Genomic DNA, 57,671 nt, shown 5'->3' on the forward strand with positions numbered 1-57,671 from the left:
GAGGTGACCGTGGCAAAAGAATCGACAAACAAGTCGGTCAACATGGCCGAACGCCACGCCGATTTCTGGATCTTCGGCGGCATCTTCCGCCCCGTCTATCTCGAAGCCATGCCCACCCAGCATATCACCGGCCAGGCCATCGACGCAAAAGCCAACGGGTTCTTCACCGCAAACGTCCGGCTCGCAAACATCACCGGCGCCGACCGGGTCACCGCGCAGGTGTATTCCCTGGCCAACCAACCCATCGGCCAACCCTTCTCCGCAAAACTCTATGCCGGCGACACCGTCGCCCGCCTCCAGGCCAATTTCAGCAATCCCCTGACATGGACACCCGAAACGCCCAACCTGTATAAGGTCGTCTTCTCGCTGTCCCGCGAAAACACGCCCATCCACACCGTCGAACAACGGTTTGGCTTCCGCACCGTCGAGCTGCGCCCGCAGGACGGCATCTATGTCAACGGCGTCAGGATAAAATTCAAAGGCATCTGCCGCCACTCCTTCTGGCCCTCATCCGGCCGCGCCCTGAACAAGAACCTCAGCATCGAAGACGTCCAGCTCATGAAAGACATGAACATGAACGCCGTCCGCATGTCCCACTATCCGCCCGATGACCATTTCCTCGATGTCTGCGATTCCCTCGGTCTCTTCGTCCTGGATGAACTCACCGGCTGGCATCATGCTTATGATACCGAGGTCGGCTCCAAACTCGTAAAAGAGATGATCGAAAAAGACGTCAACCATCCCTCCATCGTCGTCTGGGACAACGGCAACGAAGGCGGTTTTAATTTCGACCTCGATCCGCTGTTCGATCGCTACGACCCCCAAAACCGTCCCCTGATCCATCCCTGGGCCCTGTTCCGTCATTTGGACACCCAGCATTACATAAACTATGACTATGGCAACGGAACCTATTGGCACGGGCACGAGATATTCTTCCCGACCGAGTTCCTGCACGGTCTTTATGATGGCGGCCAGGGTGCAGGCCTGTACGACTATTGGGAGTCGATGTATCACACCCCGCTCTCCGCCGGCGGCTTCCTCTGGGATTTCTCCGATGAAGCCGTCGTCCGCACCGATCGCAACGGCGAGTTGGATGCCGATAAAGATCATGGGCCCGACGGTATCCTCGGTCCCTACCGCGAAAAAGAAGGCAGCTTCTATGCCGTAAAAGAGATCTGGAGCCCCGTCCATATCCCGCACCGCGAGATCACCCCGGCCTTCGACGGCACGATCCCGGTAGAGAACCGCTTCCTCTATACAAACCTCCGCGATTGTCGTTTCTCCTGGCGCCTCAGCCACGCCGCAGCCAATCCAGCCGGTACCGCCGGCGAGGTCACGGCGCCCGATATCCGCCCCGGCCAGAACGGAACCCTCAACCTCTCCCTGCCCAACCACTGGCAGGACTTCGATATCCTTAGCCTGACGGCAAAAGACCCCACCGGCCGCGAACTCTATACCTGGACCTGGCCGATCGCAAAGCCCGCAACCATCGCCGCCCGGCTGGTAGATACAACCGGATCGACACCCGCAACCGTCACTCAAACAGATTCTCTCTATACCCTGAGCGCCGCCGGAGTTACCGCCTCCTTCGGAAAGATCACCGGCCTCCTCCGTTCGATAAACAACGCCAAAGGCGCCATCCCCTTCACAAACGGGCCGACACTGACCTCCGGCGAAGCCATCCCCCAACAGATAACCACCCGCAAAGAAGGGAACAACATTATCCTGGAAGCGACCTATTCCAAACCCAGCGTCTGCCGCCTCCTCCGGTGGACCATGTATCCTTCGGGCTGGCTGAAGATGGATTTGAATTACTACCCACCCGAATATGATTACCCCCTGCTCGGCGCCAGTTTCGCTTATCCCGAGAAAGGGCAGGATTCCGTCAAAGGGATCCGCTGGCTCGGCGACGGCCCCTACCGGGTTTGGAAGAACCGGACACAGGGTGTAACCCTGGACATCTGGAATAAAGCCTATAACAATACGATCACCGGCCAGGGCAATGTCGTCTATCCGGAATTTAAAGGGTATTTCTCCAATTTCTACTGGATGCGGTTGGAGACGGCCGGACAGCCGTTCACGGTCGTCTGCGCCGATGAAGACGTCTATCTGCGGCTGTTCACGCCGGCCAATCCCGGGAAGACCTATAACGTGGCGCCACCCTTTCCCGACGGTAATATCTCGTTCATGCACGCGATCCCGCCCATCGGCACAAAATCGCAGAAGCCGGAGAACATGGGACCCTCCGGCGCCCGGAATATGTATTACGACTATACCCGGAGTAAGGATTATGCAAAATCGCTGACACTCTATTTCGATTTCTCAGGCAAATGAAGAAGTGGATCGGTCATATCGCCCTATTATTCGCGACGCTCACCACAACGGCGGCCCAACCCACCGCGCTCCGGTGCGAGCAACTCACCGACCCGCTGGGGATCGATACCCGCCACCCCCGCCTCAGCTGGCAGCTCACGGCCGACGCCAATGACATCCGCCAAACCGCCTGGCAGATAATCGTCGCCTCCACCCCCGAACTCCTCGCAAAAGACAAAGGAGACTGCTGGACATCGGCAAAGACGGAAAGCGATCAGTCCCGCATGATCGCCTATGCCGGCACGCCCCTGAAAAGCGGCCACAACTATTATTGGAAAGTAAAGGCCTGGACAAATACGGGCGCCGCAACATGGAGCACGCCCGCACACTGGTCCATGGGCCTCCTCGAAGCCGGCGACTGGAAAGCGAAATGGATCGGCTACGACAACGGATTCCCCTGGGACAGCGTTTCCAAATTCTCCCGCCTCTCCGCCCGCTATTTCCGCAAGGAATTCAAAGAACCCAGCCCCATAAAGCGGGCAACGCTCTACATCGCCGGCCTCGGCCACTATCTCGTCGCCATCAACGGTCAGCCCGTCGGCGACCAGGTTCTCGCCGAATCCCCCACCGACTACACAAAAAGTGTAAAATACAACAGCTTCGACGTCACCGCTGCCCTCCGCGCCGGCGCCAACGCCATCGGTGTGACCCTCGGCAACGGCCGCTTCTTCACCATGCGTCCGAAGTACAAACCGCAAAAGATAAAAGAGTTCGGCTTCCCGAAACTGCTCCTCCAACTGGATGTGGAAGATAATAAAGGCCACCATCGGACGATCGTCAGCGACGACTCCTGGCGCTTCACCGCCGACGGCCCCATCCGCACCAACAACGAATACGACGGCGAAGAATATGATGCCACAAAAGAGTTTCCCGGCTGGACAAACCCCGGCTTTGACGATAGCCGCTGGCTAAAGCCCCAATACAGCCCCCCGCCCGGCGGCCGCCTCTCGGCCCAGATGAACGAACCCATCAGGGTCATGATGACCGTTACCCCCGTCTCCATAAAGCCCCTCAACGCATCTACCTACATCCTCGACATGGGACAGAACATGGCAGGCTGGCTGCAGCTAACTGCAAGGGGCAGTCGCGGCCGGAAGATCGTCCTCCGCTTCGCCGAGACCCTGCAGCCCGATGGCGATCTCTACACGGCCAACCTCCGCGACGCAAAGGCCACCGATAGCTATACCCTGAAAGGGGAAGGCGAAGAGACCTGGCATCCCGTCTTCGTCTTCCACGGATTCCGGTACGTATCCATCACCGGCTATCCCGGCACCCCCGACCCGAAAGACTTCGAAGGCCAGGTCGTCTATGACGACCTCCCCACGATCGGCCACATCGAAACATCCGATACCCTCCTCAACCACATTATCAAAAACGCCTGGTGGGGGATCAACGCCAACTACAAAGGCATGCCCGTCGATTGCCCCCAACGCAACGAACGGATGCCCTGGCTCGGCGACCGCGCCACCGGCTCCCTCGGCGAAAGCTATCTCTTCGCAAACGAAAATCTCTATGCCAAATGGCTGGAGGATATCGAAGAATCCCAAAAGCCCACCGGCTCCCTGCCCGACGTAGCCCCCGCCTACTGGAACTACTACTCCGACAACATGACCTGGCCCGGTACCTATATTCTCATCGCCGACATGCTCTATAACCAGTTCGGCGATTCCCGGCCCATTCAAAAACACTATGCCTCGATGCAGCGCTGGCTCCACTATATGAGCGCCAGATACGAACACGACGGCATCATGACAAAAGATAAGTACGGCGACTGGTGCGTTCCTCCCGAGTCTCCGCACCTGATCCACTCAAAAGACTCCCTGCGCAACACCGACGGAACGCTGATCGCAACGGCCTATTACTACCATCTCCTCACCCTGATGGAAAAATTCGCCGGCCTGCTCCACCAACCCGATACCTTCTCAAAACATGCCGCCGCCGCAAGAACGGCCTTCAACAAACAATTCTTAAAACCCGGCCACTACTCCAATAATTCGGTTACCGCCAATCTCCTGCCGCTTACCTTCGGCATTACACCCGACCAACAACGCGCCGCCATAGTCCGGCAACTCATCAACCGCATCGGCCAGGATAACGATCATATCAGCACCGGCGTCATCGGCACCCAATGGCTGATGCGCGGGCTGACCGAATTCGATCACCCCGATCTGGCGCTGCAAATCGCCACCAACAAAGATTATCCAAGCTGGGGGTATATGGTCGAACACGGCGCCACCACCATCTGGGAACTGTGGAACGGCAACACCGCCGACCCGTCAATGAATTCCCAGAATCATATCATGCTGCTAGGCGATCTTCTTACCTGGTGTTTCGAAGACCTGGCAGGCATCGCCCCCGCGGAACCCGGTTTCAAAACGGTCCGGATGCACCCAGCCTTCCCAAAAAACCTCAACTTTGTAAAAGCTTCCTATGAAAGTCCCTACGGACTGATAAAAAGCGAATGGCGCCGCGACGGCGACACCATCACCTGGGATGTCACCATTCCACCCAATACCCACGCCATCGTCAATAACACCAGGATCAACTCGGGCACTTATCATTACACATTAAAAACTGACAAATCGATATGAAGCACGTTACCCTCCTCCTCCTTCTGGCCGCAACCCTGACAGCGGGCGCTCAAACGCCCGACTCATCCACCGAAAAGCGCGCCGCCTCCTGGGTCGCCTCCCTCCAACTGAACGACGCGGCAAAAGAAGCCCGCATCACGACCGTCATCGCCACCCATCTCACCCGCGTCCGTGACTGGAATAATGAGCATCCCTATACCACCGTGCCGGCCGGCATCGACCCCGCCACCGGTAAGCCACTCTCCGCCATGGACCGCACCATCATCGCCTGCTCCGCTCTGCCCCACACAGCCCATGACAGCCTCATGGCCGGGCTTCGCAAAGACCTTACCGAAGACCAGGTGGAACTCATCCTCGACAAATACACCATCGGAAAGGTCGCCTTCACCCTCAATGGCTACAAAGCGATCGTTCACGACCTCACCCCACAGGAAGAAGCCACCATCCTGGCCAACCTGAAACAGGCCCGTGAGCAAGCCGTCGACTTCAAGAATGTCAAAGAGGTCTCGGCCATCTTCGAGATTTATAAAACAAAGAACGAGCAATATCTCAACAGCAACGGCCGCAACTGGCACGAACTTTTCAAGGCCTATGTAAACGAACAAAAAGCAAAAAAAGCAGCCGCAAAACAAGGTAAATGACAAGATCAGCATCGATATTCCTCGGCCTCCTGCTCACAGCCGCCAGCGCGGTCCGTGCGCAGTCCCCCGCCATCATCCGCGAAGAATTCATCTATGATACCGCATCCTTCCCCGAATGTCATGCGGCTACCATCGCCGAGACCCCGAAAGGGCTCGTAACCGCTTTCTTCGGCGGCACCAAAGAACGCAACCCCGACGTCTGTATATACGTCAGCCGGAAAGATCAGGGTTCGACAAAATGGTCCGCCCCCGTCAACGTTGCAAACGGCATCCAGAGCAGTACACTTCGGTACGCCTGCTGGAACCCCGTACTCTACCAGATCCCCGCCGGGGACCTCCTCCTCTTCTATAAGGTCGGCCCCAGCCCGGCCAAATGGAAAGGCTGGCTCATCCGCAGCAAGGACGGCGGCACCACCTGGTCCAAACCCGAGTCCCTGCCGGAAGGCATTCTGGGCCCCATCAAAAACCAACCCGTGCGTCTCGTCAACGGCGCGCTTCTCTGCCCGACGAGTACGGAAGGCAACGGCTGGCATATCCATTTCGAACAAACCACCGATGCCGGCCGGACCTGGCAATCCTCGACACCACCCGCCGATACCTTCCGGGCGATCCAGCCGACACTCCTGCGGTACAAGAACGGCTCCATCCAGGCGCTGAGCCGCAGCGAGAACCGCGCGATCCTGTCCACCGTCTCGAAGGATAACGGTCACAGCTGGTCGCCACAGCAACCCATCGGCCTGCCCAACAATAACTCCGGCATCGACGGCACTACACTCGCCGACGGCCGGCAGCTGCTGGTATACAACCACGTCCTCCCGCCCCCCGGTGCGACAAAAGGCGAACGCTCCCCACTAAACGTCGCCCTCTCCCCCGACGGGATCACCTGGTACGCAGCCCTGGTCCTCGACGACGATCACACCGGCCAGTATTCCTATCCCTCCGTGATCCAATCCGCCAACGGGAAAGTGCATATCGTCTATACCTGGCATCGCAAGAAGATAAAATACGTGGAGATCGATCCCGAAAAACTAAAACTCGAAAAAATAGAGAATGGCATTTGGCCATCCTCGATAAAAAAATAAAGGAGGTTTCTATGATATCGCAGGAAAGGAAATTTGTCCCCGTCATGATCACTCCCTTCAACCTGAAGGCAAAAGTCGATCTCGACGCCGTCTCCGTCCTGGTGGAGTTCTACCTGGCCGCAGGCGTCAAAGGCTTCTTCGCCAACTGTCTCAGCAGCGAAATGTATAGCATCAGCGAAGACGAACGCCTCGAACTCACCCGGCATGTCGTCCGCGCCGTCGACGGCCGCGTACCGATCGTAGCTACCGGCTCCTTCGGACTCACCATCGAAGACAAAGCCGACTTTACCGCCCGCATCTATGACACCGGCATCGACGCGGTGATCCTCATCACCGGGCACTTCGCCAATGTGGAAGACGACGACGAGGTCCTTCTCCGCAACTTCCACAAGATGTTCCGGCTCACCCGCGACATCCCCCTGGGTCTCTATGAGTGTCCCGCCCCCTACAAGCGGATCATCACCCCGGAAGTCTTCAAAAAACTGCTCGACACCGGCCGCCTCGTTTATCACAAGGATACCTCCATCGATCTGGAAAAGGTCAAGGCAAAACTCGATGTCCTCAACCATGGGGACTATGGACTCGAATTCTACGATGCGCACACGCCAAACGCCATGTACTCCCTCCAGATGGGCGCCAGGGGCATGTCCTCCATCTCGGGCAATTTCTATCCCGAGATCCTCGTCTGGATGTGCAACAACGCGACAGACCCCCAACGCCAGGAAGATGTCCGTTGGCTGCAAGGCGAACTAAGCCGGGTAGACCCGCTGATCCATATCGCCTATCCCCTGAGCGCCAAATATTTCCTCCAGAAACGCGGACTTCCCGTTCGCACCATCAGCCGGGCCCATGCCCTCGAGCTGACGATCCAGCAAAAGCAAACCCTGGACGACATCCACGAAAGCTTTCTCGGCTGGTGCGAAAGACTGGATATCCAACCCGTTCAGACCAGCCGCCTCGTCCGCCCAAAAATGCCGCTCGATCCCCCTATCTGATAACCTATGTTACCACTACGCATATCATTCCCCGGAAAATTGGTTGTCGGCAACCGGTGCATCGATCAACTCCCTGAGGAGATCGCAACCCTTGCCCCTGCCCGGGTTTTCATCCTGACCATTACCCCCTTACTGAATACCCTCCAACCGGTCATCGCCAAACTCGAAGAAAAAGGTATCCACGTCGTCGTATACACGGCCATCACCCAGGAACCGTCCTTTGTGGACTTTAATCGCGTCATGGCGGAGGCCACCCCCTTCGATCCCGATCTCGTCCTCGGCATCGGCGGTGGCAGCGTACTCGACATTGCCAAATTGGTAGCCGCCCAGTTGGGCAACGATCAACCCCTTGAAGCAGTCATCGGCATCGGTCTGCTGAAAGGCAGGACAAGAAAGCTCGTCTGCCTTCCGGCCACCTCGGGCACCGGCAGCGAGGTCTCCCCAAATGCCATCCTCGTCGACGATAAGGACAACCAAAAGAAGGCGGTCATCAGCCCCTTCCTCCTGCCCGACATCGTATACGTCGATCCGTTACTGACCATCAGCGTACCGCCCGCAATTACCGCGGCCACGGGACTCGACGCCCTGACCCACTGCCTCGAAGCCTATACCAACAAGTTCGCTCAGCCGTTTATCGACCTGTTTGCCTTCGAAGGGATGCGACTCATCGCCGGCCACCTGGTTCGCGCCGTCCGCAACGGCGCCGACGAAGAAGCGCGGTCACAGGTGGCGACGGGCAGTCTGCTGGGTGGGTTCTGCCTCGGCCCCGTCAACACCGCCGCCGTCCACGCATTATCCTATCCCCTGGGCAGCCGCTTCCACCTGCCGCATGGGCTGTCCAACGCCCTCTTGCTGCCCTATGTAATGGAATTCAACATCCCCGCAGCACCCGATCGGTATGCCGGCGTCGCCCGCGCCCTCGGCTGCAACACCGCCGAAGAAGGCGTGACAAAGATCCGGGAACTGATCCGTGATTGCGGCATCCCCGCAACGCTAAAAGAAGTGGGCGTGCCCTTCGACGCCATCGAAACCATGGCCGCCGACGCGATAAAGATCACGCGGCTGCTCAACAATAATCCCCGACCCGTCTCAAAAGAAGACGCCGTCGCCATCTACAAAGCAGCATATGAATAAAAAATATAGTGGCATCATCGTGCCGGCCATCACCCCGTTGAATGCAGCCCGCACCCTCGACACAAAGGCCGTCGAAAAACTCCTCCCGCTGTTCCCGCATTCTTTTATCCTCGGTACAACGGGTGAGTTCCCCTCCCTGTCGGGACGCCTGAAAGAGGAATACATTCGCCTCGCCGCCCGCATAAAGAAGCCCGGCCAGCATCTGTACGTCGGCATCTCGTCCAACTGCTTCGCCGACTCCGTCGAGTACGCCAATATCGCCGCCGAAGCCGGCGCAGACCTCGTAGTGGCCAATCTGCCATCCTACTACCAGTTAAGTGAAACGCAGATGCGCAATTATTTTCAAACACTCGCCGATGCGGTCCCCCTTCCCCTGGTCATCTACAATATCCCGTCAACCACCCATCATTCGATACCCCTGCCCCTTATAGACGAACTCAGTCATCATCCGAACATCGCCGGTACAAAGGACTCCGAACGCAACGACGAACGATTGAAGCAGTCCCTGCAACTTTGGGCAAACCGAAAAGATTTCAGTCACTTCCTCGGCTGGGCCGCCAAATCCGCCGAAGCCCTGCTCAACGGCGGCGACGGCCTCGTACCGAGTACCGCCAACCTTGATCCGGGCATTTACACCGATATGGAGAAAGCCGCAGCCGCCGGCAACAGCACGGAACTCAACCGCCTGCAGGAATTGTCTGACAGCCTCGGAAACAGCTATCAGGGCCACGGCACCGGTGAGACCATCGGCCGGCTGAAACGCCTTATGCACGATAAAGGCCTCTGCCAACCCTATACAATGCTACCGTTATGAACAAACCAATTATAGGGATCACAATGGGCGATCCCGCCAGCATCGGACCGGAGATCGCCATAAAAGCACTGCTCTCGGAAAAGGTCACGGATATCTGCCGCCCGATCATCGTCGGCGACGCCGCTACCCTCGACTATACCATCGATCACCTGAAATGGAACGCCCGCATCCATCCCGTCTCGACAATTTCCGAAGCCGTCTTCCAACCCGGCATCATCGACGTCCTCGACATGGAAACCGTCGATCTCGACAAACTGGTCTGGGGCCAGGTATCCGCCATGGCCGGTCATGCCGCCTTCGAAGCGGTACGGAAGGTCATCGAACTTGCCATGGCCGGAGAAGTCGATGCAACCGTCACCGGCCCGATCAATAAGCGATCGATCAACGACGCCGGACATCATTTCGCCGGTCATACGGAGATCTATGCCCACTATACTTCAACAGCCAAATACGGCATGCTCCTCGTCGAAGAGAACCTCAAGGTCATCCACGTCTCGACCCATGTCTCGCTCCGGCAGGCCTGCGATCTGGTAAAAAAGGATCGCGTGCTCGCCGTCATCTCCCTGCTGCAGGATGGACTCCTCCGCCTCGGCGAAAAAAACCTGCTCATCGGCGTGGCCGGCCTGAACCCGCATGCCGGCGACTCCGGGCTCTTTGGTACGGAAGACGATCAGGAGATCCTTCCCGCCGTCCTCGAAGCCCGGAGACAAGGCTACGACGTCGAAGGACCCGTGCCCCCCGATACCCTTTTCGCAAAGGCGGCCACGGGCCACTATGGCGGTGTGGTCGCCATGTATCATGACCAGGGACATATTCCCTTCAAGCTAAACGGCTTTAAATGGAACGCGGAAAAACAGCGCATGGATAGCGTAAAAGGGGTCAACATCACCCTGGGGCTACCCATCATCCGGACAAGCGTCGACCACGGCACGGCCTTCGAGATCGCCGGCAAAGGGATCGCAAGCCCCGATGCCATGATCCTGGCCATCGAAGCAGCCGTACAGCTTAGTAAAAACCAACCGAAAAAATGATAGCGGTCATCGCAGACGATCTCACAGGCGCCGCCGAACTGGGCGGCATCGGCCTCCGCCACGGTCTCACCACCGAGATCCGCACCGCCGTAGGCACTGCGACAAACGCCCAGCTGCTCGTCATCGCCGCCGACAGCCGCTCAAAAAAGCAAGCGGACGCCATTGAAGAGATGACGGTCATCACCCGCGAGCTCCGTCTCCTGAAACCGGAGTTCATCTACAAAAAGACCGACTCTGTCCTTCGCGGCCATGTCATCGCCGAACTAAAAGCACACCTCCAGGCCCTCGACTACCGCCTGGCGCTGCTCATCCCCGCCAATCCATCCCTGGGCCGCACCATCCGCGACGGCCACTATTATCTGAATGACAAACCCATCCACCAGACCTCTTTTTCCATCGATCCCGAGTTCCCCGTCGTTAGCTCCGATCTGCAGGATATGCTGCATACAAAAGATCAACCCATCCCCATCCGCAAACCCAGCGATGAACTTCCGGTGCGCGGCATCGTTGTAGGCGAGGTACGATCCAATGAAGATCTGCACCACTGGGCGAAAAGCATCCCGCCAAAAACCCTGTTGGCCGGTGCAGCCGGTTTCTTCTCCGCCATCCTCGATACCCGCTATCCTACGATACCCTCCGCCATCCCCACCCTGAAAAGCCCCATTCTTTACGTCAGCGGCAGCACCTTCGAACCCAACCGCATCCTCATCCGCGAACAGGCCGCCAACGGCGGGCCCGTCACCTGGCTATGGGAACCCGGTTGGCAAAACTCCCTTCTCTCCAACCTGCAAGATCGCCGCCAGGCGATCGTTGCCATGAACCCCTCCAACGATCCGGCTTTGCAACTCCGCACCAGGATGGCCAGCGACCTGGCCCCTATCCTGAAACAGGTAAACCCCGCGGAGCTGATCATCGAAGGCGGCTCTACCGCCTACGCCATCCTGCAACAGATGGGCTGGCACACCTTTATTCCCGAACAGGAACTCGCCCAGGGCGTCGTTCGCATGAGCGTACCCGAAGCCTCCGGCCTGCACATCACGGTAAAACCCGGGAGTTATGCCTGGCCGCCATCCATTAGCTACTAACAACGAATTCCCCATATGAACAGATCGTTAAACATCGCCGATATCCTGATCATCGCTTTCTTCCTGGCCCTGACGCTCTACCTGGGGCTGCGCCATGCCCGGAGAAAACAATCCACCCAATCCTATTTCCTCGCAAAGGGAAAGATTCCCGCCTGGGCCATCGGCATGTCCTTGCTGGCCAGCATGATCAGCAGCGTCACCTTCCTCGCCTATCCCGGCGAAGGGTTTTCCTCCAACTGGATACTCCTCGTCCAGGGCCTGATGGTCCCCGTCGTACTGCTCGGCATCATCTGGTTCGTCGTCCCCCTCTATCGCAAAGTCATCGGTCTGAGCACCTATGAATATTTTGAGAAACGGTTCGGCACGTTCGCCCGCTATTACAGCTCCCTCGCCTTCGTGCTTCGCCAATTCTCCGCCATGGGTACGATCTTCTTCCTGCTCGCCCTGGCCCTCAGCAAAATGCTCGGCTGGAATACGACCGCGATGATCGTCGGCATCGGCACGATCATCATTTTCATCAATCTCCTCGGCGGCATCGAAGCGGTTATCTGGCTGGACGTCTTCCAGGGTTTCATGCTCTTCGCCAGCGGCATCACCTGCCTGCTCATCCTCCTGTTCACCGCGGCGCCTTCCCCCGCGGAGGTGGTCCGCATCGCAAGGGCCGGACACCATACCGGCTTTGGCCCCTACAGCTTCGATTTCACCCATCTCACCTTCATCGTAATGGCCATCAACGGCGTCTTCTATGCCATCCAGAAATACGGAACGGATCAGACCGTCGTCCAACGCTACCTTACCGCGAGAACCGACAAGGCCGCCATCCGCGCCTCCCTGATGGGCGTCCTCCTCACCGTACCCGTATGGATGCTCTTCATGTTCATCGGCACCGGTCTCTTTGTCTATTATCAAACCCATTCCCTGCCCGGCGGCACCCGCGCCGACGCCGTATTTCCCTATTTCATCATGACCCGCCTGCCAACCGGGGTCGTCGGCTTCATCCTCTCGGCAATGAGCTCCGCCGCCATCTGCAGCATGAGCGCCGACCTTAACTCCCTCGGCGCCGTCGGCGTGGAAGACTATTACAGAAAATTCCGGCCGCGACGTGACGACCAGCACTATCTTCGCGCCGGTAAATGGATCGTCACGATCGCCGGACTCATCTCCATCGGTATCGCCATGCTCTATGTCAACGCCGGCAGCGGCGGAGTGCTCGGGATCGTCTTCTCACTGTATGCCATCTTCAGCGGCGGCATTTCCGGCATCTTCCTGCTCGGCCTCTTCAGCCCCCGCACCAACCGGCAGGGGATGAACATCGGCATCATCGCCTGTATACTCTTCACCTCCTACGCCTTTCTCACCTCCACCAAAATAGGCCTGGGCGAACATAAATCCCTGCTCCTCGATCTCGGCCGCTTTAATTTCACCCATCATACCCTGATGCTCGGCGTATACAGCCACCTCGTCGTGATCGTCGTCGGCTACCTGGCGAGTCTCTTCTTCCCAAAACCGCAGATCGACCCAAACCTCCTGTTCAGCGGCTGGCGCAGAGCCCGCAGACTCGAACGCAAATCCCAACTCGTTGCCGTCACCCTGCTCATCCTCGTCTGCACCGGCACTCACGCGCAGGAACCCTATAAACGCAGCTTCGAAAAAGGCGTCATAGCCCTCGACCATCTCGCCTCCCAATATCACAACAAAACCGAATGGGAACTCCGCCGCGCCCAACTGCAATCCTGCCTGTACCAGGCATTAGACCTGAACCCACTTCCGCCAAAACTCACCACCCCCGCCATCACAACCCCCTGGCGGAAAAAAGCCGGCTACGAAGTGGCCAACATCGCGATCCAACTCATCCCCGGTCTCTACGTCAACGGATCGATATACCGACCGCTAAAGATAAAAGGCCGCATCCCCGTCATCCTCAATCCCGACGGTCACTTCGAACACCATCGCTATCGCGCCGACTGCCAGATCCGCTGCGCCGCCGAAGCCCGCATGGGCGCCATGGCCGTTAGCTATGATCTCTTCGGCTGGAACGAATCCCTCCTCCAGTTCAGGTTCGAAAACCACCGCACCCCGCTGGCCATGACCATCCAGCTGCTGAGCGGCATCCGCATCCTGGACTATCTCCTTTCCTTACCCGAAGCCGACAAGGACAGGGTAGCGGTCACCGGCGCCTCCGGCGGCGGCACCCAGACCGTTCTGCTGACAGCCCTTGACGATCGCATAAAAGTCTCCGCGCCCGTCGTCATGGTCTCTTCCTACTTCGACGGTGGCTGCCCCTGCGAACACGGCCGCCCCGTCCACGCCTGCGCCGGCGGCACCGACAACGTCGAACTCGCCGCCATGGCCGCTCCCCGGCCCCAACTGCTCGTATCCGACGGCCACGACTGGACCGCCCATATGCCCGAACACGATTTTCCCTATCTGCAGCATGTCTATAGCTATTTCGGCGACACCTCCCTCGTACAGAACGTCCACCTGCCCGCCGAAGGCCATGACTACGGTCCCAACAAACGCATCCCCGTATATCATTTCCTGGCAAAACACCTCGGCCTCGACCTCAAAGCCATCCAACACAAGGACGGCTCCATCGATGAAAGCCGCTGCGCCGTCGAACCCGACTCCGCCCTCTTCACCTTCGGCCCCCACGGAGAAAACCTCCCCGCCAACGCGATCATGGGTTTCGCCAACCTCGAACGCGCCTGGGCCCATCGCTATGACGCAAAACCGCAATCCGGCGCGACATCCCCTGCCGGCGTAAATAGTATCCCAGTCCCCCGTTATAAGGTCGCCGTCGTCGATCTCATGCTCCTCAAACGCCAGAAGCTCGGCGCCATCCCACTCGCCAGAACCGTCGGCGCCGACGGCCTCGAACTCGATATGGGCGGGCTCGGCACCCGCGAAACCTTCGGGAACACCCTGACCACCGACTCCATCCGCCGCCAGTTCCTCGAGACCGCCCAGGCCGACAGCATCGAATTCGCCTCGGTCGCATTGACCGGCTTCTACTCACAAAACTTCGCCACCCGCCCCACCTACCAAAAGAACATAGCCGATGCCATCGCCACAATGAAAAGCATGCATATCCGCATCGCCTTCCTCCCCCTCGGCGTCAACGCCGACCCCGGCAAACATCCCGAGCTGCGACCCGCCCTCGTCCTGCGCCTCCGGATCGCGGGTAAAATGGCCGAAAAGGCCGGAGTCGTCATCGGGATCGAAACAACCCTCCCGGCCGCCGAAGAACTAAAATTTCTAAAAGAGATAGGTTCCCCCGCGGTCAGATCCTATTTCAACTTCGCCAACGCCATCGACGCCAAACGCGACCTGGTAACCGAACTAAAAACCCTCGGCAAAGACAATATCTGCCAGATCCATTGCACCAATACCGACGGCGTCTGGCTACAGAACGACAGCGCCATCGACATGAAAAAAGTGAAAGCGACGCTGGATGAAATGGGGTGGAGCGGCTGGCTCGTCGTCGAACGCTCCCGCGACGCGAAGGACGTACACAACGTCAAAAAGAACTTCCGGGCCAATACCCGCTACGTCCAATCCATCTTCCAACCCGGCGCTACCATCGAAGTGTCACCAAACGGTAAGAGCCTGAGCACCGCCCTGCGCGAAGCCCGCAACCTTCGCCGCCTCGCCGACCCCTCGGCAAAACACGGCATCCGCATCGTCCTCAAAGGCGGCGAATACCCGCTCTCCGAACCCATCTTCCTCCGCCCCGAAGACAGCGGCACCCCCACCAGCCCCACCACCATCGAAGCCGCCCCCGGAGAAACACCCGTCCTCAGCGGCGCCATCGACATAAAGAACTGGCGCAAATCCACCGGCAACGGTTGGGAAGCCGATATCAACACTCCCTTCCGCGAGCTCTGGGTCAACGGCATAAAAGCCACCCGTGCCCGCGATGTCGACGACGACGATCAGATGCCCAGAATTCTTTCTGTCGACAAAAAGAACCAGGCCATCTATATCCCCGCCACGCGCCCCCTCCCCGCCAACCCCGGTAAGATGGAAATGGTCATCCACCAGATGTGGGCCATCGCCATCCTTCGCATCAGGTCGATAGAAAAGATTAACAACAGCTATAAACTCACCTTCAAAGAACCCGAATCCCATCTCGAGTTCGAACACCCCTGGCCCGCACCCGTCCTCGACAGCGCCCATAAACAGAATGGCAGCTCCGCCTACTATCTCACAAACGCCCGCGAATTCCTCGACCATCCCGGCGAATGGTATGCCGACGAAGAAAAAGGAAAGCTCTATTACTGGCCGCGCCCCGGCGAAGACCTGAACACCGCACAGGTTCGCGCCCCCCTGCTCACGAATCTGGTTGTCGCCCGGGGAACCATCGACAATCCCATCCACGATATCCAATTCAACGGAATTCAGTTCTCCTTTGCCGGTTGGCTCCGGCCCTCCCGGCAAGGCCATGTCCCCCTCCAGGCCGGCATGTTCCTCCTCGAGGCCCAGAAACTAAAGATTCCCGGTACCCCCGATAAAAAAGGCCTCGAAAACCAGGCCTGGATCGGTCGCCCCGCCGCCGCCGTCGAAGTTTCCTATGCACACGATCTCCGCTTCGGCCATTGCACTTTCACGCATCTGGCCTCCACCGGCCTGGATTTCGTCCGCGGCACCTTCAACGATACCACCACCCATTGTCTCTTCCGCGATATCGGCGGCACCGCCTTCCAACTCGGCGTTTATTCCGATCCCGCATTCGAAACCCATCTGCCTTATAACCCCACCGACACAAGAGAGGTCTGTCACGACGAATGGATCACCGACAATACCGTCACCGACTGCACCAATGAAGACTGGGGAACCGTCGGGATCAGCGCCGGCTATGTCCACGATATCCATATCGAACACAACGAGGTCAGCGAAGTGTCCTACTCCGGTATCTGCGTCGGCTGGGGCTGGACCCGCACCATCAACTGCATGCACAACAACAGCATCATCGGAAATTATGTCCACCATTACGCAAAACATATGTTCGACGTCGGCGGGATCTATACCCTCTCGGCACAGCCGGGTACCCTGATCATGGACAATCGCATCGACGCGATCTACCATCCGCCCTATGCCCATGATCCCAATCACTGGTTCTGGTTCTATTTCGACGAAGGCTCGTCCTTCATCACCATCAAAGACAACTGGTGCCCGGGGGATAAGTTCATGCACAACGCAAACGGACCGGGTAACACCTGGGAAAACAACGGACCTACAGTATCAGACAACATAAAGAACGCCGCAGGCGTAAGAAAATAAACAGTATGCTAAAAATCGGGATCCTCGGCCTCGGCGAAGGCCGCAGCACCATGTCCGCCGCCCTCAACAGCCCCAAATGGGAATTAAAAAAGATCTGCGATCTCAACGAAGACCTCTGCCGCCACCGCGCGGAAGAATTCAACTTCCCGAACTATACACTCGACTACAACGATCTGCTCACCGATCCCGGCATCGACGTGATCGGCATCTATACCCCCGACAAGTTCCATGCAACCCATGTGAAAATGGCGCTCTCCCATGGCAAACACGTCGTCTGCACAAAACCCTTTATCGACAACCTCGCCGACGCAAAGGACATCCTCGGTCTCGTTGCCTCCACAGGTAAAAAGGTGTTCGTCGGGCAAAGCTCCCGCTTCTTCGAACCCATGCGCCGCCAGCGACAGGATTATGAAGCAGGCCTGATCGGCGAATTGATCACCGTCGAAGCCTACTACCACGCCGACCACCGCTGGTTCCTCGAAAAAGGCTGGTCCCTCGAATCCAAATTCAAATGGCTCTATGGCGGCCTCAGCCATCCCGTCGACCTCGTCCGCTGGTACCTCCCTGATATTACCGAGGTCATGGGCTACGGCATGCTTAGCGCCAACGGGAAAAAAGGCGGCCTCCATCACGAGGACACCATGCACTTCATCTTCAAGGCAAAAGACGGCCGCGTGGCCCGCGTCAGCGGCGCCTACACCGGTCCGGTCCAACCCGTCACCCGCGACAGCGAAATGAGCTGTATCCTGCGGTCGACCGAAGGTTGCAGCCAGGCCGATTATATGGATCTCCGCTATGCCGTCACCACCAACACCGGTGAGGAAAAGATCATCACCTGGGAACACAAACTAAAACACTATTTCCGCTTCGAAGGCAAAAGCCATCACGCCGGGGAATATCAAAACTACCTCGAGTACTTTCACGATTGCCTCGAATCAAACCAAACGGCCTATCCCGACGTCCGCGAAGGCATCGGCACCATCGCCCTTCTAAAAGCCATGGAAGAGTCCCTGGCGACCGGCCTGCCGGTAAGCGTCGCGTCCATTCTAAAAACCCATGGCCTATGAGATACCTGCTCCAGCCGGTGGACTTCATCATCATCGCCATTTATTTCCTCATCCTGTTCGCCATCGGCTATTGGGCAAGCTTCGTCCGCAAAAAGAAAGCAAACGAGAATCTCTTCCTCGCCGAACGTTCTCTCGGCTGGGCAAGCATCGGCCTGAATATGTGGGGCACCAACGTAGGTCCCTCCATGCTGATCGCCTCGGCCAGCATCGGCTATACCACCGGGATCGTCGCCGGCAATTTCGCCTGGTACGCCTTTATCTTCATCCTGCTGCTGGCCGTCGTCTTCGCTCCCCGCTACCTCGGCGCAAGAGTCTCGACCCTGCCGGAATACATGGGACTGCGCTTTGGGGAATCCACCCGCACCATCCTCGCCTGGTATACCCTGATCACGATCCTCATCTCCTGGCTTTCACTCGGCCTCTTCGCCGGCGGAGTCCTCGTCCGTCAGCTCCTGGGGCTGCCCATGTGGCTTTCCGTGATCACCATGGTCATCCTCGCCACCTTCTTCACCGCCGCGGGCGGCCTCAAAGCCATCGCCTATACGAACGTGTTCCAGATGCTGCTGCTGATCGCCGTCTCCGCGGCCCTCGTCTACATCGGCATCGCAAAGGTCGGCGGCGTCACCGCACTCTTCGCAAAGACACCCCGCACCTACTGGAATCTCTTCCTCCCCGCCGGAGATCACAACTACCCCTGGCCCGCCATCATCCTCGGCTATCCCGTAATGGGGGTATGGTTCTGGTGTACCGAGCAGTCCATGGTCCAGTCCGTACTCGGCGCCCGCAACCTCGAGCAGGGACAGCTCGGCGCGAATTTTATCGGCTGGCTCAAGATCCTCGACGTCCCCCTCTTTATCCTCCCCGGAATCCTGTGTTTTATCCTCTATCCCCACCTGAAAAACCCGGATGAGGCTTATCTTACACTGGTAACGCGGCTCTTCCCACCCGGGATGCGCGGGCTCATCATCGTCGTACTCGTCGCCGCCCTCGTCGGGAATATCGGGTCTTCGCTAAACTCAGTCAGCACCGTCTTCACCATGGATATCTATATCAAAAAATATCGCCCCGACGCCACCAACACCGAGATCATCCGCATAGGCCGGATCATCACCATCGCCGGCGCCATCATCTCCGTCCTCATCACCCTGGCCATCGACAATATCAAAGGACTGAATCTCTTCGATGTCTTCCAAAGCGTCCTGGGATTCCTCGCCCCACCTATGTCCGTCGCCTTCCTGCTCGGCGTACTCTGGAAAGGGACCACCGCCCGCGCCATCAACGGGGTACTCACCGTCGGCACGCTCTTCAGCGTAGCCATCGGCGTCCTCTTCCTCTGGGTCTTCCCCGCCTCAAAATACCCCGCCTGGCCGCATTTCCTGCTGCTGTCCTTCTATATCTTCGTCATCATCACCCTCGGCGCCATCCTCGTCTCGAAAACCGGCATCGCATCGGCGCTGCCCGCCATCGCCACCACAAAGCCCACCCGCCGCGTAAAACGCCTCTGGACGATCCTGGCCATCGTGATGATCATCCTCTATATCTTATTCAACGGCTATTCCGCAAAAGCCCAATCCTACATCGCCTACCCCGGCGACTACGAGATCTGGCTTTCCAACCAGGTCCAAAACCGCCGAACCCAACGCGGCACTTTCTTCCCGCCCTTCTGGAAACTCGACAACCACTATATCCTCATCGATTTCCATAAAGCCTTCAACCTGCCCAACGACGACGACATTACCATCCGGGCTCAGGGCCGCTACAACGTCAAACTCGACGGCAAAATGCTCTCCGGCGCCCCCCAATACCTGCACCTCACAAAAGGCAACCATACCCTCGAACTAAAGGTCTACAACCAATCGACCCCACCCGCCCTCTATGTCAGGGGCCGCTATCTCCTCACCGACAGCAGCTGGGACGTCACTTATGAGGACAAGGAATGGATCGACGCCACCGGCAAAGCCTCCGATAAGTCCGGCACCACCTGGCTGCCCGCCGAACCGCTCCCCGGCGACGACCCCGCACACTGGCGCCTCGCCACCGAACCCCACCAGCCGGTCCACACCGAACGAACCGCCAACGGCCTCCTCGTCGATTTCGGCAAAGAGTCCTTCGGCTACATAAGACTCCACGGACTGAAAGGAAAAGGAAAACTCTCGCTCTACTACGGCGAGTCAAAAGAAGAAGCACTCTCCACCGACAGCTGCGAGGTCCTCGATCATCTCGATATCGACCAGCCGCAAACCACCGACTCCACCCTCGAAGGTTCCCGCGCCCTTCGCTACGTCAATATTCAATTCACCGGGGACATCCATCTCGACTCGGCCTCCCTGCTCTTCGAATACGCCCCCCTCACCAACAAGGGGAGCTTTCGCTGCTCCGATCCGCAGATCAACAGGATCTGGGATGTCGCCGCCTATACCTTTCATCTCAACACCCGCGAGTTCTTCATCGACGGGATAAAACGCGACCGCTGGGTCTGGTCAGGCGATGCTTACCAAAGCTACCTGATGAATTATTATCTCTTCTTCGACTCAGCCACCGTTACCCGCACCCTCTGGGCCCTCCGCGGCAAAGACCCGGTGACCAGTCATATCAATACCATCATGGACTATAGCTTCTATTGGTTCATGGGTATCTACGATTACTATCGGTATACCGGTGACAAAAGTTTCATCCGCAACTGCTATCCCCGCATGGTCAGCCTGATGAACTGGATCGAGAACCGCCGCAACAAGAACGGCTGGCTCGAAGGACTGCCCGGTGACTGGCTCTTCATCGACTGGGCCGACGGGCTCTCAAAAAAAGGGGAACTAAGCTTCGAACAGCTGCTCTTCGTTCGCAGTCTCGAAACGATGGCCCTCTGCGCAGACCTCTCCGGCGATCTCGCCGCCGCCAAAAACTACCGCTCCCAGGCCGCTGCCCTCAGACAAAAGCTCTTCACCGACTTCTGGGACCGCCGCCGCCAGGCCTTCATCCATAGCAGCCAGACAAAGGACATTACCCGCTACACCAACATGTTCGCCATCTTCTTCAACTACCTCGACTCGGCACAGGAACAATCGGTAAAGACCCATGTCCTGCTGAACGACAGTATCCAGAAGATCACAACCCCCTACATGCAATTCTATGAGCTCGAAGCGCTCTGCGCTCTGGGCGAACAAAAACACGTACTGAAGGAAATAAAGGACTACTGGGGTGGCATGCTCGCCAATGGCGCCACCTCCTTCTGGGAGAAATACGATCCAAAAGAAAAAGGCGCTCAACACTATGCCATGTACGGCCGCCCCTTCGGTCGCAGCCTTTGCCATGCCTGGGGCGCGAGCCCGCTCTACCTCTTCGGTAAATATTTCCTCGGCGTCCGCCCGCTCACTCCCGGCTATGCCACCTATGAGGTCGAACCACATCTCGGCGGCCTCGAATGGATGGAAGGCGAGGTCCCCACACCGCATGGAAATATAAAACTATCTTGCACCCGCAACCGGCTGACGATCCATACTGCAGGTGGCCGGGGCGTCCTCCGGTTAAAAGGCAAGCGTATCACCCTCGAACCATATAAAGAGTACACGATAAACTATGAGGCTCTCGACTAGCATCCTACTGCTCGCACTCTTCACCTCGGCGACGGCCCAGCAGGCGCCGGACCCAAAACAATTTCTCCATCCGCCCGAAGCGGCACGTCCCTGGGTCTTCTGGTACTGGATGAACGCCGCCGTCTCGAAAGAAGGCATCCGCGCCGACCTGCTCGCCATGAAAACCGCCGGCATCGGCGGCGTCTATCTCATGCCCATCAACGGCATTACCAACCCGCCCCAATATACACCCGCCACCGAACAGCTGAGCCCCCGCTGGTGGGAGATGGTCCGCTTCGCCATGCAACAGGCCGACAGTCTCCATCTCCAGCTCGCGATGCACGCCTGCGACGGCTTCGCCGTCGCAGGCGGCCCCTGGATCACGCCGGCCCTCTCCATGCAGAAGATCGTCTCGACGCGCACCACGCTCGACGGCGGCAAACGCATCAACATCCTTCTTCCCCAACCCGAGACCCTCGAAAACTACTACGAAGACATCGCGGTATTCGCCTTCCCCACACCCGCATCCTGGGACCGCACCGCAACAGGCGGCCCACTAAAATGCGAAGACTTCTGCCATCTTGACTTTTCCTTCGATACACCCTTCACCTGTCGCAGCATCATCATCCACAGCACCAACAACTACCAATCCCAACGCCTGCTCATCCAAACAAGCGACGACGGCATACACTACCATTCTATAGGCCGGCTCATCCCGCCCCGCCACGGCTGGCAGGACGGCGACGCACCGACGACCCATTCCATCCCCGCCACCACCGCCCGCTATTTCCGCTTCGTATACGATAAGACCGGCTCGGAACCCGGCGCCGAAGATCTCGACGCCGCCAAATGGAAACCCGCACTAAAGCTGAATAAGATCCAACTATCGTCCGCTCCCGCGATCAACCAATATGAAGGGAAATCCGGCGAGGTCTGGCGCATCAGCCGCCCATCGACCCGCGAAGACCTGCCCGACTCGGTCTGTATCCCGCAAAGCAAACTCCTCAATCTCACCGCCCGCCTCGACAAACAGGGCCGCCTCATTTGGCAGGCGCCCCCCGGACATTGGACCATCCTGCGCATCGGTCACACCTCCACCGGTCACACCAACGCCACCGGCGGCGGCGCAAAAGGCCTCGAGTGCGATAAGTTCAACCCCGAAGCGATAAAACTGCAATTCGACCGCTGGTTCGGCGAAGCGATAAGACAAGCCGGACCCGAACTGGCCTCGCGCGTATTAAAGATCTTTCATGTCGACAGCTGGGAATGCGGCAGCCAAAACTGGTCACCCGTCTTCCGCGCGGAATTTCAAAAACGCCACGGCTACGATCTTCTCTCTTATCTCCCGGCAATGACCGGCGTACCTGTCGGCAACGCCGCGAAAAGCGAACAATTCCTCCACGACATCCGCGAGACCATCGCCCAGCTCATCCATGATGAGTTCTATGTTACCCTGAAAAAGCTCGCCCACGCCCACGGCTGCGCCTTCAGCGCCGAGAGCGTGGCGCCCACGATGACCAGCGACGGAATGCTGCACTTCAGCGAGGCCGATATCCCGATGGGCGAATTCTGGCTGCGGAGCCCCACCCACGACAAACCCAACGATATCCTCGACGCCGTCTCCGGCGCGCATCTCTATGGAAAGAAGATCGTCCAGGCGGAAGCCTTCACGGAGTTACGCGAAGCATGGGACGAATCCCCCGCGATGCTAAAGCCCCTGCAGGATCGCAACTACGCCCTCGGCATCAATCGCCTCGTCTTTCATGTCTTCGTACACAACCCCTGGACCAACCGCAAACCCGGAATGACGCTGGGTGGGGTAGGGACCTTTCTCCAACGCGATCAGATCTGGTGGCCCATGGCAAAAGCCTGGATCGACTACACCCAACGCTGCCAATGGCTCCTCCAGCAGGGCCGCCCCGTCGCGGACATCGCCGTCTTCACTGGTGAAGAATTGCCGCGCCGTGCTGTTCTGCCCGAGAAACTCGTCGACATCCTCCCGGGACTCGTCGGCCCCGATCGCGTAACGGCTGAGCAACGCCGCCTCGAAAACAAAGGCGAGCCCACGACAAAGCAACCAAACGGTGTCGCCCATTCGGCAAACATGACCGATCCCGCCGACTGGCTCGATCCCCTTCATGGCTACGCCTTCGATTCCTTCAACCCGGACGCCCTCTTTCGCCTGGCAGCCGTCCACAACGGTCGCATCACCCTTCCAGGCGGCGCAAGCTATGCCCTCCTCGTCGTCCCCGGCGCGACAAGCCCCGCCGCCGCAAAAAAACTCGCGCAACTAAAACAACAAGGCGCCACCATCCTGACATCCCCCGTCACCGCAACACAGCTTTCGATCCCACCCGATTTCAACGCACCGCCCGACGCAAGGCTCGCCTACACCCACCGTACGGCCCCCGGCTTCGATATCTACTTTATTTCGAATCAATCCGATCACGAATTTTCCAGCTTTGCCGCCTTTCGGGTCACCGGCCGTGTACCCGAGCTATGGGATCCGCTTACCGGCAACATCGACACCACCGTGAAATACCGGATCACCACCAAAACGACGTTCGTCGATCTGAACATGGACGCCCATCAATCCTTCTTTATCGTTTTTCGTCATAAAGGTTCCCCAACCAATCTCTCCCGCGACGCTACCATTGTCAAAACGACCCTCCACACCGGCCCCTGGACCATCCGCTTCGATACGGTCAAAACCGTCACCACCGACACCCTCTTCGACTGGAGCAGATCACCCGATTCCGCCATCCGCTATTACTCCGGCATCGCCACCTACACCACCAGCTTCGAAGCCAACCCAGCCAAAAAACCTACCTTCCTCGACCTCGGCCAACTCGCCGACATCGCCACCGTCAGGATCAATAAGTTCGACTGCGGAACCGTCTGGACCCACAACAAACTGGACATCACCAAAGCGATCCACGCCGGCGCCAACACCATGACCATCACCGTCGCCAACACCTGGGCCAATCGCCTCACCGGCGATCAGCGCCTCCCGGAGACTCAGCGCCACACCTGGACAAGCGTCACCCCCCACCTTACCGGCCAACTGCTGCAAGCCGGGCTGCTGGGGCCGATCACCCTAAGCGTAAATGCATCGCCTTAACCATAAGCACATTGGCAAGCGGCTCATATTCCGGCGCCGCCTCCACCAACTCCACCTTCCGATAAGTATGGAATAAATAGTTCATCGTCTCCGCAGCCAGCTGCGCACAATACGCACCCGCAATGCACCCATGGATGCCATGGCCAAAAGTCAGCATCATCCGGTTATTCACCCGATGCCGGTCAAACTCCTCCGGTCGCTCAAACACCGCCGGATCTCGGTTCGCCGCCGCCACGACCACCAGCACCGTAGCCCCCGAAGGCACTGTCACCCCATCAAAATGCACCTCCTCCGTCAGCACCCGCCGCGTGTTGTGCACCGGCGAATCATACCGCAACACCTCCGTCACAAAGGATAGAAAGTGATCCATGTCCCAGGACCCAAGCTTCGCAATATCCTCCCGGGCCAACAGATGAAGCAGCGCAAGACTCAACAGTCCCTTCGTAGCATCATAACCCTGGATCAATAGCCCGATCAGATTGCTCACCGCATATTCCCGGGTCTCCTTCGTCAACCCCGGAAACACGACCTCCACCTGCCAGTCCACCAACGGATAGACCACATCGAACGCCGCCTCCAAAGCCCGCGCATCCGTCACCGGCGCCATGATCTTCAGGATAGCGGGCAGCTGCTCCAGGATCACCTCCACATGCCGATCCGAAAATCCAAACCCGGCAAGGATATGCATCGCCGGCAATACCCTCGCCACCGTACCCACCCATTCCACCGTAGCCGCGGAGCCCGGCGGGGGTAACAGCCGCGCAAGCAGGGGCGCAACATCCGCCGCCCGCCGCCCGCGAAACATCCGTAGCGCCATCTCCCGCGCAAGATCATGCGCAGGCGGATTACTGATCCGTACAAGCCGGCGCTTCATCGCCAACGCCGATCCGCCCAGATTGCCATCCGCGACAGACGGGATCAGCATGACGGGATGCGACAGGATCTGCTGGCAATAACGATAGGGATATACGGCCCAAAGCCGCCGCTCCTCATCCCAATAAACCGGCGTGTTCTCACGCCGTTCTTTATAAACGAGATATGGGTCCATGTCCTAAAAATACCTACCTTCCGTCGACAATACTTCAGTCTATGATTAAGGATATCGCGCAACTCATCGGCGATCCCATCCGCGCCGACATCCTATGGACCCTCCTCGACGGTCGCGCTTACACCGCCTCCGAACTGGCGGCGGCCGTAGATACCTCGGCCCCGAATTGCAGCATGCACCTGGCCAAACTGATAAAAGCCGATCTCCTCACCGTGGAGGCCCAGGGACGTCATCGCTATTTTACTTTCTCACGCCCCGAAGTGGCCTATGCCGTCGAAGCGCTCGCCGCCCTGGTACCCCAGCGCACCCGCGAAGCCGCGGAAAAAGAAGACCCGCCGATCCGCATCTGCCGCACCTGTTACGATCACCTCGCCGGCAGGGTAGGAGTGCAGCTGACCGAAAGCCTCCTAAGGCAAAAGCTCCTCACTCCCTCCGAAAAAGAGTTCGACCTCACCCAAAAGGGTACCCGATGGTTTGTCGCCCATGGCGTCGACATCGCATCGCTCCAAAGACAGCGCCGAAACTTTTCACGCACCTGCCTCGACTGGACCGAACGCCGCCCCCACCTTGCCGGTTCCCTCGGCGCCGCATTGCTGCAGATGATGTTTGACGCACAATGGCTCCGGAAGATAGCCAACACCCGCGCCTTGCAGGTGACGCCAAAAGGCCGCAAAGCCCTGACCGAAGAATTAAAATTGGAAATTTGAACTGATCCGTAAGCCCAGGCTGCTGATGTTCGGGTGATCGAGATACGTAAATCTTTTTACGAGATCCAGCCGGAAAATGGTGAAGATATTATAAATGCCCACACTGCCTTCGATATACGGCTTTCCACTCAGTGAATAGGTAGACATGACCCCGTTCGTCAACGGGAATTTCATCTGATTGGGATTCACCGCCGGGTTGTTCTCGTTTCGAAGCCCGCCATACAGGATCTTTCCGCCGATCACCTCCCGCAGGCGCAGCCGCTTCAAGCCGTGGATCTTATTAAAGAAGAAGCCATTGAAGAAATGATCGATATCGATCCCCGCATAGTGATCGCTTACAAACTCGCCGACGTTCATCATATTGTACGCCCGCTGGCTGTAGAAATAGGAAGGATTGCCCGGATGCACCGTCAACAGCGGGAACGGCAACGCCCCGCCCAGATAACCCGCATCGAAGTTGATGTCCGAATAACCCAGCGGCGCGATATAACAACGTTTATAGACATTCAGATGATACGCGTCATAGTTGAAGGCTCCGTTGAATAGCCCTTTCACACCCCTGCTGTATTGAAGCGTGACAATGGGATAGTGATTGATGATATTCACCCTCCCCGCCTTGTTCTGGAAGAACTGCTCATGCGGCGCCCAGCGGATCGAGAAAGAGATCTCGCTGGTGGTCAGCCGGGTAATCGTATCGGCCTGGTCGGCAAAATCCTTATAGATATATACCAGCGATCCCGTAGGCTCCTGCTGCCAGTTCTTGGCGCCCACGGTGAAGGAAAAATGACTGTTAAACTCATGAATATAGGATACCCTCGCCACCCGGCTATACACCCACTTGGAATTGTCCCCGTGGCTGAAAGACGTAAAGAAGTTGTTGGCGACGGCAAAGGTGTTATCCTGGCCCAGCGTGCGAACGTCATATAAATAGCTCGCCTGCACATAATGCTGCGGATAAGTATAGATCGACTTGTTGTTAATGGCGTAGGAAAGCGCGCCATAATATTTCCATCGCTGATCCTTTGTACCATAGGCCGCATAGGACTCCCCAAACCAGCGGGTGCTCAGCTTGGTATTCGTCCGGCCGCCCAGTTTCAGGCGCTGACCCTCGATGGTATTGAAAGTATAAAAGCTGCCAATCGCCCCCACATCGAATTTTCCCGCCGACTTATACCCGGCTGTAAACGCCGTCACATAGTCCATCAGCCGCCGGTAACTCTTCATCTTCACCAGGCTGTCCGTATTGGCATAGGTCTTCGCCTCCGTCTCACTCAGGGCCACCGGCCGTCCGCCGGTCCAAAAACTGTCCGTCTGCTGACTGGCAGGCCCCAGCGTGTCCACCGGCAATCCCCTGAAAACGCTGTCCGGCAAGGGCGAATGATCCACATCCTTCACATTGACTATCCGTTGACCCACCACCCCCGGCGTATGCGGGAATGGACTGAAACTGGCGATCATATCCGATTTCGCAAGATAATAATGCTTCCCCTCTCCCTTCTCGAATTCCTGCTTGACGCTGAAGTCGCGGACATAGTTGAGGTTGATGTGCCGGCTGACACCCAACTCCGCCCGCCGGAGCGCATAGTTGCCATCCATCGTGATATAAAGCATCCCCCGGAAAAGAAGGTCCTCGGGGTTTCTCGGCGTAAAGAACAGCCGGATCAGCTTTTCCCCGTTCTCCACCACGGTATCCCGGATAAAATACATGTAAAAGGTGGGCCCGAGATCGGCGATCGGACTGAGGAACTGCATCGTAAAAGCATTCACCGAATTATCATACAGGTTGATGTCTTCATAAAGCCGGTTCACCGCCATGCTGATCCCCTTCATATCGATAAACTCGCCAAAATCCACGCTCTTCTGCCCGACGACCATTTTCTTATTATCGGTTGGATGCTTCCGGTAGTAATTGTCGGAAGACACTTCCTGGATATAGATCGGCACGAGGGTCTTACCCGGAACGATCGTGGTGTCCTTGTTGTCAAAAAGAAAATGATATTTCTTGATCAGGATATTATCGACAAGGATCTTGGGGATCCTCTCAAGCATCAGCCGCACCTTCTCATATTGCCGGTATTCGGTATAGTCGCTGGCTCCGGGGCCGTTCTGCGGCTTATTGGCGATCACCTTCCGGATCAATTCCACCGCCGGATTGTTCTTATTCCGGTACTTGCCCCGATGGCCTTTTATGACCACAACTTTCAAATCGGTAAAGTTCTTCTCCAGGTAGACCACCATGGGCCCTCCCGCCAGTGGAAGAATGGTCCTTGGCTGATACCCCACCGCCGAGACGGTCAGTTTCGACACAGTAGTTTTGATAGTAATATGAAATTTTCCCTTGTCATCGGTCATAATCCCGCCACGTTCTTTGGCAAGACCGATCGTGGCATTCGAAATAGGCTGATGGGAGAGGGAATCCATGACGGTTCCCGTAACGGTCACCGTTTGTCCGGCAGCGGTTTGAATTAGGATTACCGCTATCCAAAAAAGTACGATCTGTTTTGTTCTAGGAATTGGGTTCGTTTTTTTACTACAACTACAACGTCGGCAAGGTAATTAAATTTCATTCGCGTAACAAGTCCATCCACACCGTCATATCCGAACTTCCCCGATTGGCCCAGGCATAATAAGGAATTAGTCTTACAGGGGTAGATTTTGCCGGTGCTGCCGTCACTTCCTGGTACAATTTTCCATTCCCCGCCGGCAGCAATTTCGCCATCCCCTCAAGCGCCATAAAACGGCTGTTCCCGATGCTCATCGGCCTTGGCTCCAATTTTATCGTGGCCGGTATCGCCACGGTAAACATCGATTGCCCCACCTTAAGATCAGGCGACTCGAGACAATATACCACCGGTCCCCGCCGCACCGCCACCTGACCCTTCGTCTCCTCGACAAGCGGATTGGCCTGGATAAGCACCGCAGGCATCGGCATATTCAACACAATGACATCGCCGGCCTTCCAAACGTGGCTTAACGCCGCATATTTTCCGGCCGTCAACACAACATCGGCCGCCTTCCCATTCACCGTAACACGCGCACCGGTACACCAGCCCGGTATCCGCAAAAAAATTCCAAAAGCCGCGGCAGGCGCCTTCTTCACCGTCAGAACCACCTTCCCATCCCAGGGATAATTCGTCGCCTCATCCAATTCCAGCTCTTTCGTTTTAAGCACATTCCCGCCATACAGCGTTACATACACGCCCTTTTCATTGACACAATACGCATAGTCCGCGACTTCCGCGATCGTGCGCGCAAGATTGGGCGGACAACAGTTTGAAAGCGAAATATATTCTTCACGGCCACCCGACCAGCGCAACGTATAGGGAAAAGCCCGTGATGCGCGCAGGGGATTCGTATAAAAATACCGGTCACCATCGAGGCTCACGCCGGAAAGGACGCTGTTATAAAGAGCCTGCTCCAACACATCCGCATACCGCGAGTCCCCACTCATCAGCAGCATCCGCCAGTTCCAAAGGATATTGCCGATATTGGCGCAGGTCTCACTATGCGCTGTCGTATTCGGTAGCTGATAATCCCGGCCATAGGCCTGGTGCACCTCCTGGATCGCCGCAGGATCATAGGACACGCCGTCCGGTGAAACCCCGTCATACAACGCCCCACACCCACCCGTGATATACATCTTCCGCTGCGTAACATCCTCCCAGATCGCATCGAGACAATGCCGGAGACTGTCATCCCCCGTTTCCGCAACGACATCGGCCACACCCGCATAGAGGTAGTTCGCCCGCACCGCATGCCCCATGGCGACGTGCTGACTCCGAAAAGGCACCCGGTCCTGGTTGTCATCCGTTCCATTACCGACATGCCCCCGGATATCGATCAGATTTTTGGCCAGCTGCAAATACGCGGGATTATTCGTCACGCGATATAGTTCGACAAGTCCCATATAGTGCGAAGGACAGATCGCATCCCGCGCCGACTGTGGCGAGCTATGTTGATAAACGGCCATCAGATGGTCTGCGGCCCGGATGGCCACGGCAAGGAGCGTCTTTTTTCCCGTCGCCCGGAAATGCGCGCAGGCTGCCGTCATAAGATGGCCGACATTATATTTTTCGAAATTCAATTGGTCCTCCGCAGAGACATGTTTACCGTTTCGCTCCTCGATCACCACCGGCGTATGAATATACCCGTCAGCCCGCTGACTCTTTGCGATGACGGCGATCGCATAGTCCATCAGGCTGTCCAGCCTCCGGTCATGCGTGACGGCATACATCGCCGCCATCCCTTCCAGCAGCTTGTAGAAATCCCCGTCATGAAAGGGCGGCCCCGCATGCGATCCCGTATCCAACCCGGCCGCGATCCGGAAATTTTCAAAAGCATGACTGATATCCTTATCCGTATAGATCCGCCATAGATGCGGGAGCATCGAATCCCGGCAAACCGCGAAACGCTCGGCCCAGAAACCTTTCGTCCACCGCACATCACTAATCCCTACACTCCCCAATACCGCATGCGGACGTTGCGCGCATACGCTTGAGCTGACCAGCAACAAAAACAATAGTCGTTTCATCGTAACATAGTTTGTATATCCACTCTCCGGCTCTCCGGATCCACCTTCAGGATCTCCACCTTCCCATGCCGCAATTCGGCTTCCACCGACGTATGATAAGGCGCCCACAATTTAAAATGGACATCCCAATCCCGCGGCCAGGCCGGAAATAAAAAGATCTTCTTCCCATCGGTCTGCAAAAGCATCTCCTGCAAACCGATCATCCCGCTGCCGCCCCAGTTATGATCCGGCACCCAGTCAAAACCCGGTCCCCAAAAGGCGGGGAACCGCCGCGGACCATCGCGCAGTTTCGCGATCGTCAACGCCGCCGCATCCTTCACAAGTCCCAGCCGCGCGGAAAAAATATTATCCTGCTTCCAGCCCACATAACTCCGAAACCGCACCGCATCCGTATCGTATTTATAAGTATTGATCGCCGTATCCAACCCCGGCCGTCCAGGTCCATAGATACCCCAGGGAAAAACCGGATACAACTGGGGACACTCTTTATTGTTGATCCGCTGCCAGGTCTTCGCCGGAGCGATCGTGACATGCCCCTCAAAACTCCGGTAGGAGAGTGCGGGAAGCCGCTTCAGCATCGCTATCCAGGTAGGATCCTTCCCGCCCTTCACTTCGATCAGTTTTGTCAGAACGGTCCTCAAACCCGCAATCGTCGAAGAGGAATTATCGGCCAGCTTATACGTCTCCGCCCCCGATCCCGGATACAGGATCAAATGCCCGGTTGCATCCAGTGACCGGTAGTGCTCATCAAAAAAACGCAAACAACTCTCGACAAACGGTATACAATCCGTTCGCCCCGTCTCCAGCATCATCAAACAAAACTCGAGCACCGTGTCCCACTCATATTCCAGCCAGGCATTGTACTCGACACCCTTGTCATGTCCCGCAGGCATATTCCAGCCATATTCTGCATTGTTCGGCAACCCGAAATTCTCCAGCTGTTCCGCAAAACAAGCCCCCCCATGACCCCAATACACGCGGCTGCGCAACTCGGCGGTCCGCAGGCTTCGTAAATAGAAATTGAACTGCGGCCGCATCAGGTCCGTATCCCCGCTGCGCAGCATCGGCCAATACACCAGCCGCTGATTCTGCGCCGTCATCGTCCCGCCCCCCCAGTTTCGAAAATCCGGCGTGAATCGCATCGACGAATCCGTCAACGATGGATCGAACGTGAAAAGCCCGCCGTTGAACTTGGTGGGATATTCGCCGGTGGCATTACATCCCAGCATATACCGGAACAACTGATAATTCCGGCCCGCCTGCCACTCCGGCGATCCGGCCGCACTCCCCGGCTCGATATAAATAAAACTGCGCTTCCAGAATTTGTCCCACCAGGCTGCCGTCGACTGCCTCGCCGTTCCCGAATGCGCACGGGCTCCCGCGATAGTCTTTCGCAATCCGTCAGCCCAATTCCCCTGCGAGGTCTCAAGCACTACCAACACCTCCCGTTTCCGCAACGGTCCTCCCTCCAGCTTCCATCCTTCAAAGTCGGTATCCCGGTATCTCCCGCTCACCCTTCCCGCCGGCTTCAATCCCGTCCCCGTCAATAGCCCTCCAAACCTGCGCCCCTTCAGCGGGTTATTCAACAACGCCTTCACCGCGTCCAATCCCTGCTGCCGGACCGTTACATCAAAAACCGTCGAATCCCTGTCCCGATGATAAAACAGGATCCCATTATCGGCAAACCGGATACTATCCCCGTACGTCACCACTCGTCCCCCCGGCGCATGTTTCCAGGCCCACTTATAACTGTTCGCATTATTGGCCCGGCCCTCCATTATCCTGTCCGCAGTGCGCCAACTCTCATACACCACCTCCGCACCCAGCGCCCGGCTCCCCTCCACCTCCACATGTACCACCGGGCGAAAGACATCCACCCACAGCCGGATCTTCACCGTGGCCCCGCCGGCCCTGCCCGTCACCACCACGGAGCCATCCCGCAACACTAATTCCTGCCGGACCTCGCCGTCGAGCGGATTTGGCTGCAGCCTCACCCGCACCCGGCCCCCTTTCAGGAGCGCATTGTTCTCGTCAAATGCCCCGCTTTGCCCAAAATAAAACAAAAGATCACCCTTCTCCACCCAGACATTCAGCCCGATATCCCCGCCGCCGCAAGGCATCGAACCCGCGGCATCACGGCTGGGTCCGTTCCAGACAATATTATCCGCATCGATAGCCCGGTCCTGGGCTGTCAGACGTACACCATCACCAAAAATGAGCAGGCTAAAAAAAAGGGCAGAGAATTTCAATGCTTATATTTATCGCAGAATTGACAATGAAACTTCTAGCAAATTACGACAATGGAGCAAAATAAAGTGGGGTCTCATAAGAATATCTGGCACGGCGTCGGCCGGCAGCGGATAGAGATTCCCAGGTCCGTACTGAAATCCCGTATCCAGAACAACGTTCTCTTAAAACAGCTATACATCTGCGGCCTCGGGTACTATCCGCGCGCAACCAATCACTATACCTATCGCAAAAAAGGCCTGCCGGAAAATTTCCTCTTCTACTGCGTGGACGGCCACGGCTTTTACAAGATCGGCGACAAACGACACGAGGTCTCGCCCGGCCAGTGTTTTCTTCTCCCGCAAAATGTCGAACACGCTTACGGCAGCAGCGAGCACGATCCCTGGACCATCTACTGGCTGCACTTCGGCGGAAGCGTCCTCCCCAACTTCAACGCCCTTCCCATCGTTCAGAAGCATTTCAAACCCAACACCGTCCGCAGCAGCAACGAGATGTTCGCCCTCTTCGGAAAGATCTACAAGAGTCTCGAACTGGGCTATAGCATCGACAACCTGCTCTTTGCAAACATGTGTCTGTCGCATTTTATTACTTTGTTCATCTACAACCAGAAACATTTTGTCGCGTCTCCGGCCGAAAAGATCGACTGCATCGACAGCGCCATCCTCTTCATGCAGGAACATATCAACGAGAATATCACGCTCAATGAGCTCAGCCACCGCTACAACTATAGCCCTTCACGCTTCTCCAGCCTCTTCAAACAACGCACGGGCTATGCCCCCATCGATTATTTTATCCAGATGAAAATGCAAAAGGCCAGCCAGCACCTGGGGATCACCGACAAATCGGTCAAGGACATCGCCCTGAGCATGGGCTTCGATGATCCCTACTATTTCTCCAAACGCTTTACAAAAGTGATGGGAATGTCGCCGACAAAATATCGCTCGGTCACCCGCGACTAGGGTGGGTCGGCGGTCAGCGCTTCGGTGGCGCGGCGATCACCCCGTTAAAAGAGATGGACTGCCGGTTCGTACTGATCACCTGCAACGTGGCATAGCCATCGGAGGAGATACTCAGCGTCATCGACTGCACATCCTTATAGTCTCTGGGTTTGATCGTCACCGTCCAACCCTGCTTCTTTCCCGGCGTGGAAGTATAACTGAAGTCTTTTGAAGTAAAGTCGAGCCCGCCCTTGGAAGGGTCCATCGGTGCGACATAGGCCTGCCCGTAATAAGGGAGGTAGCTCACGATCGCGGTTTGGGAAACCTTCAGATCGTAGTCGCTGGTCAGATTCCGAACCCGCCCGCTGAGCGGCATCGCCGTCTGGGCCTTGAAAACATAATCCTGCGCTGCCACCCAGTCCTTCACCGCCTTCGACTGCGCATGAGCAAAAGTTGTGAACCCCAGGCTCAGAAGGAATACAATGCTTTTCATAAACGTCTTGATTGTATATTAAATTTACATAATTTATGGCTGCGGCGAGGTTAACGAAAATCTAAAACGCCTCGTATCTTTGTTGCCATGATCAAACAGGAGTTCGACGCCGTGGTCGTTGGCAGCGGTCCGAATGGACTGGCGGCCGCTATCACCCTGCAACAGAAGGGACTGTCCACGCTTCTCATCGAAGGCAGCAGCGAGATCGGCGGCGGACTGCGTTCGGCCCAGCTCACCCTGCCGGGTTTTACCCACGACATCTGCTCGGCCATCCATCCCCTGGGTATCGCCTCGCCCTTCTTCAGCTCCCTGCCGCTTGAAGCACATGGTCTCGAATGGATCCTCCCGCCCGTGGCCGCCGCGCACCCGCTGGATACCGGAACAACGCCCTTCCTTACCCGATCGCCGGAAACAACCGCCGATACCCTTGGCGCCGACAGGGACGCTTATCTCCGCCTCATCTCACCGCTGATAGCCTCCTGGCCAAAACTGACTCCCGAACTGCTGGGACCGCTCCACCTTCCTACACATCCCCTTCTCATGGCCCGCTTCGGCTGGCTGGGCATCCCCAGCGTTACTCATCTCGCAAAACAATTCCGGACGGAAGAAGCCAGGGCCCTCCTCGCCGGCATGGCTGCCCACGCCATGCAGCCCCACACCAATTGGACAACCGCGGCCGTGGCTCTCATCTTCCTGCTATCCGCACATGGCGCGGGCTGGCCGCTCGCCCGTTATGCTTCCTCCAAATTGGCCGCGTCCCTCGCGTCGTACTACACATCGCTGGGCGGCGAGATCCGGACAGATACCTGGATCAGCCATCTTTCACAACTGCCATCCGCAAAAGCCCTGCTGCTCGACCTTACACCCCGGCAATTGCTTCAGCTCGGCGGCCATCGCTGGTCGCCCCTCTATCAACGCCAGCTGGAAAAGTACCGGTATGGAATGGGGGTGTTTAAGATAGACTGGGCCCTCGATAGCCCCATCCCCTGGACAAACGCTCCCTGCCGCGAAGCCGGCACCGTACATCTCGGCAACAGCTTCGGAGAGATAGCGGCCGCCGAGGCCCTGACCGCAAAAGGCGGCCATCCCGACCGCCCCTTCGTCCTGCTGACCCAGCCCTCCCTCTTCGATCCTTCCCGCGCTCCGCAGGGAAAACATACGGCCTGGGCCTATTGTCATGTACCCGGCGGTTCCCGCGTGGACAGGACGGCCGCCATCGAAGCACAGGTGGAACGCTATGCCCCCGGCTTCCGCGATCGCATCCTCGCGCGTCATACCATGGACACCGCCCAACTGGAAGAACATAACCCGAATTATGTTGGTGGAGATATCAACGGCGGCATCATGGATATCCGCCAGCTGTTTACGCGACCCGCACTCCGGCGATCGCCCTATCGTACCTCGGAAAAGAACATCTATCTCTGCTCCTCTTCAACGCCCCCCGGCGGCGGCGTCCACGGCATGTGCGGCTACCACGCCGCCCGCCGCGTACTGAAAGACCTTTTTTAAGCGGCCTCCATCTTCCGCTTGCTGCTCCTATATTTCTCCGCAATGATCTCACTCATCGGCCGCTGATAGACCTTGCTTTCCACCCAGCTGACCAGGTCCAGATAAGCAAACGCCCTCGCCTCATACCGGTTCCGCTCGAAATGCCTGATCTTCTCCAGGAATTTCTCAAACTCGGCCCGCATGCCCGCCCGCGACGTCTGGAAGGAGGTCCGCAGAAACCGGAACATCTCCTCTTCCACGCGCGTCAGTCGTTCCCGCTTGGCCATAAACCGGTATACCGACTTGGTCAGCGACTCCATCAGATCGAAGTTTTTCAACTCGTAATGCGCCATCAGGTGAAGCACCCGGGCATAACACTGCAGGTCATTACGCAGATCCAAAGGATCGTTGATGATCCGCTGCAGATAATCGATGCAGGTGCCAAAGTCCCCGGCGCCAAAATACAACGAGGCGATCTTATAGTTCAGCACGAGAATTCGGTGACGATCGATAAACAGATCGTATTCCGCCAGCTTCTGTTCCATCTCGGGCACCATCAGCAACCCCTGGGTAAAGTTCCCCAGCATAAAGACCTGGTTGATCTTGGCCGTAGTGATATAAACAAAGGTCTGGATACGGAAATTGTCGTTCTCCCGGACCCGGTCGGTCTGGGAAAAAGCCTCGAACTTCCGGAGCACAGCCTCGAATCGCTGGTGGTTGCGCAGATCGAAATGCGCGTTCAGCAGATTGTGCAGGGCCTTGATATAGTGCCCCGTCTCCACCCGGATCATCAGGGGCTGCTCCTCGAAAAGGTCCAGCCACTTCTGGGAATACCGGTAATACATCAGGAAATCCTGCCGGATAAAGGCATACCAGTTATAGCTCTGATAAAGATAAAGCCGCTCATAAAAACCCGTCTGCTCCCACGCGTTTGCCGGCAACTGCTCCCGCATATACTGCCGGATCCGCACCTCATCCTTCTCGTTACGCGCATGCCCGTTCTGGATATACCAGCTGTATACCAACAGCGCAAGGTTCGACAGCCGGGCCACCATATCGATCCGGTTGATAACCGCCGTGGACTCCGCGGAAAGCTGCTCGGCCCGCATCTGCATGCTATGCGTGATATGCAAGGTCTCGATCCGCTTCTCCAACGCAACCACCTGCACCAGGAAATTGTACTTCTGATTGGCCTTGGCCGTCTCTTTTGCGCGGTCCAGCAATCGGAGACTCTGCTGGAACAAACCCTTTTTGTAAAGGATATGCGCATAGTCGAACGTTTCGTTCAATTGCAGGTCGATGCTGTCCGCACTCTTCAGCAGCCGCAGACTCGCCAGTATCTGTTTATAAAGATGCGTCTTGAGATTCGATAGCTGCGGCTTCTCGATACCCGGCAGCTTCTTCAAAAGGTTCTTTTCGTCGTAATCGCTTAACTTATCGAGAGCATCGAATAACTGGACGATCTTGAGATCCTCCTTTGCCGAACTCCTTTTGATGTATAGTTTAAAATGCCTTTTTTCTGACTTTTCGAGCGAATGTATAAGTTGGAATAAGGTATCTGAGAAACGGTTGGCCATAATGCTGGGATTATCCTAAAACTCAATCCGGTAAAGGATTTCAACACAAAAATTATCATTTTGACATGATCAACTTACACATAATTTGGTTAGAGCGGGGAGCCTGCGAATAGTACCTTTACAGCAGAGAATGAGATAAACGCCTGCGGTAAGAGATCGAAAAAATGGCAGCAATCGTTAAACAGGCATTCGTTAGAGGCTCATTCGAAATAATGCTGAGTCGATCAGCTAAAAAGAGTTTACTACCTTTTTTCATATGGCAAGCAATCGTTAGAGGCCGACTGTTTCTACAGTGGGCCTTTCTTTTTGCAATCTAGTTAAGAATTAACAAATAGCTACCTTTTTACAAGTATTTATTTTCTCCCCTTTTTCACTCTGCTAAAATGCCGCTAAAATTCCCTGCCCCGGGTGGTTAAAATACTACCCTCGGTGTAGTCATTAAAACGGCTTCTACAGGACGCCCGATCCCAACTTTGGCCGACATTTTTGAAAGATTTCGTTTGTTTTTAGTTATATAAAGTGTAGTGTTTTCTCATGTGACCTTTGAGTCCTCCGGGGTTTGTGTCTACAAGGCCCTGCTGTTTTTTTGGACGATAGGATAATATTAAACCTTTCTTGTGAACTATGTTGCCTGAATATCAGGAATATTACCAACAACTGTTAGCTGCCTTCCATTCCCATCAAGCTACGTCCCGTACCGAAATGGAAATGATCGAAGTCTGCTTCAAATCCAGCCTGGATCACTGGGGAAAGGTATGCCGGCAGGTCAAGGCCGGCGGTTTCGGGGACATCCATGAGGAGATCCGGTTTTTCCGGGAAGTAAAACCGTCCTTTGCTTCCTACATCGAGTATTACACCTTCCGGTATCATGCCCTTCTTTTTGCCCCGGTGAACGACCCGCTCGAGCTGGCGCGGTTCTGGCGCTGGGAACAACGGAAAATGCAACGGTTTCATGAAGAGAACCGCGAGTTTTGCCGCTATATTCAGGAAGGCGATACCCGCCACGACGCCGAATATTTCCGTAAGACCACAGACCCCTGCGGCAGCCGTCATTCCGCCGGGCTTATCCACGACCTCGACATCGAACTGGTCTCGCCAAAGGATCCGCTGGTGACGATCATGAAAGCATATGAATTATATAGCGAGTACATTAACCAAAAATTGCTGAATCATCTTGAGGCCTAAACAACCCCGATGCAATAACCCTTTTTTTGTCAGTAAACTTTAGCAAGTGCAATCATTCTTCTTTATCCGTCATGAAGGTCGATTCATGAAAGTGGATTTCCGGCACATCCTGTATATCGAAGCCCGGAAAAACTACACCCGGCTGGTTCTCGAAGAAAGACCCACCGCCCTGGTATTGGTCACGCTTAAGCAATGGGAAAAATTGCTGCCCCGCGACCTCTTCTGTCGCGTCCATCGTGGCTACATCGTCTCGATCGACAAGATCCTCTCCTTTGACAACAAGCATGTCTACTTCCCGGGAGAAAAGATCACCATCGGCGAACAGTATCGCTCCGCCCTGCCGGATGCGGTCACGATCCTCGCCAATGAACCCTCCCGCGATTCGGTGCGCCACGTCGCAAAGGAAGTGCTCTCCGAACTGGAGCTCTAGCAGGGAGGTTTGACAGATTCTGAGGGTTAACCCCCATCTTGCCCCAATTGGCTCAAAAATCGGTAATTTGCCGAAGAACGTTTTTGAGCGAAAGTGGGGTAATGGCAAATACAGTACATACGGAATTCTGGCTCCGGGGACCCGTTCCCGGCGTCCCGCCGCTGCTCCAACCCGTTGCCCACGCCCTTCTACAAGCCAGCCAGGAAGTCGATCAACTGATGTCCGGCTTTCCCGACGCCCTGCTATGGGGGCGCCCCGGCGGCGTCGCCTCCCCCGGCTTCCATCTCCAGCACCTGGCAGGCGTCCTCGACCGGCTCTTCACCTATGCCCGTGGCCACATGCTCAACGAAGCGCAATTGGCCGATCTCGCCACCGAAGGCGTGCCCGCCGAGGGCCAAAGTACGGTCGCCCAACTCCTTAATAGATTTAATATACAGATAGACAAGGCTTTAGACGAAGTTGCAAAGACGAGGGAAGATACGCTGACAAACCCCAGAACCGTCGGCCGCGGCCGTCTTCCATCCACCGTCGGCGGCCTCCTTTTTCATGCCGCAGAACACACCCAACGACATACAGGTCAACTGCTTGTAACTGCACGCATCCTGACGCATGAGTTCAGGCAACCGATGGAATAAATATGGCGTTTAATCTAAAACATGTTCGAACACATTAGAAGACAGCTACGTAAGTAATCTACATTTGGAAAAACTACTTCATATAATTGCAGGCTGTGCCCAGCAGGATCGACAGTCCCAAAAGCAGCTGTACGAGCAATACTATGGCCTGTGTCTGAAAATTGCCTTTCGTTATGTCAATACTTACGAGCAGGCAACAGAAGTTACCCACGATGCTTTTCTGAAGATGTTCAAGAATTTCAGCCGTTTCGAAGTGCGTGATAAAGAAAAAGTGGAGATGCTGCTCATCGGCTGGATCAGAAGGGTAGTGATCAACGCAGCCATCGACTATATGCGGCGGGAAATGAACAACACCCAAAGCTATCCCATCCCGGAGCATGTTTGGGAACATAAGGACGACGGGCAATCTTCCGACAATACGATCCTCTACAAGGAGCTGATCGCATTGGTAAAAGACCTGCCCCCGGCCTATCGCGTCGTGTTCAACCTTCACGTTATCGAGGGATATTCCCATCCCGAAATAGCGAAGATGCTTGGAATAACAACCGGAACCTCGAAATCTAACCTATCCAAGGCCCGAGTGCATTTGCAAAAGGCTTTGACCGCAGAAAACAGTGAAAAAATTTTATGTCAAATCTAAAGGACACCGACTTTGATGATCTTTTTCGGCGGGCGTCCGACAAATACCCGCTGAGGACAGCCAGTTCCGATTGGGACAAGATGGCCGCTGCCCTCGAAAGAGATCCATCTCCCGACACGCCCGACGATGCCGACAACACAGACAAACGCCGCAGAAGAAGATTCTTTTGGTTGTTCCTGCTGTTGCCCCTCGCCGGCATCGGCTACTATTTGGCACACCCCACCGGCCCCGCCGGCCCCGCCACCGTAACCAAAACCAGCACCGCAACCAGCGCAAACGCCGACGCCGCAAAGGTCCCCGCCGGCAGCACAAACGCCCCAGGCGCGACCGCGCCCGCACCAGGAGCCACAGGCGCAACAACAGCCGCAGGCACAGCAGGAGCCACCTCCGCCACACCAGGCGCAGCACCCAAAGCGTCCGCACCAGGAGCTACACGCGCACCACGAGCCACTCCCAACGCAACCGCGTCCGCACCCGCCACCTCCGCGGGCCAGGCCGGTGCCGGGATACCCCGTAAGGTGCCTGGGATGGTTACCTCCACCAATCCAAAAAGCCAAGGTAAGGGAATCCGCAGCACCGGCGGGGATGTCCCGGTCCGGCCCAACGTATCCGCTGCACCCACCCAAACGAACACCGCCGAAGGGAACGCGGTCGCGAACGCAACCGCGAACGAAACCGCAACCGCGAGGGCAACCGCGAACGCGGCCAACCCGGTCGCCGCGGCCTTCTCCCTCCGCAGCTCCCCCATCAACCAATCCCGCGCGCTCACCAGCAGCGCCTACCACCTCACCGTCGACGTAAAAGCGCCAATTATACAAAAAGATAGCGCAAAGAAACAAGCATCCCCCAGGCATAAATCTTCGTATTTATATGCAGGGATCCTCGGCGCGCCGGACCTCAGCATGGTGAAATTCCAATCGACAAAAGGCGTCGGCAGCACCCTCGGCATCCTCGTCGGCTACGCATTCAACGACCGCTGGGCCATCGAGACCGGAGCCTATGTCGATCGGAAAAGATATTACACCGAAGGAGAATACTTCAACACCGAAAAAGTTTACGTACCACCCAATTCTCAACTGCTCAACGTCGACGGAACCTGCTACATGTGGGAGATCCCGCTCAACGTACGCTATAATTTTAACCCGGCAGGAAAGACCCGCTGGTTTGCAACCGCAGGCCTCTCCACCTATCTGATGAGTCGCGAAGACTATACCTATGCCTACAAATACGCCGGCCCTCGTACCTGGAACAGTAGCTGGGACCTGAAAAAGCCCTCCCACTACCCGTTCTCCATCGTCGGCGCCAGCGTCGGTTTTGAACAGCGGCTTGGAAACGTAGGCAACCTGCGAATAGAGCCATATGTGAGAGTGCCCCTCAGCGGCATAGGAACGGGCAAACTGCCGATCATGAGCACCGGTATCAACATCGGTATCACAAGGCGACTCTGGTAAAAAAATAACTAACAACACATGCGTAAAAGACGAACCATTATTTGGATAAGCATTCTTGTGATCGTACTGGCCGCCGGAGCCTGGGGATGGCATCAATTTGACAAACCACATCAAAGCGCCGCAGGCCAGTCCACTGACGTGACCATCAGTGGCGATACCCTCTATCATCAATACCAGGCGGACGAACACGCCTCCGACCAGAAATACCTGGGAAAAGTGATAGCCGTAACCGGCCATCTCACCGAGATCCAGCACAGCGGTAACTCGATCATCTGGATCCTCTCCACCCAGGCCGGCGGCGGCGGCATCAATTGCCAGCTCTTCGCCGGCACAAAAGTCGACCCCGAACCCAGGACCGGCGATCTGGTCACCCTAAAAGGCCGCTGCACCGGCTTCCTCATGGACGTATCCCTCGTCGACTGCGTACCCACAAAATGATCGGATAACCTATAACAACACCAGAACACAAATAACAGAACAATGATGCAACGAAAATTCCTTCTGGCAGCCCTGCTCGTTAGCGGCGTAGTCCTCTATCTCGCCGGCTGCTCCAAGCAAAGCGAAGACAAACTGGCAGGCAGCACCATCCCCTGTGATACGCTGAACGTAAGCTATTCTCAGCAGATCGTTCCCATCCTGCAAAGCATCTGCTACAACTGCCACGGCCAGGGGAACACCGCCGGCAGCGGCGGTATCAATCTGAGTACCTATACCGCCCTCAAAGTGTATGCAGACAATGGCTATCTGGTCGGCAATGTAACACACGCACCGGGATATGTCGGAATGCCCTACGGGCTGCCCAAACTCCCGGACTGTGAAATATTCACCTTCGTGGCCTGGGTCAACCAGGGCGCAAAAAATAATTGATCCCCCAAAAAACGAATTTTGTATGAAATTACTCGCGATCTCCGCCGTCCTTTGCCTTTCACTGATCCATCCGCTCACCGGCTATAGCCAACTGTATTCCACCCGCACCGGCTTTGTCGGCTTCTATTCAAAGACCGCCCTCGAGGATATCAAGGCCGAGAACAACCAGGTATACGCCATCATCGACGGCGGTAAAAAGAACATCGCCTTCTCCCTCCTGCTCAAAGGATTTATCTTCACCAAAGAGCTCATGCAGGAACACTTCAACGAGAACTATGTCGAAAGCGATAAGTATCCAAAAGCGAATTTCACCGGCGCCTTCACCGGCGACGTCCCCCTCAACAAGGACGGCTCCTACAAAGTAACCGTAAAAGGGAATCTTAATCTTCACAACGTCACAAAACCCATCGAGATCCCGGCCACCATCGAAGTGAAGAACGGCCACCTCATCGGCGTGGCGGACTTCAAACTAAAACCCGAAGACTTCAACATCAGCATCCCTTCCCTCGTCCGTGATAAGATCGATAAGGAGATCGCGGTGAAGGTAAATATCGACTGCATCGGAAAATAACTGACCAAAAAAAAACATCATGGCTAACAAAAGAATTCTCCCCCTCTTAATAGGCATCGCTCTCGCCGGCCGTCTCCAGGCCCAGGACAGCACCCTGCTCAATATGCTCAACGACTCCATGTCTACGCATAAAGGCAAGACCTATATCCGCGGCACCTTCAAGGCGGAACACATCATCAACGCCCAAACGGTCGAATCCCCGGCAAACGGCAATCTGAACTTCGTGATCCAGCACCGTTTCGGTCAGCTGAACAGCGGGGCATATAACTTTTTCGGCCTCGACAACGCCACCCTCCGCCTCGGTCTCGACTACGGCATCACCGACGATCTGTCCGTAGGCGTCGGCCGCAGCAGCTATCTCAAGACTTTTGACGGCTATCTGAAATACAAACTGCTCAAACAAACCGAAGGCCCCCAGATGCCCTTCACCGTCGACCTCCTCGGTACCATCACCAACTATACACAGAACGACATCGGGAAACCGTATCTCAACGCAAAATACCGTACGGCCTACTCGGGCGAACTCCTGATCGCCCGTAAGTTAAGCAGTTCCCTCTCCCTGCAGGTGACCCCCACCTATGTGCATTATAATCTCGTCCCCACCGTCGCCGACAAAAACGATGTCTTCGCCCTCGGGCTGGGTGGCCGGATGAAGATCACCCGCCGGATGAGCATCAACGCCGAATACGATATCGTTCCAAAGAACCAGGTCGTCTCCACCACCGTCCACAACTCCCTGTCCCTCGGCTGGGATATCGAGACCGGCGGCCACGTCTTCCAACTCGTGTTCAGCAATTCCCAAAGCATGCTGGCCACCCAGTACCTGACACAGACCACGGGCACCTGGGGTAAAGGCGATATCTACTTTGGTTTCAACATCTCCAGGAATTTCAATCTAAAAAAGTCGAACAATAAAAAGACCGCTCTTTGAAGATCATCCGGAAAATATACGCCGTCCTGACCGCCGCCGAAAGGCGGCGGCTCAACGGTCTTATGCTCCTGGATATCCTCACCAGCATCGCCGACATCGCCTTTCTCGCCCTGCTGCTCTTCGTCATCCACCTGTATGCGGATGACGCCTCGTCGACAAAGCTGCGCTTCCTGCCGGCATGGTTCACCGACCGGTCCTCCCTCTGGCCCATCGCCGCCTTCTTCGGCATCTTTACGATAAAGAATGCCCTCAGCTTTTGGATCTATACCGCCCAGGCCCGTTTCCGCTATGACGTGGCCTCCCGCATCTCCCATCGCAACCTCCTGCTATACCTGGAAGGCGACTACACCCAATACGCCCACACGGATTCCGCGAAGCACGTATTGAAGATCGCCCAGCAACCCATCGAATTCTGTCAGTTTATCCTCAACGGCTATCAGCAGGGAATGACGGAAGGCACGCTCATCGTGATGACCATCGTGGCCGTACTGCTGTTCAACGCAAAGTTGTTCCTCCTGCTCCTGCTCCTCCTGCTGCCGCCGATGATCATCACCGCCTGGCTGACAAAAAGAAAACTCCACGCCGCACGGACATTCATAAAATCCAGCCGCGACATCATGTGGCAGCATCTCCAGGAGTCGATCGCCTCGTATGTGGAAAGCGGCCTCTTTAACAGGAAGGAATTCTTCGCCAACCGCTACGGCGACGCCCAGACCATCCTTAACCGGCACCTGGCAACCGTGCAGTCGATCCAGGGTGCCCCCTCCCGCCTGGCCGAGGTTTTCGCCGTGTTCGGCCTGCTGGCGCTCATCGCCATCGGTCATTTTTCCGGGACCTCCCATGCCGCGGGCTTCGTGACCCTCGGTGCCTTTCTCGCCGCCGCCTATAAGGTCATCCCCGGCGTCGCCCGGCTGCTCAATATCACCGGCCAGATGAAGACCTATGAGTTTACCGTTAACGGCCTGCTGGCCGACAAAGACAAAACCCATAAGCCCGAGCCCACCACGGTGGAACCCATCCGGTCGGTCGCCTGCCGGCAGATTGCCTTTCAATATGGAGATCACAAAATTCTCGATGACATCAACCTGCAGGTAAATCCCGGCGATTTCCTCGGCATCTATGGGGACTCCGGCAAAGGCAAGACCACCCTCCTGAATATCCTTTTGGGATTCATCACCCAGGATAGGGGAGAAGTGGTCATCAACGGCAGTCCCGCCTCCCCCGCACAGCGTCAGGGTCATTGGCCCCGCATCGCCTACGTAAAACAGCAGCCGTTTATCCTGCACGATACGATATTGGTGAATATCACCCTCGATGAGAACAACTACGACGAAGAAAGGCTGCAAGCCGCCGTAACAGTGACCGGTCTCGACACCGTGATCGATAAACTCCCGGGTGGACTCCATGCCCGGATCACCGAGAACGGCAAGAATATTTCCGGCGGCCAACGGCAGCGCATCGCCCTGGCCCGGGCCCTGTACAAGGAGGCCGACCTGATCCTCCTGGATGAACCCTTTAGCGAGTTGGACGAAGCCTCAGAGGAGATCCTGCTCAGTCGCTTTGCCCGGCTCGCCGAAGCGGGCAGGATGATCGTCATGATCACCCACAACAAACAAAGTCTGTCCTGGTGTAATGTGACCCTCTCCCTCGACGAACAAAGCCAGGTCAGTCAAAATGAGGAGATATCGTGGAAGTACGCGTCAAACAAAAAATAGATTATTTCGTCGGCTATGCGCTGATAGGGCTCCTCATGCCCTTCACCCGGCTGCTCGGGATCACGCTGCGCCGTGATCATTCCGCAAAAGAGCCGCCCCGCCGCATCCTATTTATAAAACTGATGGGCCTCGGCAGCCTCATCGTCGCTTCCGACGCCATCACGGCCATGCGAACACGCTATCCCGGCGCCCGGCTCATCCTGCTCACCGACGCGAATATCGCGGCCGGCATCACCCCCTTCGAACTGTTCGACGAGATCCATGTGGTGAATACCAACCGCCTCACCACCACCGCCGGCGACGTCCTGCGCTTCCTGGTAAGATGCTGGAGATGGCGAAACCTCTGGGTCATCGACCTCGAGGTCTATTCCAAACTGACCACCGTCTTTGCCCTGATGACCCTCGCCCGGAATCGCTTTGGATTCTCCCTGGCCCCGGTGCTCTTTCGCAAATACCTCAACACCCACAACATCGCCTTCGACCAGGAAGCCTTTCTCGAAGACAACTACTCGCAGATGGCCCGGGAAGTCACCGGCGGCCCATTGCCCACCCCAATACCCGTCACCAGACACGGTCACCTCGACAAATCCTATATCATCCTGAATAACACCTGCAGCAACCTCGCTAACGAACGCAAGCTGCCCGATAAAACGATCTCCGAAATATGCCGGTGGATACTCGAGAACACGGCTTATGACCTCGCCCTGCTGGGGACGGCTGCCGACAAAGAAAAGATCGACACCCTGATCAGCGAGACCCCCGAGCTGCACCGCCTGGAGCGACGCATCGTCAACTATGCCGGCAGGGCCGAAGACTTCCCGGCCTACTACAGCTTCCTCCGCGATCAGGGAGTTTGCCTGGTGACGATCGACAGCGGACCCCTCCACATCGCCCGTAAACTGGGCCTGCCCACGGTGTCGGTATGGGGCCCCACCAACCCGGAAAATTATTGGAAGATACCCGCTGCCGAACAGGACCACCATCTCTATTATTACTCGAAAACACCCTGCTCCCCCTGCGTCCATCGCTATCATCCCCTTCCCTGCGGCGGTAATAATTTCTGCATGAAGAATATTCCCTCCGCCATCATCATCGGGAAGATCCGGCAACTCCTAAAGAACTTAGACTGATCTTCCGCAGCGTATAGAAGCCCACACCCCGGTTCTGGTCCGAGAGGTAAAGAATGGTCTCTCCGTCGAGCAACCGCGGCTTTTCTTTCCAGTCCCGCGAAGCGGTAACCGGCGACCCCCGATAGTAGATCTGATTGTTCCGCAGCTCCAAACCCTCCTCCGTCAGCCGGCCGGCCGGAATATCCGTCACTTCCTCGCCCTTCCCCCGGTCGTCCTGGAAGAAATACGCCAGCCGGTGGTCTTTCACCGCATAGTCATAGAGGTAGAGGTGCTTCTCCTGCGATAATACATATTGGCCGTCCTCCCGGGTATGGGTATATCCCCGGATATCAAGGACAAAAAATACAAGGACCAGCGCGCCCGCGAGCCAGGCATCACGGAGCCGGCCGGCGGTCGCCACCAGTAAGCCAAAAAATCCCAATAGAAGATACAGCCGGGGAAACTGCAGCCAGACGGGATAGCCGCCCCACCGGCTCACGGCGATCGTCCCCGCCAACCCAAGGAGCAACAACGCGACAACAACCCTCACCCGGCCTTCAGGAACCAGCGCCCACAACGGGATCAGCAACAGGATCAGCGAATAACTGCTGCCGTTAGGCGAGACAAGCAGGGTCGCGGCGATCCACAATCCAAAGGAAAAGAACTCGTCCCGGCCCCTGACCGTCGCCAGGATCACCGGCGCCAGGATCAACGCCTTGAACAATGCCATGCAAAACACGAACAGATACGGGTGGAAATACGCCGGGTGCGGGTTCAGCAGACCGTCATACAAAAACACCCGCTTGAATAACATGAATGCCGACTGGAAAATATAAGTAAAGGAATCGTTCAACTCCCCCCTTCCCATTTTAGACACGATATCCGAAAGATAGATCCGCCACGCACCAAATCCCGTGACGCTCAGGCTCACCCATAACAAAATGCCGCATACCGCCGCCAGCACCGCCGCCTGACGCCATTTCCGGCGAAGGACCAGGAATAGGAAAAGAAAGCCCGGCGTAAGCTTGAAAAGAATGGCCAGACCCCAAAACAGCGCCGCAGCCACCACCCGTTCTTCCCGGTAAGCCAGCCAGCCCTCGAGTAAGAGACAGCAAAGGATCAGATAGGCCTGACCAAAGGCTAGATTGTTCAGGATCGGTATATAGAATACCACCGGCATGATAAGGATCAGCACCGGCGGGATGGAAAAAGCCCGGCTGCAACGCCACAGGGTCACAAGAAACACCGCGCAGGAAAGGATATTGAACACGATCTTGGCGGCGCCCATCGAAACGAGAAGAAATGGCGCGAAAAAAAATGCTGTGAACGGTGGGAAAGGCGCATACGATACAAAAACCCCGCTATACCCGTCCGCGCTGATCGCCGCATTCAAAGGCCCCAGATGATAAGCATTGGCCCACCGGCCATGGACGATCTCCCTGCTGCCCGCATAATACGCGGCAAAATCGGAAGGCGGAACGGACAGACTATGCTTCAACCCATATCCAAAAAGGAAGAGTAGCGGTAGGAAATAGAGGAATCTTATTTTTGCAGGCATCCTTTAAAAGAGAACGGGCGTTTTATAATAAAGGATGCTTAGGCTTCCAGGGTAAACTATTGCATCCTTAATAAAGAACTATTTATGAAACTCGGCGTCGCATTTGGCAAGCTGTTATCCGGTGAATCGGTCATCAGGGACTTCCTGACCATCGGTGTCGACGACAACGTCCGGGAAAAGGTCTATCTGCGGACGGATGATCAGTTGCTGGACGTCACCCGCAATCAATGGCTGCTGGGCCTCGACCCCCGGATCATCGGCATCTGGTCGGAACAACCGATCCCAACCTCCGGTTCCTATACCCTCTATTTCCGTGACGATCCCGCCTCATCCCCCGACACCGTCGGCCATCATGCCCTGGGCATTCTGAAACTCGACTACGTCGACCGCCTCGTGGAGAACAACGGCAACCTCTTTCTCTTCCGGGTCCAGTCCTCGACCATCCATCACATCGACGGTCTCCGGGCCCGGCTGCTCTACCGGAAGTTCTATAAAAAGCCCGGCGTCGATTTCCAGCGCCTGAAAGCCGTTGCCGCCGCCTATACCTATCCGCGAAGGGTCAGGATCATCTCCTTCCAACTCGAAGGCAATTATAACTATATTTTTCCGATGGACCTCCTGGCGGACATAAAAACCTCCGGCCGCTATCTGCTGGGCATGCGCCACTCCAACCAGGTCCTGAAAAAGATCATGGATATCCGCAAGATCGTCGTCGCCGAAGCCCCGGCCAGATACAAACCCCTCATCTATTCCCTGGGACGTAATCACAGCGCCGCACCGCCACCGCTCAACGAACTGCCCTTTGCAACCCTCCCCACCCGGAATTTCGGATTCCAGGTTCCCGAATGGGTCGAAAGCTACAAAGAGATCACCATCGACAAGACGCTCGACCTCGGAAGTCATATGCTGCTCTGCGGACAATGGAAAGAAGACGTGCTGCTCAAACCCGCAACTCCCCGCCTGCACCATATCCATTTCCTGCACTTCCTCTATCTGAAGCATAAAGGGCTCAATTATCCCATCATCCCCTGAGTAGCACTGCTAATTGCCAAGCATCTCGGGAAACCGGACCGCCGGATAATACCGCCTGATCTCCGCCATCAGCCCCGGAACATCACCGACGATATATTTTTGCCCGCAACGCGTAAAGTCGAAATCCAGGTCACCCATCCCCGCCGCCATCAGGATATCCCGGATGCTCACATCGAACAGCAGGATCCGCCCCTGATGCAATACCAGCAACAGGTCTTCGGGATCCAGCCCATAAAAGGCATCCATACCCGAAAGACCTTCACCAGACTTCGCGATCACGAGATCGGCCGTTTTCCCCGGCGCGAGTTGACCCCGGTCACCCAGCCCCCAGACCGCCGCGGGCGTACTGGTCAGCGTCGAGAACAATTCCTGATCCGTCATGGCCCGCTCCCGGCGCGCCTGTCTGATCTGCTGCCAGCTGTTCCAATCCGCCGTCAGCGTACTGTCGGTCCCGAATAGGATGGACACCTTTTCCTTTAACCGCCCCACCGGCGCCGTCCGGTCCAGCAAAAAATAATTCGAGGAGGGACACCAGACCAGCGCCCGGAAGCCCTCCGCCTGCTGCTCGGTCATCGCAACCCCATGCACCCCGACCAGCGGCCGGCCGAAAATATTCCACCGAAGTAATTGCCCGATCTCCTCACCGGCAAGCGCATCCGTTCCCTCACCGGCATGCAGGACAAAAGGATGGTTATCCCGTAAGGGCCGGTTCAGCTTCCATCGCCAGTTCTTCTCGAACCCAACGGAATGCAGACAATGACAGTCCTGGAAGATGCTGATAAGCCCGGAAGGTATCGGTAACCGTTCCCCGTGATTGACCACGGTGGTAAACCCGTTGAGGAGGTTCTTATACATCCCCCACATCACCCGCAGATGCAGCGGGATCTGCAGCACGGCATTGATCGCCCCCTTGTTCACCGTATGGATATCCACACCCCAATCCCGGTAATTGGTATAGATCCGGTTGGCCAGGGCAGGGAAGAGGTTGAAGTCAAGATGGTCGTGTGAATTGATAAGCCCGGGAAAAACAAGCGCACCGTCAAAGGAAAGTCCCTGCGGACTCCCTTTCGCCCGAGAGCGCATCTCGACGATCGATTGCCCTTCCACAAGGATATCGGTCGCCGTCCCTTCACCGGGTAAACGCAGATTAGTCAGCCACATTGGATTTCTTTAGGTGAATACCATAGATGATGGGAACACCCTGGAACCGCTGATAAGTTGCCAATGCCTGCTGTTTTTCATAGTACGGTTTCATCGTCTCATCGATCTTTTTTTCTATTACAGTCACCTCCTGCAGACCAAGCCTTCCGGCGATAGCCCGGATCTTCTTTATCGGATAGACATGATTACGGATCGCGATGGTCTTTCCCGCCTCCCGAAAGGTCCGCTGACCACCCTTGGACAGCGCAGCCGGATGATAATCCGTGATGATCATCTCCCCACCCGGCTTTAATACCCGGTTCCATTCCTTCAGGGCCGCCACGATATCGGGGATATGCGCGATCGTCAGCGTCGAAATGACAAGGTCGGCACTCCCAGCCGGCAGATCGGCCAAAAGCCCGCCCTGGAGCAGATAGGTTTCGGCCTGCGGGTACTTCTTTCTTAATATATCCAGCATGCCGGAGGATACGTCATAACCCACCAACCGGGCGGGCCGATAAGCAAATAATTTCTTCCAATGCCGGCCCGTCCCGCAGCCGATATCGGCCACCACCCGGCCACTGATGGCCACCCGGCGAAAAAGGTCCGTACAGATTCCCTCGTCTAATGCCAGCATTAGGTTATCAGGTTGATGGTCATAGCTTAGCGCCCAAATGTCATAGGCTGCGGCCGGTTCGGTCTCCTTCTGCCGGGCAGATCGGAGGCTGTCTTTGATTTTGCGTAGTATAGGCATCCTTTCCTATAAAACGGACGTTTATTCTTGCAGGATGCCTGGAAAGGGATAAAATCTAAGTACGGATAAATTTATGTGTAAGATATTGTTATTCAATCCGAGAAGTGCTACTTACAAGTTCAGGGTACCTAACTCCATCTTACAGGTGGCCGCTTCTGTGGAAGGCAGATACGACTGGGTGATCGTTGATGGCAACAGAGAGACCGATCCCTGGAGCAAAATAAGGTCCCTTCTCGCCACCGGCGAATTCAAATATGTCGGCTTTACCGTCATGCCCGGCCCTCAGCTAAAAGAGGCCATTCCGTTCGCCATCCGCATTCGCGAAGAATTCCCGGGCACCGTCATGATCTGGGGCGGCTACTTCGCCACCAACCAGCAAAAGGTCGTGCTCAAAAGCGGTTATGTCGACTTCGTGATAAACGGCCCCGGCGACCACGCCTTCCCCGCCCTGATCGATGCGCTCGAAAAGAACCAGCCTTACGAGCTGATAAAAAATCTTATCTACCATCGCGACGGCAAGATCATAAAAACCCCGAAGGAAGACCTCATCGATCAATCCACCCTGCCCCCACTTCCCTACGACCGGCTCGACAGGTTCTATTCCCTTGAGAAATATCTCGGGAAGACCTATCTCGGCAACCGCACGCTCGCTTATCACTCGAGCATGGGCTGCCCCTTCACCTGCAGCTTCTGCGCCGTCGTGCCCATCTACGAAGCCCGCTGGAAGGCAAAAGCCGCCGGCCAGGTCTATACCGATGTCCGTTATATAAAGGATAAATGGGGCGCCGACTCCATCGAGTTTCACGACAACAATTTCTTCGTATCCGAAAAACGGACCGCGGAATTCTCCCGCATGATCAAAAACGACAACATGATCTGGTGGGGCGAAGGCCGCATAGATACCATCGATAAATACAAGGACGAGACCCTCGCCCTGATGCGCGAGTCGGGTTGCAAGATGATCTTCTTCGGCGCCGAGACCGGCAACGACGAGATCCTGAAAAAAATGGATAAAGGCGGTACCCAGTCGGGCGCCCAGATCCGGGCCTTCGCCGCCCGGATGAAAAAGTTCGACATCATCCCCGAATACTCCTTCGTGTTGGGGACCCCGGCCGAATCCCCGGAAAAAGTAATGCAGTATATCGAACAGGATATCGCCTTCATAAAAGAGATAAAGTCCATCAATCCCGACACGGAGATCGTTATCTATACCTATAGCCCCGTACCCACCGAAGGGTCCGAACTATTCAAAAAAAGCCAGGAATCAGGGTTCAAATTCCCCGAAAAGCTCGAGGACTGGATCAGCCCCCAATGGGAGAACTTCGACCTGCGCAAGAATCCCCTCACCCCCTGGCTCACCCCGGAAATGATCGACAAGATCCGAAATTTCGAAACCGTCCTGAACGGCTACTATCCGACGGTATCCGATATCCGCCTCAGCGCCGTGAAACGCAAACTCATTCATACTGTTGCTGCTTTACGATATAAAACAAACCTATATAAATACCCCTATGAAATAAAACTCCTGCATCGGCTCTGGCATTATCGCCAGCCTGAGATCCAGGGATTTTAACACGTTCCCCGGGCATCCTTTAACAAAAAAACAACGTTTATTATGTCGTTCACCTTGATGCCACGCTAAAATCGTATGAAAATGTATCTTCCGGACTCCTCCATACTAACCAATATTCAAGTTCAGGGCCACACCCGGCTGCGAGAGATTCTTTTCGAAAAGAAATACATCCAGGTCCGGGCACTGGAAAGCCGGCTTTATACCGATGACGAATTGGTGCATCTGCCCGAGATTGCCCCCGCCCATCCCCGTAGCAAAGAATGGGAACTCAGAAAACAATCTGCCCGCCGCCTCGTCCGCCATCTCTCCCGGCGGAAAGCCGACCTCGAAATCCTCGAAATAGGCTGTGGAAATGGCTGGCTCACCCATCAGCTGGCAGAGATCCCCGGCTCGACGGTCATCGGGGCCGATATCAACTTCACCGAATTGCAACAGGCCGCGCGTGTCTTCAGCAACGACCCCAATCTTCGCTTCATCCATGGCGATATCCGCTCGGGCCTGCTCGAAGAACGGAGCTTCGACTTCATCATCTTCGCCGCCACCCTCGAACATTTCCCCTCGGCAAAAAAGATCCTTCATCTCTGCCTTTCCCATCTGAAACGCGGCGGAGAGATCCATATCCTCGATACCCCCTTCTGTAAACAGGAAGAGGTGAAGTTCGAAGAAAGACGGACCCTCGCTTATTATACTTCTTTTGGCTATCCCGAAATGGCCGATTACTATTTTCATCATACCTTTGATGATCTCCGGTCCTTCCGTTACACCGTATTGTATAACCCTAAAGACTTCCGCCACCGGTTTTTGAAGAACAGGAATCAGCACCCCTGGATCCGCATCACGAATAATTGACATAAACACATGCAGGTCCCACCGCTGCTTCATACATTTCAGCGTTATCGTACATTGCAAACAGGCAAAATAACCGCCCTGCCGATCGTCATTCTCATGCCCCATAGCGCCTGCAACTGCAAATGCGTGATGTGCGATATCTGGAAAGGCAACCACAATCTCAAACAACTTACCGAGAAGGATGTCGAAGGCCTGATCGATAGCCTGCGCCGCTACGGCACCCAACAGGTGCTCATGTCCGGCGGCGAAGCCCTCCTCAACCCCAACTTCTTCCGGCTTTGCGCCATCCTGAAAAAAGAGAACATCCGCATCACCCTGCTCTCCACCGGTCTGGCCATCGGCCGGCATGTCGACAACATCCTTGAATATATCAGCGATATCATCGTCTCCCTCGACGGCGACGAAGAACTGCACGATACCATTCGCAATATCCCCGGCGCCTTCCGCAAGATGAAACAGGGCATTCTGCAACTCCATGCCCGGCGCCCGGATTTTCGCGTCACCGCCCGCACCGTCATCCACCGCCTCAACTTCCGGCAGTGGCCCGCCATCATCGACGCAGCAGAAGAACTGGGCCTTAACCAGATCAGCTTCCTACCCGCCGACGTCACCAGCGAAGCATTCAACCGCACAAACCCCTGGGACGAACCAAGACAACACGAGATCCTTCCGTCCGAAGACCAACTGCCCGAACTGCTCGATGTACTGGAAACCGTCATCAAAAAATATGCACCGCTGTTCGAGAACCGCTTCATCGCCGAGCCCCCTGCAAAACTCCGCAGGATAGGGGAGTACTATACCGCATCCTACGGCCGGAACCCCTTCCCCTACAAGCGATGCAACGCCCCCTGGGTCTCCACCGTGATAGAAGCCGACGGCACCGTGCGTCCCTGCTTCTTCCTCCCACCCATGGGAAACATCCACGATCAGTCCCTGCCCGGGATACTCAATAGCCCCGAAGCCATCGCCTTCAGACGGTCGCTCGATATGGATACGAACGACACCTGCCGGAAATGCGTCTGTTACCTTAACCTTCCACCCCGCGCCCGGCTATGACCCCTACGCTTTCCTGGCGCCGGGTAGGACCGGTACTCGCGATCTACACCCTTCTCACCACGCTCGGCCTCCGCGCCCACGAGTTGTTCCTCGACGAAGCCCATCACTTCCTGCTGGCCCGCGACAGCACATCCTGGATCGATCTCTATAACAATGCCCGGTTTGACGGCCATCCCCGCCTCTGGCATACCCTGCTCTTCATTATTACCCATACGCTCACGACAAATCCCGTCGCCATGCAGGTCCTGCAGGGACTCATCTCCGTCTCCGTCGCCTTCGTCTTTCTCCGGTATGCCCCCTTTTCCCTACCCGTCAAGATCGGCGTCCTCTTCGGATACTATCTGCTCTTCGAATACAATCTTCTGAGCCGGAACTACGCACTCGGTATCCTCTTCCTGTTCATCGCCTGCGCCCTGCTCAACACCGCCGGCAGTCCCACCGCGACAACCGGCAGGACCTCCCGCCCCCTTCTCCCGCTCGGCTTCCTCATCCTGCTGATGTGCAATACACATGTGTTCTTCACCTTCGCCGCCATCGGCCTCTATGGCTTTCTCTTCCTGGAATACGCCGGGCAAAAAAAACTCCTGACCCGCCCCTTCCTGGTCTTTACCGGCATCTTCCTCCTCGCATTTGCCTGCGCCCTCATACAGGCCCGCGTCCCCCAGGTGGACAATGTCAACCTCACCCCCGTAAAACCCGATAAATTCCTTTCCGCCGGCAATTTCAGCTTTGCCGCCTTCGGCCTGGTCAGAGGATGGCTCCCCATCCCCGCCACCCTCGGGGGCCGCTTCTGGAATCATTACTGGCTCAGCGAAGAACGGACCGGCCGCATCATCGGCATCGCCCTCTTTCTCCTCCTGCTGACCTTCCCGGCCCTCTTCCTGCACAGAGCGCGCAAGGCCCTGCTCTTCTACTATGCCTGCGCCGGGCTGCTCCTCCTGTTCTTCGACGTCACCCAAATGACGGCCGCCCGATACTTTGGAATGGTGTTTATTTTCTTCCTCGTAGCCTGCTGGCTCGCCGCCAAAGGCCGGCCCGATGCCCTGGCAGACACGCCTTTCTTTTTCCGCGCCCTGCTTTACGGCATCATCGGCCTCCAGCTCATCATCGGCTGGTTTGCCTTCGAACAGGACCTTACCCGGCCCTTCTCCCAATCCCGCAACACCGTCCGCTATCTGCAAAGCCTGCCTCCGGGGGAAAAGATCGTCGTCGACGGCTACAACTCGGGACCCATGCTCTGCGCCTATCTGCAGGGCAAGGTCTTCTATCTCACCACCGGCGCGGAAGGCAGTTTCTGCGTCTGGAAAAAGTCCTGGTTCCCCTATCCCCGGCCCTCCATCGCCGAAGAACTCGCCCAATGGCCCGCCCTCCGGCAGCTCACCCGGTTCATCCTGGTGGCCAACCGCCCGTTGACAAATACAGAAAGCCCTCATTTTCAATTGACGCCGCTTCGCTCCTTCGAGAATAGCATCCAGGGCGAGAATTATTATGTCTACCAGGTGGATACCCACTGATAATCAACAGCCTCCCATACCAAAAGCAGCCCCCCTCCCAGGCATCCCCTGTCCCGAATCCTGCGTTTATTCCAGCATGGATAAGCTTCTTTTCTCGCATAGCTATTTCATGCGTTTTGATCCAAAGCAATGGGCAACAGGCCAACCTTATCCTCCTCTCGCCACCATCGGCGCCGCCGCCCTCATGCGCGAACAGGGATACAAGGTCTCGCTGTTCGACACGATGTTTGTGGAGAGCCCCGAATCCCTCGCGCCGCATCTGGAGACAAAACGCCCCGATTTCTTTATCGTCTATGACGATGGGTTCAACTACCTGACAAAAATGTGCCTCACCAACATGCGCAATGCCGCATTTCGGATGATCCAGATGGCCCATCAGCAGGGGTGCATCGTCATCGTCAGCAGTTCGGACTCCACCGATCACTACGCGTCCTATCTCGAAAAAGGCGCCGACTTCGTCCTCCTCGGCGAAGGCGAAGAAACGCTTCTCCAACTGGTAACGGCCATCCGCAACGGCGATGACAAATTTCAGGGGATCAGCGGCCTCGCCTTTAAACAGCAGGGCCTGCCCGTGCAGACAGCCGCACGAAAAGTGATGAAAGACCTTGACCACCTGCCTCTCCCCGCATGGGACCTGGTGGACATCGAACAATACCGCCGCATCTGGATGGAACACCACGGCTACTTCTCGCTGAATGTCAGCACAACCCGCGGCTGCCCCTTCAAATGCAACTGGTGCGCAAAACCCATCTATGGCAACCGCTACAATGCCCGCTCACCCTGGCACGTGGTAAGCGAGATAAGGATGCTGAAAGAACGCTACCGGTTCGATCACATCTGGATGTGCGA

42 protein-coding genes (1 of these 42 running past the window's edge) are annotated in these 57,671 nt (G+C 56.4%); 33 read left to right on the top strand and 9 right to left on the bottom strand.

What is annotated here, in order from left to right; translation table 11 throughout:
- From VGM48_RS07385 to VGM48_RS07445, 13 genes are all read left to right on the top strand, one after another.
- The coding region (locus VGM48_RS07385) for a glycoside hydrolase family 2 protein (RefSeq protein WP_331577593.1) at positions 1-2,334 on the top strand (2,334 nt) is incomplete at its 5' end.
- A complete protein-coding gene (locus tag VGM48_RS07390; RefSeq protein WP_331577595.1) occupies positions 2,331-4,964 on the top strand; it encodes a glycoside hydrolase family 78 protein in 2,634 nt (877 codons plus the stop codon). The genes VGM48_RS07385 and VGM48_RS07390, both read left to right, overlap by 4 nt.
- Complete coding sequence (locus VGM48_RS07395) at positions 4,961-5,605, top strand: DUF3826 domain-containing protein (protein ID WP_331577597.1); 645 nt, start codon at positions 4,961-4,963, stop codon at positions 5,603-5,605. The genes VGM48_RS07390 and VGM48_RS07395 overlap by 4 nt, the downstream gene beginning before the upstream one ends.
- Complete coding sequence (locus VGM48_RS07400) at positions 5,602-6,687, top strand: sialidase family protein (RefSeq protein WP_331577599.1); 1,086 nt, start codon at positions 5,602-5,604, stop codon at positions 6,685-6,687. The genes VGM48_RS07395 and VGM48_RS07400 overlap by 4 nt, the downstream gene beginning before the upstream one ends.
- Before the next feature lie 11 nt (positions 6,688-6,698).
- Positions 6,699-7,682 (top strand): dihydrodipicolinate synthase family protein, encoded by a 984-nt coding sequence (locus VGM48_RS07405; RefSeq protein WP_331577600.1) that lies wholly within the window; start codon positions 6,699-6,701, stop codon positions 7,680-7,682.
- A gap of 6 nt (positions 7,683-7,688) precedes the next feature.
- On the top strand, positions 7,689-8,816 hold the full coding sequence (locus VGM48_RS07410; RefSeq protein ID WP_331577601.1) for an iron-containing alcohol dehydrogenase: 1,128 nt from the start codon (positions 7,689-7,691) through the stop codon (positions 8,814-8,816).
- Complete coding sequence (locus tag VGM48_RS07415) at positions 8,809-9,630, top strand: dihydrodipicolinate synthase family protein (RefSeq protein WP_331577602.1); 822 nt, start codon at positions 8,809-8,811, stop codon at positions 9,628-9,630. Before VGM48_RS07410 ends, VGM48_RS07415 begins: the two co-directional genes overlap by 8 nt.
- Positions 9,627-10,661, top strand: a complete 1,035-nt coding sequence (pdxA, locus tag VGM48_RS07420; protein WP_331577604.1) for a 4-hydroxythreonine-4-phosphate dehydrogenase PdxA — start codon at positions 9,627-9,629, stop codon at positions 10,659-10,661. The genes VGM48_RS07415 and pdxA overlap by 4 nt, the downstream gene beginning before the upstream one ends.
- On the top strand, positions 10,658-11,746 hold the full coding sequence (locus tag VGM48_RS07425; RefSeq protein ID WP_331577606.1) for a four-carbon acid sugar kinase family protein: 1,089 nt from the start codon (positions 10,658-10,660) through the stop codon (positions 11,744-11,746). The genes pdxA and VGM48_RS07425 overlap by 4 nt, the downstream gene beginning before the upstream one ends.
- 15 nt (positions 11,747-11,761) lie before the next feature.
- Entirely contained in the window at positions 11,762-17,026 is a 5,265-nt protein-coding gene (locus VGM48_RS07430) for a sodium:solute symporter family transporter (RefSeq protein ID WP_331577608.1), read from the top strand.
- Between the two features lie 5 nt (positions 17,027-17,031).
- A complete protein-coding gene (locus tag VGM48_RS07435; RefSeq protein WP_331577610.1) occupies positions 17,032-18,093 on the top strand; it encodes a Gfo/Idh/MocA family oxidoreductase in 1,062 nt (353 codons plus the stop codon).
- Complete coding sequence (locus VGM48_RS07440) at positions 18,090-21,683, top strand: sodium:solute symporter family transporter (protein ID WP_331577612.1); 3,594 nt, start codon at positions 18,090-18,092, stop codon at positions 21,681-21,683. Before VGM48_RS07435 ends, VGM48_RS07440 begins: the two co-directional genes overlap by 4 nt.
- Positions 21,667-24,783 (top strand): glycosyl hydrolase, encoded by a 3,117-nt coding sequence (locus tag VGM48_RS07445; protein WP_331577613.1) that lies wholly within the window; start codon positions 21,667-21,669, stop codon positions 24,781-24,783. The genes VGM48_RS07440 and VGM48_RS07445 overlap by 17 nt, the downstream gene beginning before the upstream one ends.
- Here the strand turns inward: VGM48_RS07445 and VGM48_RS07450 are convergent.
- Positions 24,755-25,831, bottom strand: coding sequence for a cytochrome P450 (locus tag VGM48_RS07450; protein WP_331577615.1), 1,077 nt, complete (start codon positions 25,829-25,831; stop codon positions 24,755-24,757). The two genes, VGM48_RS07445 and VGM48_RS07450, sit on opposite strands and share 29 nt — an antisense overlap.
- A gap of 41 nt (positions 25,832-25,872) precedes the next feature.
- On the opposite strand from VGM48_RS07450, the gene VGM48_RS07455 reads away from it, so the two are divergent.
- Positions 25,873-26,538, top strand: a complete 666-nt coding sequence (locus VGM48_RS07455; RefSeq protein ID WP_331577617.1) for a winged helix-turn-helix domain-containing protein — start codon at positions 25,873-25,875, stop codon at positions 26,536-26,538.
- Here the strand turns inward: VGM48_RS07455 and VGM48_RS07460 are convergent.
- From VGM48_RS07460 to VGM48_RS07470, 3 genes are all read right to left on the bottom strand, one after another.
- Entirely contained in the window at positions 26,521-28,980 is a 2,460-nt protein-coding gene (locus tag VGM48_RS07460; RefSeq protein ID WP_331577619.1) for a DUF5686 family protein, read from the bottom strand. The two genes, VGM48_RS07455 and VGM48_RS07460, sit on opposite strands and share 18 nt — an antisense overlap.
- Before the next feature lie 121 nt (positions 28,981-29,101).
- Positions 29,102-31,069, bottom strand: a complete 1,968-nt coding sequence (locus VGM48_RS07465; protein WP_331577621.1) for an aceric acid hydrolase — start codon at positions 31,067-31,069, stop codon at positions 29,102-29,104.
- Entirely contained in the window at positions 31,066-33,318 is a 2,253-nt protein-coding gene (locus tag VGM48_RS07470) for a DUF5703 domain-containing protein (RefSeq protein ID WP_331577623.1), read from the bottom strand. Before VGM48_RS07470 ends, VGM48_RS07465 begins: the two co-directional genes overlap by 4 nt.
- Before the next feature lie 51 nt (positions 33,319-33,369).
- Here VGM48_RS07470 and VGM48_RS07475 point away from each other — a divergent pair, with 51 nt between their 5' ends.
- Positions 33,370-34,275, top strand: coding sequence for an AraC family transcriptional regulator (locus VGM48_RS07475; RefSeq protein ID WP_331577625.1), 906 nt, complete (start codon positions 33,370-33,372; stop codon positions 34,273-34,275).
- A 13-nt stretch (positions 34,276-34,288) separates the two neighbouring features.
- Here VGM48_RS07475 and VGM48_RS07480 read toward each other — a convergent pair whose 3' ends face one another.
- Positions 34,289-34,747, bottom strand: coding sequence for a DUF4251 domain-containing protein (locus VGM48_RS07480; RefSeq protein WP_331577626.1), 459 nt, complete (start codon positions 34,745-34,747; stop codon positions 34,289-34,291).
- An 87-nt stretch (positions 34,748-34,834) separates the two neighbouring features.
- Between VGM48_RS07480 and VGM48_RS07485 the strand changes: the two genes are divergently transcribed.
- On the top strand, positions 34,835-36,256 hold the full coding sequence (locus tag VGM48_RS07485) for an NAD(P)/FAD-dependent oxidoreductase (protein WP_331577628.1): 1,422 nt from the start codon (positions 34,835-34,837) through the stop codon (positions 36,254-36,256).
- Here the strand turns inward: VGM48_RS07485 and VGM48_RS07490 are convergent.
- A complete protein-coding gene (locus VGM48_RS07490) occupies positions 36,253-37,812 on the bottom strand; it encodes a hypothetical protein (protein WP_331577630.1) in 1,560 nt (519 codons plus the stop codon). The genes VGM48_RS07485 and VGM48_RS07490 overlap by 4 nt on opposite strands.
- Positions 37,813-38,436: 624 nt before the next feature.
- Between VGM48_RS07490 and VGM48_RS07495 the strand changes: the two genes are divergently transcribed.
- The 11 genes from VGM48_RS07495 (at position 38,437) to VGM48_RS07545 (ending at position 47,367) form a co-directional block, all read left to right on the top strand.
- Positions 38,437-38,997, top strand: a complete 561-nt coding sequence (locus VGM48_RS07495) for an RteC domain-containing protein (RefSeq protein WP_331577632.1) — start codon at positions 38,437-38,439, stop codon at positions 38,995-38,997.
- 46 nt (positions 38,998-39,043) lie between these two features.
- On the top strand, positions 39,044-39,427 hold the full coding sequence (locus VGM48_RS07500; RefSeq protein WP_331577634.1) for a LytTR family DNA-binding domain-containing protein: 384 nt from the start codon (positions 39,044-39,046) through the stop codon (positions 39,425-39,427).
- Between the two features lie 101 nt (positions 39,428-39,528).
- Entirely contained in the window at positions 39,529-40,062 is a 534-nt protein-coding gene (locus VGM48_RS07505) for a DinB family protein (protein WP_331577636.1), read from the top strand.
- Between the two features lie 64 nt (positions 40,063-40,126).
- Entirely contained in the window at positions 40,127-40,702 is a 576-nt protein-coding gene (locus VGM48_RS07510; protein WP_331577638.1) for a sigma-70 family RNA polymerase sigma factor, read from the top strand.
- On the top strand, positions 40,690-42,153 hold the full coding sequence (locus VGM48_RS07515) for a porin family protein (protein WP_331577640.1): 1,464 nt from the start codon (positions 40,690-40,692) through the stop codon (positions 42,151-42,153). The genes VGM48_RS07510 and VGM48_RS07515 overlap by 13 nt, the downstream gene beginning before the upstream one ends.
- An 18-nt stretch (positions 42,154-42,171) precedes the next feature.
- Positions 42,172-42,591 (top strand): OB-fold protein, encoded by a 420-nt coding sequence (locus VGM48_RS07520; RefSeq protein ID WP_331577642.1) that lies wholly within the window; start codon positions 42,172-42,174, stop codon positions 42,589-42,591.
- Between the two features lie 42 nt (positions 42,592-42,633).
- Positions 42,634-43,020, top strand: a complete 387-nt coding sequence (locus VGM48_RS07525; protein WP_331577644.1) for a hypothetical protein — start codon at positions 42,634-42,636, stop codon at positions 43,018-43,020.
- A gap of 22 nt (positions 43,021-43,042) precedes the next feature.
- On the top strand, positions 43,043-43,591 hold the full coding sequence (locus VGM48_RS07530; RefSeq protein ID WP_331577646.1) for a YceI family protein: 549 nt from the start codon (positions 43,043-43,045) through the stop codon (positions 43,589-43,591).
- Positions 43,592-43,610: 19 nt separating this feature from the next.
- Entirely contained in the window at positions 43,611-44,522 is a 912-nt protein-coding gene (locus VGM48_RS07535) for a DUF5777 family beta-barrel protein (protein WP_331577648.1), read from the top strand.
- Positions 44,519-46,237, top strand: a complete 1,719-nt coding sequence (locus VGM48_RS07540; RefSeq protein ID WP_331577650.1) for an ABC transporter ATP-binding protein — start codon at positions 44,519-44,521, stop codon at positions 46,235-46,237. Before VGM48_RS07535 ends, VGM48_RS07540 begins: the two co-directional genes overlap by 4 nt.
- Positions 46,210-47,367, top strand: a complete 1,158-nt coding sequence (locus VGM48_RS07545) for a glycosyltransferase family 9 protein (RefSeq protein WP_331577652.1) — start codon at positions 46,210-46,212, stop codon at positions 47,365-47,367. Before VGM48_RS07540 ends, VGM48_RS07545 begins: the two co-directional genes overlap by 28 nt.
- Here VGM48_RS07545 and VGM48_RS07550 read toward each other — a convergent pair.
- Positions 47,327-48,904 carry a glycosyltransferase family 87 protein gene (locus tag VGM48_RS07550; RefSeq protein WP_331577654.1) on the bottom strand — a complete coding sequence of 526 codons (1,578 nt, stop codon included), beginning with the start codon at positions 48,902-48,904 and terminating at the stop codon, positions 47,327-47,329. The genes VGM48_RS07545 and VGM48_RS07550 overlap by 41 nt on opposite strands.
- A gap of 84 nt (positions 48,905-48,988) precedes the next feature.
- Here VGM48_RS07550 and VGM48_RS07555 point away from each other — a divergent pair, with 84 nt between their 5' ends.
- Positions 48,989-49,936 (top strand): hypothetical protein, encoded by a 948-nt coding sequence (locus tag VGM48_RS07555; protein ID WP_331577656.1) that lies wholly within the window; start codon positions 48,989-48,991, stop codon positions 49,934-49,936.
- A 9-nt stretch (positions 49,937-49,945) separates the two neighbouring features.
- On the opposite strand, the gene VGM48_RS07560 is transcribed toward VGM48_RS07555, so the two are convergent.
- Together VGM48_RS07560 and VGM48_RS07565 are read right to left on the bottom strand one after the other, a co-directional pair.
- Complete coding sequence (locus VGM48_RS07560) at positions 49,946-51,097, bottom strand: amidohydrolase family protein (RefSeq protein ID WP_331577658.1); 1,152 nt, start codon at positions 51,095-51,097, stop codon at positions 49,946-49,948.
- Complete coding sequence (locus VGM48_RS07565) at positions 51,084-51,830, bottom strand: class I SAM-dependent methyltransferase (RefSeq protein ID WP_331577660.1); 747 nt, start codon at positions 51,828-51,830, stop codon at positions 51,084-51,086. The genes VGM48_RS07560 and VGM48_RS07565 overlap by 14 nt, the downstream gene beginning before the upstream one ends.
- 73 nt (positions 51,831-51,903) lie before the next feature.
- On the opposite strand from VGM48_RS07565, the gene VGM48_RS07570 reads away from it, so the two are divergent.
- From VGM48_RS07570 to VGM48_RS07590, 5 genes are all read left to right on the top strand, one after another.
- Positions 51,904-53,403 carry a B12-binding domain-containing radical SAM protein gene (locus VGM48_RS07570; RefSeq protein WP_331577662.1) on the top strand — a complete coding sequence of 500 codons (1,500 nt, stop codon included), beginning with the start codon at positions 51,904-51,906 and terminating at the stop codon, positions 53,401-53,403.
- A gap of 75 nt (positions 53,404-53,478) precedes the next feature.
- Positions 53,479-54,252, top strand: coding sequence for a class I SAM-dependent methyltransferase (locus tag VGM48_RS07575; protein ID WP_331577664.1), 774 nt, complete (start codon positions 53,479-53,481; stop codon positions 54,250-54,252).
- A 9-nt stretch (positions 54,253-54,261) separates the two neighbouring features.
- Positions 54,262-55,308, top strand: a complete 1,047-nt coding sequence (locus VGM48_RS07580; protein ID WP_331577666.1) for a radical SAM protein — start codon at positions 54,262-54,264, stop codon at positions 55,306-55,308.
- Positions 55,305-56,822, top strand: a complete 1,518-nt coding sequence (locus VGM48_RS07585; RefSeq protein ID WP_331577668.1) for a hypothetical protein — start codon at positions 55,305-55,307, stop codon at positions 56,820-56,822. The genes VGM48_RS07580 and VGM48_RS07585 overlap by 4 nt, the downstream gene beginning before the upstream one ends.
- A 76-nt stretch (positions 56,823-56,898) precedes the next feature.
- Positions 56,899-57,671 carry the 5' portion of a radical SAM protein gene (locus VGM48_RS07590; protein ID WP_331577670.1) on the top strand. It continues 691 nt past the right edge of the window, so only the first 773 of its 1,464 coding nucleotides appear in the window; the start codon lies at positions 56,899-56,901; the stop codon falls past the right edge of the window.

This window comes from Puia sp., from assembly GCF_036500295.1.
Classification (GTDB): Bacteria; Bacteroidota; Bacteroidia; order Chitinophagales; family Chitinophagaceae; genus Puia.

Coding starts and splice junctions, on each gene's coding strand:
- VGM48_RS07390 (WP_331577595.1), top strand. CDS start 2,331: ATGAAGAAGTGGATCGGTCATATCGCCCTATTATTCGCGACGCTCACC.
- VGM48_RS07400 (WP_331577599.1), top strand. CDS start 5,602: ATGACAAGATCAGCATCGATATTCCTCGGCCTCCTGCTCACAGCCGCC.
- VGM48_RS07550 (WP_331577654.1), bottom strand. CDS start 48,904: ATGCCTGCAAAAATAAGATTCCTCTATTTCCTACCGCTACTCTTCCTT.
- VGM48_RS07435 (WP_331577610.1), top strand. CDS start 17,032: ATGCTAAAAATCGGGATCCTCGGCCTCGGCGAAGGCCGCAGCACCATG.
- VGM48_RS07415 (WP_331577602.1), top strand. CDS start 8,809: ATGAATAAAAAATATAGTGGCATCATCGTGCCGGCCATCACCCCGTTG.
- VGM48_RS07515 (WP_331577640.1), top strand. CDS start 40,690: ATGTCAAATCTAAAGGACACCGACTTTGATGATCTTTTTCGGCGGGCG.
- VGM48_RS07450 (WP_331577615.1), bottom strand. CDS start 25,831: ATGGACCCATATCTCGTTTATAAAGAACGGCGTGAGAACACGCCGGTT.
- VGM48_RS07440 (WP_331577612.1), top strand. CDS start 18,090: ATGAGATACCTGCTCCAGCCGGTGGACTTCATCATCATCGCCATTTAT.
- VGM48_RS07555 (WP_331577656.1), top strand. CDS start 48,989: ATGAAACTCGGCGTCGCATTTGGCAAGCTGTTATCCGGTGAATCGGTC.
- VGM48_RS07575 (WP_331577664.1), top strand. CDS start 53,479: ATGAAAATGTATCTTCCGGACTCCTCCATACTAACCAATATTCAAGTT.
- VGM48_RS07495 (WP_331577632.1), top strand. CDS start 38,437: ATGTTGCCTGAATATCAGGAATATTACCAACAACTGTTAGCTGCCTTC.
- VGM48_RS07395 (WP_331577597.1), top strand. CDS start 4,961: ATGAAGCACGTTACCCTCCTCCTCCTTCTGGCCGCAACCCTGACAGCG.
- VGM48_RS07445 (WP_331577613.1), top strand. CDS start 21,667: ATGAGGCTCTCGACTAGCATCCTACTGCTCGCACTCTTCACCTCGGCG.
- VGM48_RS07560 (WP_331577658.1), bottom strand. CDS start 51,097: ATGTGGCTGACTAATCTGCGTTTACCCGGTGAAGGGACGGCGACCGAT.
- VGM48_RS07570 (WP_331577662.1), top strand. CDS start 51,904: ATGTGTAAGATATTGTTATTCAATCCGAGAAGTGCTACTTACAAGTTC.
- VGM48_RS07565 (WP_331577660.1), bottom strand. CDS start 51,830: ATGCCTATACTACGCAAAATCAAAGACAGCCTCCGATCTGCCCGGCAG.
- VGM48_RS07525 (WP_331577644.1), top strand. CDS start 42,634: ATGATGCAACGAAAATTCCTTCTGGCAGCCCTGCTCGTTAGCGGCGTA.
- VGM48_RS07490 (WP_331577630.1), bottom strand. CDS start 37,812: ATGGCCAACCGTTTCTCAGATACCTTATTCCAACTTATACATTCGCTC.
- VGM48_RS07530 (WP_331577646.1), top strand. CDS start 43,043: ATGAAATTACTCGCGATCTCCGCCGTCCTTTGCCTTTCACTGATCCAT.
- VGM48_RS07475 (WP_331577625.1), top strand. CDS start 33,370: ATGGAGCAAAATAAAGTGGGGTCTCATAAGAATATCTGGCACGGCGTC.
- VGM48_RS07485 (WP_331577628.1), top strand. CDS start 34,835: ATGATCAAACAGGAGTTCGACGCCGTGGTCGTTGGCAGCGGTCCGAAT.
- VGM48_RS07480 (WP_331577626.1), bottom strand. CDS start 34,747: ATGAAAAGCATTGTATTCCTTCTGAGCCTGGGGTTCACAACTTTTGCT.
- VGM48_RS07430 (WP_331577608.1), top strand. CDS start 11,762: ATGAACAGATCGTTAAACATCGCCGATATCCTGATCATCGCTTTCTTC.
- VGM48_RS07535 (WP_331577648.1), top strand. CDS start 43,611: ATGGCTAACAAAAGAATTCTCCCCCTCTTAATAGGCATCGCTCTCGCC.
- VGM48_RS07455 (WP_331577617.1), top strand. CDS start 25,873: ATGATTAAGGATATCGCGCAACTCATCGGCGATCCCATCCGCGCCGAC.
- VGM48_RS07405 (WP_331577600.1), top strand. CDS start 6,699: ATGATATCGCAGGAAAGGAAATTTGTCCCCGTCATGATCACTCCCTTC.
- pdxA (WP_331577604.1), top strand. CDS start 9,627: ATGAACAAACCAATTATAGGGATCACAATGGGCGATCCCGCCAGCATC.
- VGM48_RS07585 (WP_331577668.1), top strand. CDS start 55,305: ATGACCCCTACGCTTTCCTGGCGCCGGGTAGGACCGGTACTCGCGATC.
- VGM48_RS07505 (WP_331577636.1), top strand. CDS start 39,529: ATGGCAAATACAGTACATACGGAATTCTGGCTCCGGGGACCCGTTCCC.
- VGM48_RS07465 (WP_331577621.1), bottom strand. CDS start 31,069: ATGAAACGACTATTGTTTTTGTTGCTGGTCAGCTCAAGCGTATGCGCG.
- VGM48_RS07580 (WP_331577666.1), top strand. CDS start 54,262: ATGCAGGTCCCACCGCTGCTTCATACATTTCAGCGTTATCGTACATTG.
- VGM48_RS07425 (WP_331577606.1), top strand. CDS start 10,658: ATGATAGCGGTCATCGCAGACGATCTCACAGGCGCCGCCGAACTGGGC.
- VGM48_RS07520 (WP_331577642.1), top strand. CDS start 42,172: ATGCGTAAAAGACGAACCATTATTTGGATAAGCATTCTTGTGATCGTA.
- VGM48_RS07410 (WP_331577601.1), top strand. CDS start 7,689: ATGTTACCACTACGCATATCATTCCCCGGAAAATTGGTTGTCGGCAAC.